At 70.4% G+C, this 54,830-nt stretch carries 47 protein-coding genes and 3 pseudogenes (1 of these 50 running past the window's edge); 18 read left to right on the forward strand and 32 right to left on the reverse strand.

Going from position 1 to position 54,830, the window contains the following annotated elements:
* On the reverse strand, positions 1-1,652 hold the 5' portion of the coding sequence (locus NW895_RS25225; protein WP_289938242.1) for an AAA family ATPase. It extends 427 nt beyond the left edge of the window; the window shows 1,652 of its 2,079 coding nt (coding positions 1-1,652); its start codon is at positions 1,650-1,652; the stop codon falls past the left edge of the window.
* A gap of 1,205 nt (positions 1,653-2,857) precedes the next feature.
* Here NW895_RS25225 and NW895_RS41260 point away from each other — a divergent pair.
* Positions 2,858-3,240, forward strand: a pseudogene (locus NW895_RS41260) (nuclear transport factor 2 family protein).
* A 63-nt stretch (positions 3,241-3,303) separates the two neighbouring features.
* On the opposite strand, the gene NW895_RS25230 reads toward NW895_RS41260, so the two are convergent.
* The 4 genes from NW895_RS25230 to NW895_RS25245 form a co-directional block, all read right to left on the reverse strand.
* Complete coding sequence (locus NW895_RS25230; RefSeq protein WP_289938243.1) at positions 3,304-3,714, reverse strand: PIN domain-containing protein; 411 nt, start codon at positions 3,712-3,714, stop codon at positions 3,304-3,306.
* Complete coding sequence (locus tag NW895_RS25235; protein ID WP_180989643.1) at positions 3,711-3,932, reverse strand: type II toxin-antitoxin system VapB family antitoxin; 222 nt, start codon at positions 3,930-3,932, stop codon at positions 3,711-3,713. The genes NW895_RS25230 and NW895_RS25235 overlap by 4 nt, the downstream gene beginning before the upstream one ends.
* A 390-nt stretch (positions 3,933-4,322) precedes the next feature.
* A complete protein-coding gene (locus tag NW895_RS25240) occupies positions 4,323-4,766 on the reverse strand; it encodes a PIN domain-containing protein (protein WP_289938250.1) in 444 nt (147 codons plus the stop codon).
* Positions 4,763-5,029, reverse strand: a complete 267-nt coding sequence (locus NW895_RS25245) for a CopG family transcriptional regulator (RefSeq protein WP_289938252.1) — start codon at positions 5,027-5,029, stop codon at positions 4,763-4,765. The genes NW895_RS25240 and NW895_RS25245 overlap by 4 nt, the downstream gene beginning before the upstream one ends.
* A 211-nt stretch (positions 5,030-5,240) precedes the next feature.
* Between NW895_RS25245 and NW895_RS25250 the strand changes: the two genes are divergently transcribed.
* Positions 5,241-5,795, forward strand: coding sequence for a hypothetical protein (locus NW895_RS25250; protein WP_289938254.1), 555 nt, complete (start codon positions 5,241-5,243; stop codon positions 5,793-5,795).
* Between the two features lie 3 nt (positions 5,796-5,798).
* On the opposite strand, the gene NW895_RS25255 is transcribed toward NW895_RS25250, so the two are convergent.
* Positions 5,799-6,938, reverse strand: a complete 1,140-nt coding sequence (locus tag NW895_RS25255; protein WP_289938333.1) for a GDSL-type esterase/lipase family protein — start codon at positions 6,936-6,938, stop codon at positions 5,799-5,801.
* A 712-nt stretch (positions 6,939-7,650) separates the two neighbouring features.
* On the opposite strand from NW895_RS25255, the gene NW895_RS25260 reads away from it, so the two are divergent.
* Together NW895_RS25260 and NW895_RS25265 are read left to right on the forward strand one after the other, a co-directional pair.
* The gene (locus NW895_RS25260; RefSeq protein WP_289938256.1) at positions 7,651-7,854 is read left to right on the forward strand and encodes a hypothetical protein; all 204 of its coding nucleotides are present in this window, start codon (positions 7,651-7,653) and stop codon (positions 7,852-7,854) included.
* 305 nt (positions 7,855-8,159) lie between these two features.
* Positions 8,160-10,814, forward strand: coding sequence for an RICIN domain-containing protein (locus tag NW895_RS25265; RefSeq protein ID WP_289938259.1), 2,655 nt, complete (start codon positions 8,160-8,162; stop codon positions 10,812-10,814).
* A 31-nt stretch (positions 10,815-10,845) separates the two neighbouring features.
* Here NW895_RS25265 and NW895_RS25270 read toward each other — a convergent pair.
* Positions 10,846-10,980, reverse strand: a pseudogene (locus NW895_RS25270) (site-specific integrase); the annotation flags it as partial.
* A 34-nt stretch (positions 10,981-11,014) separates the two neighbouring features.
* Here NW895_RS25270 and NW895_RS41265 point away from each other — a divergent pair.
* The 6 genes from NW895_RS41265 to NW895_RS25305 all read left to right on the forward strand — a co-directional run bounded on the left by NW895_RS41265 (position 11,015) and on the right by NW895_RS25305 (position 19,753).
* Positions 11,015-11,770: an ASCH domain-containing protein gene (locus NW895_RS41265; protein WP_354670107.1), complete on the forward strand. Its 756-nt coding sequence runs from the start codon at positions 11,015-11,017 to the stop codon at positions 11,768-11,770.
* A 398-nt stretch (positions 11,771-12,168) separates the two neighbouring features.
* Positions 12,169-13,665, forward strand: coding sequence for a vanadium-dependent haloperoxidase (locus tag NW895_RS25285; protein WP_289938262.1), 1,497 nt, complete (start codon positions 12,169-12,171; stop codon positions 13,663-13,665).
* A gap of 237 nt (positions 13,666-13,902) precedes the next feature.
* On the forward strand, positions 13,903-14,463 hold the full coding sequence (locus tag NW895_RS25290; RefSeq protein ID WP_289938264.1) for a DM13 domain-containing protein: 561 nt from the start codon (positions 13,903-13,905) through the stop codon (positions 14,461-14,463).
* A 108-nt stretch (positions 14,464-14,571) separates the two neighbouring features.
* Entirely contained in the window at positions 14,572-14,856 is a 285-nt protein-coding gene (locus NW895_RS25295; RefSeq protein WP_289938266.1) for a hypothetical protein, read from the forward strand.
* Between the two features lie 241 nt (positions 14,857-15,097).
* Positions 15,098-18,205 (forward strand): VCBS repeat-containing protein, encoded by a 3,108-nt coding sequence (locus NW895_RS25300; protein ID WP_289938268.1) that lies wholly within the window; start codon positions 15,098-15,100, stop codon positions 18,203-18,205.
* Between the two features lie 363 nt (positions 18,206-18,568).
* Positions 18,569-19,753: a type III polyketide synthase gene (locus NW895_RS25305; RefSeq protein WP_289938270.1), complete on the forward strand. Its 1,185-nt coding sequence runs from the start codon at positions 18,569-18,571 to the stop codon at positions 19,751-19,753.
* Positions 19,754-19,864: 111 nt separating this feature from the next.
* Here NW895_RS25305 and NW895_RS25310 read toward each other — a convergent pair whose 3' ends face one another.
* Positions 19,865-22,027 (reverse strand): SpoIIE family protein phosphatase, encoded by a 2,163-nt coding sequence (locus NW895_RS25310; protein WP_289938272.1) that lies wholly within the window; start codon positions 22,025-22,027, stop codon positions 19,865-19,867.
* A gap of 327 nt (positions 22,028-22,354) precedes the next feature.
* On the opposite strand from NW895_RS25310, the gene NW895_RS25315 reads away from it, so the two are divergent.
* The 4 genes from NW895_RS25315 to NW895_RS25330 all read left to right on the forward strand — a co-directional run bounded on the left by NW895_RS25315 (position 22,355) and on the right by NW895_RS25330 (position 25,752).
* Positions 22,355-23,128 carry a polysaccharide deacetylase family protein gene (locus NW895_RS25315; protein ID WP_289938275.1) on the forward strand — a complete coding sequence of 258 codons (774 nt, stop codon included), beginning with the start codon at positions 22,355-22,357 and terminating at the stop codon, positions 23,126-23,128.
* 162 nt (positions 23,129-23,290) lie between these two features.
* On the forward strand, positions 23,291-23,629 hold the full coding sequence (locus NW895_RS25320; protein WP_289938276.1) for a MerR family transcriptional regulator: 339 nt from the start codon (positions 23,291-23,293) through the stop codon (positions 23,627-23,629).
* Positions 23,630-23,851: 222 nt separating this feature from the next.
* Positions 23,852-24,055 carry a cold-shock protein gene (locus tag NW895_RS25325; protein ID WP_007383480.1) on the forward strand — a complete coding sequence of 68 codons (204 nt, stop codon included), beginning with the start codon at positions 23,852-23,854 and terminating at the stop codon, positions 24,053-24,055.
* A 212-nt stretch (positions 24,056-24,267) separates the two neighbouring features.
* Positions 24,268-25,752, forward strand: a complete 1,485-nt coding sequence (locus NW895_RS25330; RefSeq protein WP_289938281.1) for a DEAD/DEAH box helicase — start codon at positions 24,268-24,270, stop codon at positions 25,750-25,752.
* A 69-nt stretch (positions 25,753-25,821) separates the two neighbouring features.
* Here the strand turns inward: NW895_RS25330 and NW895_RS25335 are convergent, their stop codons facing one another.
* Entirely contained in the window at positions 25,822-26,445 is a 624-nt protein-coding gene (locus NW895_RS25335) for an FMN-binding protein (RefSeq protein WP_289938282.1), read from the reverse strand.
* A gap of 45 nt (positions 26,446-26,490) precedes the next feature.
* Positions 26,491-27,864, reverse strand: a complete 1,374-nt coding sequence (locus NW895_RS25340) for a ferredoxin reductase family protein (RefSeq protein ID WP_289938284.1) — start codon at positions 27,862-27,864, stop codon at positions 26,491-26,493.
* A gap of 547 nt (positions 27,865-28,411) precedes the next feature.
* Here NW895_RS25340 and NW895_RS25345 point away from each other — a divergent pair.
* Positions 28,412-30,511: a bifunctional polysaccharide deacetylase/glycosyltransferase family 2 protein gene (locus NW895_RS25345; protein ID WP_289938285.1), complete on the forward strand. Its 2,100-nt coding sequence runs from the start codon at positions 28,412-28,414 to the stop codon at positions 30,509-30,511.
* A gap of 27 nt (positions 30,512-30,538) precedes the next feature.
* Positions 30,539-31,801, forward strand: a complete 1,263-nt coding sequence (locus tag NW895_RS25350) for an LCP family protein (RefSeq protein ID WP_289938286.1) — start codon at positions 30,539-30,541, stop codon at positions 31,799-31,801.
* 376 nt (positions 31,802-32,177) lie between these two features.
* On the opposite strand, the gene NW895_RS25355 is transcribed toward NW895_RS25350, so the two are convergent.
* The 4 genes from NW895_RS25355 to NW895_RS25370 form a co-directional block, all read right to left on the reverse strand.
* A complete protein-coding gene (locus tag NW895_RS25355; protein ID WP_289938287.1) occupies positions 32,178-32,732 on the reverse strand; it encodes a CGNR zinc finger domain-containing protein in 555 nt (184 codons plus the stop codon).
* Positions 32,733-32,778: 46 nt separating this feature from the next.
* On the reverse strand, positions 32,779-32,973 hold the full coding sequence (locus NW895_RS25360) for a hypothetical protein (protein WP_289938288.1): 195 nt from the start codon (positions 32,971-32,973) through the stop codon (positions 32,779-32,781).
* A gap of 26 nt (positions 32,974-32,999) precedes the next feature.
* On the reverse strand, positions 33,000-34,055 hold the full coding sequence (locus NW895_RS25365) for an alpha/beta hydrolase (RefSeq protein ID WP_289938290.1): 1,056 nt from the start codon (positions 34,053-34,055) through the stop codon (positions 33,000-33,002).
* Between the two features lie 151 nt (positions 34,056-34,206).
* Positions 34,207-34,956: a DUF4232 domain-containing protein gene (locus tag NW895_RS25370; RefSeq protein WP_289938291.1), complete on the reverse strand. Its 750-nt coding sequence runs from the start codon at positions 34,954-34,956 to the stop codon at positions 34,207-34,209.
* A gap of 186 nt (positions 34,957-35,142) precedes the next feature.
* On the opposite strand from NW895_RS25370, the gene NW895_RS25375 reads away from it, so the two are divergent.
* Positions 35,143-36,552 carry a helix-turn-helix domain-containing protein gene (locus tag NW895_RS25375; RefSeq protein WP_289938292.1) on the forward strand — a complete coding sequence of 470 codons (1,410 nt, stop codon included), beginning with the start codon at positions 35,143-35,145 and terminating at the stop codon, positions 36,550-36,552.
* Between the two features lie 112 nt (positions 36,553-36,664).
* On the opposite strand, the gene NW895_RS25380 is transcribed toward NW895_RS25375, so the two are convergent.
* The 9 genes from NW895_RS25380 to NW895_RS25420 all read right to left on the reverse strand — a co-directional run bounded on the left by NW895_RS25380 (position 36,665) and on the right by NW895_RS25420 (position 46,387).
* On the reverse strand, positions 36,665-37,405 hold the full coding sequence (locus NW895_RS25380; RefSeq protein WP_289938293.1) for a DUF899 domain-containing protein: 741 nt from the start codon (positions 37,403-37,405) through the stop codon (positions 36,665-36,667).
* 99 nt (positions 37,406-37,504) lie between these two features.
* Positions 37,505-38,371 carry a DUF2182 domain-containing protein gene (locus NW895_RS25385; RefSeq protein WP_289938294.1) on the reverse strand — a complete coding sequence of 289 codons (867 nt, stop codon included), beginning with the start codon at positions 38,369-38,371 and terminating at the stop codon, positions 37,505-37,507.
* A gap of 135 nt (positions 38,372-38,506) precedes the next feature.
* Positions 38,507-38,704, reverse strand: coding sequence for a hypothetical protein (locus NW895_RS25390; protein WP_289938295.1), 198 nt, complete (start codon positions 38,702-38,704; stop codon positions 38,507-38,509).
* Positions 38,701-39,330, reverse strand: coding sequence for a hypothetical protein (locus tag NW895_RS25395; RefSeq protein WP_289938296.1), 630 nt, complete (start codon positions 39,328-39,330; stop codon positions 38,701-38,703). Before NW895_RS25395 ends, NW895_RS25390 begins: the two co-directional genes overlap by 4 nt.
* A gap of 110 nt (positions 39,331-39,440) precedes the next feature.
* Positions 39,441-39,953 carry an inclusion body family protein gene (locus NW895_RS25400; protein WP_289938297.1) on the reverse strand — a complete coding sequence of 171 codons (513 nt, stop codon included), beginning with the start codon at positions 39,951-39,953 and terminating at the stop codon, positions 39,441-39,443.
* A complete protein-coding gene (locus NW895_RS25405; protein ID WP_289938298.1) occupies positions 39,946-41,799 on the reverse strand; it encodes a thiamine pyrophosphate-binding protein in 1,854 nt (617 codons plus the stop codon). The genes NW895_RS25400 and NW895_RS25405 overlap by 8 nt, the downstream gene beginning before the upstream one ends.
* Complete coding sequence (locus NW895_RS25410) at positions 41,796-43,895, reverse strand: FAD-dependent oxidoreductase (protein ID WP_289938299.1); 2,100 nt, start codon at positions 43,893-43,895, stop codon at positions 41,796-41,798. The genes NW895_RS25405 and NW895_RS25410 overlap by 4 nt, the downstream gene beginning before the upstream one ends.
* Before the next feature lie 226 nt (positions 43,896-44,121).
* Entirely contained in the window at positions 44,122-45,321 is a 1,200-nt protein-coding gene (locus tag NW895_RS25415; protein ID WP_289938300.1) for an FAD-dependent oxidoreductase, read from the reverse strand.
* Positions 45,322-45,442: 121 nt separating this feature from the next.
* Positions 45,443-46,387, reverse strand: a complete 945-nt coding sequence (locus tag NW895_RS25420) for an RNA polymerase sigma-70 factor (protein WP_289938301.1) — start codon at positions 46,385-46,387, stop codon at positions 45,443-45,445.
* A gap of 81 nt (positions 46,388-46,468) precedes the next feature.
* Here NW895_RS25420 and NW895_RS25425 point away from each other — a divergent pair, with 81 nt between their 5' ends.
* A complete protein-coding gene (locus NW895_RS25425; protein ID WP_289938303.1) occupies positions 46,469-46,843 on the forward strand; it encodes a nuclear transport factor 2 family protein in 375 nt (124 codons plus the stop codon).
* Between the two features lie 42 nt (positions 46,844-46,885).
* Here NW895_RS25425 and NW895_RS25430 read toward each other — a convergent pair whose 3' ends face one another.
* The 9 genes and pseudogenes from NW895_RS25430 to NW895_RS25470 all read right to left on the reverse strand — a co-directional run.
* Positions 46,886-48,109 (reverse strand): zinc ribbon domain-containing protein, encoded by a 1,224-nt coding sequence (locus NW895_RS25430; RefSeq protein WP_289938304.1) that lies wholly within the window; start codon positions 48,107-48,109, stop codon positions 46,886-46,888.
* A gap of 4 nt (positions 48,110-48,113) precedes the next feature.
* Positions 48,114-48,677, reverse strand: a complete 564-nt coding sequence (locus NW895_RS25435; protein WP_289938305.1) for a phage tail protein — start codon at positions 48,675-48,677, stop codon at positions 48,114-48,116.
* A complete protein-coding gene (locus tag NW895_RS25440) occupies positions 48,674-50,635 on the reverse strand; it encodes a putative baseplate assembly protein (protein WP_289938336.1) in 1,962 nt (653 codons plus the stop codon). Before NW895_RS25440 ends, NW895_RS25435 begins: the two co-directional genes overlap by 4 nt.
* Entirely contained in the window at positions 50,635-51,057 is a 423-nt protein-coding gene (locus tag NW895_RS25445) for a GPW/gp25 family protein (RefSeq protein ID WP_289938306.1), read from the reverse strand. Before NW895_RS25445 ends, NW895_RS25440 begins: the two co-directional genes overlap by 1 nt.
* Complete coding sequence (locus NW895_RS25450) at positions 51,057-51,374, reverse strand: PAAR domain-containing protein (protein WP_289938307.1); 318 nt, start codon at positions 51,372-51,374, stop codon at positions 51,057-51,059. Before NW895_RS25450 ends, NW895_RS25445 begins: the two co-directional genes overlap by 1 nt.
* A 44-nt stretch (positions 51,375-51,418) precedes the next feature.
* A complete protein-coding gene (locus NW895_RS25455) occupies positions 51,419-53,245 on the reverse strand; it encodes a VgrG-related protein (RefSeq protein WP_289938308.1) in 1,827 nt (608 codons plus the stop codon).
* Entirely contained in the window at positions 53,242-53,964 is a 723-nt protein-coding gene (locus tag NW895_RS25460; protein WP_289938310.1) for a LysM peptidoglycan-binding domain-containing protein, read from the reverse strand. Before NW895_RS25460 ends, NW895_RS25455 begins: the two co-directional genes overlap by 4 nt.
* 58 nt (positions 53,965-54,022) lie before the next feature.
* Complete coding sequence (locus NW895_RS25465; protein WP_289938311.1) at positions 54,023-54,448, reverse strand: phage tail protein; 426 nt, start codon at positions 54,446-54,448, stop codon at positions 54,023-54,025.
* Between the two features lie 25 nt (positions 54,449-54,473).
* Positions 54,474-54,830: pseudogene (locus tag NW895_RS25470) on the reverse strand (hypothetical protein); the annotation flags it as partial.

Raw genomic sequence — 54,830 nt, forward strand, 5'->3', positions numbered from 1 at the left:
TGTGATTTAAAACTCTCCAAACTAGAGTAGACACCGCCAGCAAAGACGAAAACAGAACGCCCCACCGGGTGCACGGTCTGCCCTTCTTGGAAAGTTCCGTCTTGCATCGGTGAGAGGAAGTACCTGAGCCATCCAAGAGGTCGATCGAAGAAGGAGTCAAATTCGTCCCAGAGTACGACTGGAACTTTTCCTCTAAGCCTGTCATCTCTCAGTAGGTGGAAAGAGTCGGCCAGTTCTGAAGTGTTCCTAAATTGCGAGAGATTAAATTCCTCGAACGTGAATTCTCGCTCCTGCACTTTAATTGAACCGATCACTTCTCTGACGGTAGTCGATTTTCCGGATCCAGGTTGGCCAAATACGGCTATAGAAAGCGGCGTTGGCGTGCGCGCTTTCTCGGTCTTCCAATACCGCCTTACGCGCGTTCCGGCCCTTTCTGCATACTCTTTCACAAGAGCCCTAACAGATTGGAAGCTTTCGATCTCGCGTCGGTCTACCGTTACCACCTTCCCGTATTTAAGATGCGGAATAGTGGTGTCCGCCAAGGCGTCATCAACCCCCCTGTAGACTATATCCCTCGCTATATCCTCAAGATCGCGACTACTTGCGAAAATTGCGGATGACTTAACATTGCGTTCCGTTACAGAAACCTCGGCTATCCTTTTATCTTTATCGAGGTCACGCTTGGATATTTTAAGAGCATCTTTAACTGCGACGAAGGGGAAGTCTGGGGCAGGATCCGCCTGAGTAGGATCCGCCTGACCAGAGCTATTCTCTGCAATTATACGGCCGAACCCATTCCTGTAGACTTCTTGCATGGCCTTGAGGCCGCGCCTCACCCCAATTCTAATTATCTCGTTAGCGCTTGTTGGGCTGCTTAGCGGGGCGTCTTTATTACCGATTGATGAAATGATCCGTTGAGTAATTGCGGTTGCTAGAGTTGAGGTGTAACCCCACATCCGCCCATTGAGCCAGAAGTCAGGTGCTCCTTCGACTCTTGCAGGATCGTAAAAAAGCGAGTAGTTGCGTCCACCATGCACATCGCGATCGAACAAGAATGCTCCAGCTGGACCGAAGGATACGACCACGAAGCGGTACTGATTCAGTCGGCGCTCCTGCTGGAATATTTTGAGGCAGTCGCTTGCTTCGCTCTCCCAAGCTGTTCCGCGTCGTATTTCCAGACCGGAAACTCGGCGCAGATCGTCGGCTGTGGTTACGACAATCACCTTGTCCCGCCGACTGGGAAGTGCATCCCATAGTCGGTCCGTTCGCGCCAGCATGCCATCGCCGCCCGTCTTGACGATCAGCCATGGCCTTTTCTCGGGTTTATTAATCGCCTTAGGCAATTCGTGGTCCTTGAAGAAACCTAGCCCCGAGTCGGCGATAACCACGAGGTCTGCGTTTTCTGGCTCAGCAATCCCGAGGCATTTCTCGTCATGCTTCTTGCATTCGCCCCTGCGGCTGATTCCGAGATCGTCCGAAATGCGCCACCGAAAATTTCGCAGATCGTCAAAATCTTTGACCTTGTCACTTTCGGGAAACGGTGCAAGGGTAGCGTGGTAATGGCTGATTTGCGTATCAAACCAGTCGACATGCTGCCAAGTCGGAGTCCAGACGTGGGCTTTCGGTAGAGCCGTGGTTATAAGCTTTTCCAAGAGGCGGGAACCGCCGGGGATTTCAAGCTGCCTAACCTCCTGCTGGCGCTCCTGCCACTTGGGGCCTGCGGTCCGCCGCGGTTCGCTCTCGTCTCGTTCCGCTACGACCCAGTCAGCGAGCGCATCCCCAGAAAGTACCACTGTGCGCCTCGCGCCTCGCGCATGAACGGCAGGTTGACCGGGTGTTCGGGCTGCCTTGCCAGAGGATCTGTAAGCGGTCATTGCGTGCCTTGTGCGGATCGGCTGTGAGGGATGAGGGTCATCTAGCTCATTTCGATGATGGCGCAGTACCGACAGTGGCGCAAAGTGTGGGCAACTGGGCGACGATTGAACATCTGAGAGGGGAAAATGTTGGTCCTTCATATTGGCTCTGTGTGACAACGCCGATATACACCGGCAGACGGGCGCGCACGCCTGCGGACGAGCACGACGCGTGAGAGGCACGCCAGCCGAAGGTCCAGCGCACCAAAGTTGCTTCGGGACGAAGGGGTCATCGCCCGAGGTGCCACCCATGCGCTTCCGCCGTCGCAACTTGCCCTGGTCGACGGCCAAACAGCGTGGCTCAGGCCGGCGGGGGCACAGTGAGGCACACGCGCGCCTGCACGGTCGACTGCCCCGCCATCGTGGCTGGCTGTCGTCGGCTGAGGCTCCAACACTCTAGGGTCCAGGTCCGCCTAGGTTCATTCGAGGCGAAGGGTCCGTGCCATTGGCGTGCCAGATTCTGCGGGAAACCACGGGGAACAGCGGGGACTTGCCCCAGGTGCGTCCCGGGCTCCGGCACCGCCCCACCGCAGGTCAGCGAAGCAACCATGACCAAGAAACACTAGCTTCCCAAGCTGAGAGCGCGAGTTCGATTCTCGTCACCCGCTCCAGAGAGAAACCCCAGGTCAGCGGCCTGGGGTTTGTTTGTTGGCAAGAGCGGGTTGAGTGCCGCTCTTCACCATCCATGGGCGAGACACCGACCCAGCCCCCCATCAGCCAGAACCGGAAGGCCGGTTCGTGTCGGCCGATGCACACGGCAGGTTCCGGTGGTCGTCTGCCGTGGTCCAGTTCCGTAGCGTCGTAACTGCTCCCACCGCGGCGAAGCACAGCCCTGCCGTCGTACCGAATGCGCCCCCCGTAAAGGATCAAGTCAGCGATGCCCGCGCCGGTCGTGATCGGGGTTTCCTTTCGCTGTCTCGAGAGGAGGGCGAGGCGCTCGTCAGCTGGTCGAGAAGCCCACGTTCGAAGACACAGTCGAGATAGCGAGAGTCCTGGCTCTGTGGGGCCACATCATGGACGACCACGAGCTGAGCCGCCTCAGCGAGGTTCTCACCGGAGACGCCGCATGGGACGCAGGCGCATTCGGCTTCGACTCGGTCGTCGGGCTGGACGCGATCGCCTCCGTCCTGAGCGCCGGCGGGCACGCGCGAGCTCACCACACGACGAACGTCGTCGTGTCGGAGGATCCGGGCGACAAGGTCCGTGTCCGGTCCAGGGGCTTGGGCGTCGTGGACGGGGCGCCGTCATCAGCGCCGTCTACGAGGACGAACTGCGGCGCACCGATGACGGCTGGCGCATTGCCAGGCGCGCCATACACGTCAAGTGACGCTTCAGGCCCCGATGGCCGGCCTTCGCAAGTTCCCGTCCACAACCTGTGGGGGAAAGCACCTCAGGCGATGTCGTGGACGTTGTGCTCGAGCAGATCGGTTGCGTGCCGGGCGATGGCCCGGTAGTCGGCATCGTCGTGGAGGACAGCCAGGCCGTGGTGGGCGGCGGTGGCGGCGATGACGAGGTCCACCGCCGAGGCGCTGCGATGCTCCCCGGCCTGGGCCATACGGTGTTGCACCGCGCTGATCCAACGCCCCGCGTTCTTCGGCACCGACACGTCGGGATAGAGGTCGGTGAACATCTCCGCGATCTCGTCGTACTCACGGCCGTTCCGGGCGCTGTGCAGGAACTCGGTTCGCTGCGTGTAGCAGGATGCGATGGCGCCGGCGTCGATCGCGTCGTACCAGGCCGACTGCAGTTTTGGTTCGCGGAGCAGCCGGACCAGGCCGGAGGTGTCGAGCAAGTAGATCACCGGCTGTGCTTCTCCGCCCGGTGCAGGCGCTCGGCGTCCTCGACGGCACCCCACTCACGCGCACGCTCGAAGTGACGGCTGATGCGCGCCGCACGCTCCTGCTGTTCGGCGTAGAAGTGCAGAGCCAGGTTGACCGCCTCCTTCTTGGTCCTGACCTTGGCCAGAGCCATGGCACGCTCCAGGGCGTCATCATCGATATCGATCTGGGTCACAGACATACGAGCACCTCCTACGCAATGTTGGTGATGTACATAGAAGAGTATGTCACCAACATTGACGACGCCGCATCCAGATGTGCAAGCGCAACGGACACTCCAGATCAGTCCGGCAGGCCATGCCCGTCGGTCGGCAACAGCGGTGCGAACAAGCCCGCGCAGCGGTTCCGACACGACGAATCCGCGCAGGTCAGCGGCCATTCGCCCACCCAAGCGCCGTCGCTTCCCAAGCTGAGAGCGCGAGTTCGATTCTCGTCACCCGCTCTTCTTGAAGCCTCAGGTCAGCGGCCTGGGGCTTGTTTCATTGGGGAGCCGTTGCTGGGTTTTACGAGTGCTCCCGCACCCCGAGATTCGGATTCACTTGGATGATCCGGAGGCGAGCCCGGTTCTGCGTCAGAGCGGGAGGTCGTCGGGGAGTACCCGGAACGCCTTGTAGCGGCCCAACGGGCGTACGGCCCGGAAGTCTCGTCGGTCGAGGGTGAGAATCGCGTCCGTGTCGTAGTCGGCGGCAAGCGCCACGTTCACAGCGTCGGCGAGGTCGAGGTCCAGCGCGCAGTAGCGGATACGGACAGACTGGGCGGCACCCAGGTGGTCCTCCGTGATCTCCGGCATGAGGACACGACCCCGGCTCATCCAGCGCCTCAGGTCGTCGACCGCGCTGAGGGCAGCCTCCCTGCCGAGCTCGCGCGTCACCACGTGATCCAGTTCGGCCAGCAGGAGCGGGGACATGACCAGCAGGCCCGCCGCCATGATCGCCTCGTTCGCCGCCCCGTGTTCCGGATGAGCCGAGTCCAGGGCTGCCAGAAGGCCGGACGTATCGGCGATGACAATGATCACGCGGCGGATCCGGAACCCGAGCCGGTCTCCCGCAGGACGGCCTCCGCGACCGTGTCGCGGACCTCCGGCTTGGACGGTGTGCGCCCCGGTCCCTCGAAGGTGCGGGAGAACAGCGGCTCGTCCCAGACCCGGTTCGCCATGGCTGCAAGGTGGATGCCCTGACGGATGATCTCGGCCTCGCTTATGCCCCGGCGCTTGGCGGCCTCCTTGATGATCGCCAGGTCCTCGGGGTCGGCGTAGACGTTGGTGCGCTTCATGGGCATGTACCAAGGGTAGTCCATGTACCGGGTTGGTGTATCCGCGCGCTTCCCCTTGTTCCCCCAGGCCCCGCCCGTGGGCAGACGGCCTCGACGGCCTCGCTCGCGCCTGGGAAGGCGGGTGCCACGGCCGAGACGTCGGGGAGCGAAGCAGTCGCGGCCGAGACCGGTGTGGCCCAGGCCGGGTGTGGCCGGTTCCGAGGTTGAGCGGCGGTCCGTGGATGAGGCGCCCGGGGCGCGGCGGCGTACCGTCGCTCTCGCCGGGGCGGCCATCGCCGCCGTCCTCCCGTCGGCCGCACTCGTGGTGAATCTCCTGCCCGGCGACGGCGATGACGACGGCGTCCGCGGCGGGAGGCTGTCCGTGGAGGCGGCCGTCTCCCGGTCCGCCGGGGAAAGTACCGGCGCCTCCAAGTCGGCCGACGCGAAGGGGGAGTCGGCCGCACCGTCCGCCACGTCGGGCGGCGGTTCCGCGAGCGGGGCCACCGCGCCGACGGTCTCCGTCAATCCGTACAAGTGGGAAAGCCCGTGCAGCCAGCACTATCTGATCAACCGTCGGTCCGAGCACGTTCCTCCGCAGCCGCCTGAGCAGGAGGCGCGCGCGTGGGTCACCGCGCTCGGCGGGGTTGCGGCCGGGCAGCAGATGCTCGCACTGACCGTGCAGGGCACCGGGAAGGCCACCGTCGTCCTGGAGGACCTGTATGTGCGCCGAGCCGAGCAGGCCGCCCGCGCCCCCGCGAGCGGCCTGCCGGCTTCGCCGAGCCCTACTGACTAACCGTCAGCTCTGCTCGCCTGTACGGCGCCTGCGCGCGAAGTACACCGCGGCGGCGCCGACCGCCGCGACCGCGAGACCGGCACCCGCGATGACGGGGGTGCTGCTCGACGCGCCGGTTTCGGCGAGGTCTCCGTTCGGGGCCGGGGTGTTCGCCCCCGTGTCCGTGCCGGGCTCGGGCGTGGTCGCCGAGTTGCTGGGGGCCGGGGTCTCGGACTCGTCCTCTCCGGGCGTGGCCGGGTCACTGGGGGCCGGGGACTCGCCCGTACCGGGGGTGGCCGGCGCGGTGGGGGTCGGGGATGCGCCCCGACCGGGCGCCTCGTTCTCGGCGAGCACCGCCGCGAAGGTGCCTGCGATCAGCTTGTGGCCGTCGGCGTTGGGGTGCGGGTCCTGCTTTGTGCACGCCCAGGTCAGCTGGCAGATCTTGGCGACGTTCGCCGGCACCTCGCCCGCGCCGGGCACGTTCACCTGGGTGGTGAAGTCGTCCGAGGAGAAGGCCCCGGCCACGTCCGCCACCTTGAAGCCGGTCGACTTGTACACCTGGGCGATCCCCGCGTTGGCGGACTTGACCAGGGACGCCGACTCCTTGGCGGCCTGCTGCCCCGCCGGACCCTGCAGCCAGGCCGCCAGGAACGGGTTGTGGTACGTGGAGCCCACGAACCGGGTGTTGTCCGTGCCCGCCTTGCGGAGCGCGCCCGCGATCTGGGCGAGGTTCTTCGCCATGGTCTGACTCCGGCTGTTCAGGCACGCGCCGTCGAGGGTGCCGGCCGGGCTGACGCAGTTGAGGAGGATGTCGTTGGCGCCCACGCTGAGGGTGACGTAGGCGACCTTGCCGTGGTGCTGGGCCATGGCTTTCAGGGCGGCGTCCAGTTGGGACTTGGCGTCGGGGTAGTCGCACTTTCCGCCGCCGATGAAGGACTCGGTGGTCTCGGCGGTGCAGCCCAGGCGTATGTGCTTCAGTCCGGGAGTGCGCTGCTTGAGCTGCGCGTAGAGCTGGTCGGTGTAGGCGACGTCGGTGTCCTTGTCGACGTCCGGCTGGTAGCCGGAGGCCAGGGAGTCACCGAGCGAGATGTAGTACGTGGTGTCCTTGCCGTCGCCAGCCTCGGCGGCGGCGGCCAGCCCGGGCGTGCTCAGCACGACCGCCATGGCGGAGACGGCCAGAGCGGGGCCGAAACGCTGAAGGGATCTCATCACTTACGTGCGCTTTCCAGTGGGTTGGGGGGTTGGATGCCGAAAAGCGTCGGCGTGAGACGTGGTGGGACGCAGCGAATCTCATCCGCAGCGGTTTCCGGGCACCCGAAGGCGCCCTTGGTGAAGGCATAGGAGGTCTTCGCCTCCGCGAGATTGCCGGTTCTGTCCGACTTCGTCTCTGAGACGCGGGCGTCAATCTAGCAGGCCGAAAACCGCCTTGAATATGGGGCGCTGATAAATCCATGGTCACGACGACACATGTAACCGTCAGAAAGGCGCGGGCGGCCGGGAATTGGTGACGGGACCCGTTGGTAGCCATTCGCTGAGTGATCTACTGGGCGCTGAATAGTCCTTGTGCGCAGGCCGCCCACCTGCGCGGGCCGAGGTCCAACTGTCGGGTCGGAGCTGGTGTTTGAGCGTAGTGGTCGACCCTTTTGTTCGAGGAGTCGAATGGCATCGGACCTCGTGTTCGGCGGGCCGAATGACCCCGATCGCAGAACGCAGACGCTGGGGGTCGGTCCGGGCCAAACATTCGGCGGAATTGGACCATGATGTTCTGAGCACCGCCGGTCAGCCGGAGCGCCGGCCACGATACGCCGCACCGGTCAGCCGATTGGCATCCGAGTTTCACAGGCCACGCCCGCGTCCTTGGGATGCGCAGGCTCCGGTGGAACTGTCCTGCCCATCGCCCACCAGCCGCGAGCGTCTGGGCCCGCAGACGCCGAAGTCGGTCATCGTCGGCGGGCTGCCCGGCACGGGCACCCCGGCCGGCCGCGGCATCGGCGAGGGTGCCGACAGCACCACCCTGCATCCGGTGTCCGGGCCCAGCGACGGCACGCGCCGCGAGCGGCAGGATTCACGTCACCCGTAACGAACCGACGACGAAGCCACCAGGGGCACTTCGGCGATGAGGGTGGCCGCAGTGGCGATGCCGGCGAGACCCGTCAGGCGCCTGGCGGTGGTTGCGTACATGGTTGTCTCCCGGGTTGTCCGTATTGGGTCGGCACGATGGCCCTCGCCAGGGACTGGTCAGATCACCATGAGGTGCCCTGAAAAAAGCTCCGGTGCGAGGCAACCCTGTGCGGGGCCTGTGACGACAAGGGGGCGGATCCGGTCAGTTCCGGTGCCCGGATTCGCTTTCCTCTGGTGAACGGCCTGCAAGGAGAACACCCCCTCATGAACACCCCCACGAACGGCGGGCGCCGCGGGCGTCACCGCCGTCGTTGGACCGCCACCGGTCTGCTGCTCGGCGTGCCCGCCGTCCTCGTGCCTTATCTCCTGTACGCGCAGGAGGACTCGCAGGCCGCGACGGTCGACGGCGCCGCCTACTACCGTCTGGTCTCCGTGCGCAGCGGCAAGGTGCTGGACGTCAACGGCTTCTCCACCGCTGACGGCACCCGTATCCAGCAGTGGACCGACCAGAACACCGCCAACCAGCAGTGGAGGCTGAAGCCCACCGGGGACGGCTACTACCAGCTGGTGAACCGCAACAGTGGCAAAGTGCTGGGTATAGCGGGCAATTCGACCGCTCAGGGGGCCGCCGCCGAGCAGCAGACCGACAGTTCGGCCACCTCCCAGGAGTGGAAGATCGAGGAGGTGAGCGGTTCCGACGCCGTCACCTTCGTCTCCCGCAGGAGCGGGCAGCTCCTGGACGTCTCCGGGGGCTCCGCGACCGAGGGCGCGGCAGTCATCCAGTATCCGGGCCGGGGCAGCACCAACCAGCAGTGGAAGCTGGTGAAGACGGCCGAGACCCAGACGGCCGGGGGCGGCACGGCACAGACCACGGCCGCGGCCGGACCGTATGTGTGGAAGAACGCCCAGGTGGTTGGCGGTGGTTACGTCACCGGGCTGGTGTTCAACCCGCGCGAGAAGGGCCTGCTGTACGCGCGCACCGACATGGGCGGCGCCTACCGTTGGGACACCGCGGCCGAGCAGTGGATCCCGCTGACCGACTGGATCGGCGAGAAGGACTGGAACCTGCTGGGCATCGACTCGGTGGCCACCGACCCCGTCGACCCCGAGCGGCTCTACCTCGGGGCGGGCACCTACACCAACGAGTGGGCGGGCAACGGCGCGATCCTGCGCTCCACCGACCGGGGCCGCACCTTCAAGCGCACCGATCTGCCCTTCAAGCTGGGCGGCAACGAGGACGGCCGCGGGGCGGGCGAACGGCTGGCGATCGACCCCTCGGACAACCGCACCCTGCTGCTGGGCACCCGCAAGAACGGCCTGTGGCGCAGCAACGACCACGGCGTGACATGGCGTCAGGTCTCCTCGTTCCCCGTCAAGGACGGGGCGAGCAGCGGGGCGGGCATCTCCTTCGTGACGTACGGCCCCGCCGGCAGCAAGACGGTCTACGTCGGCGTCAACGACAAGTCCACCTCCCTGTACCGCTCCACCGACGGCGGCAGCACCTGGCAGGCTGTCCCCGGCCGGCCCACCGGCCAACTGCCGCAGCACGGCGTGCTCTCCGGTGACGGCTCGCTGTACCTGACGTACACCAACGCCCTCGGACCCAACGGCGTGACGGCGGGCTCGGTGTGGAAGTACACGCCGGACCGCGGGGCGTGGAAGAACATCTCCCCCTCCCAGGGCAACTACGGGTTCTCCGGTCTGGCCGTCGACCCGCGCAAGCCGTCCACGGTGATGGTCACCACCCTCGGCCGCTGGTGGCCCGAGGACGAGATCTACCGCAGCACCGACGGCGGCACGACCTGGAAGGCACTGGCCGACAAGTCGGTGCGCAACGCCTCCGCCGCTCCTTACGTCGGCACGCACACCGGGCACTGGATGACCGCCCTGGCCATCGATCCCTTCAACTCCGGGCACGTGCTGTACGGCACCGGCAACGGCATCCTGCGCAGCAAGGACGCAGACGCCTCCGACAGCGGCGGCACCAGCCACTGGAGCATGGGCGCCCGAGGGCTGGAGGAGACCTCGCTGCTGGACGCGATCGCTCCGCCCGGCGGCGCCACCGTCATCACCTCCATGGGCGACCAGGGCGGCTTCCGGCACGACGACCTGACCAAGGTGCCCGCCGGGCGACTGAGCAACCCGATGATGTCCAACAGCACCGACATCGACTTCGCCCAGTCCAAGCCCTCGATGATGGTCCGCGTGGGCCGTGGCGGCGAGCAGGACGGCGCCTACTCCACCGACGGCGGCAGCAGCTGGAGCGGCTTCAAGGCGGAGCCGGTGGCCGGTGCCCAGGACGGCCATGTCGCGCTCGCGGCGGACGGTTCCACCATCGTCTGGACCCAGGCCGGTCAGACCCCGTACCGCTCGACCGACAAGGGGGCGAGCTGGTCGAGGGTCAGCGGCCTGGGCAACGACGCCGTGGTCGTCGCCGACCGGTCCTCGGCCAGGACCTTCTACTCACTGTCCGGCGGCACGCTCTACGCCAGCACCGACGGCGGCGCGACCTTCACCGCCCGCGCCACCGACCTGCCCGCCGACAGCCGGCTCACGGCCGTCCCCGGCATCGCCGGGGACCTGTGGATCACCGGCGGCGGCAAGGGGCTGCTCCACTCCACCGACGGCGGCCGCACCTTCACCACGCTGAGGTCCGTGCAGTCCGCCTCCGCCCTCGGCTTCGGCAAGGCCAAGCCGGGCACCGGCTACCAGGCCCTGTACCTGATCGGCACCGTCAAGGACGTCACCGGAGTCTTCCGCTCCACCGACAAGGGCGCCACCTGGCTCCGCGTCAACGACCAGGCCCACCAGTGGGGTGCCATCGGCGGCGTCGGCGTCATCACCGGCGACCCCGACACCTACGGCCGCGTCTACGTCGGCACCAACGGACGCGGCCTCCAGTACGGCGACCCGTCCTGACCCAGGCGGGGGTGCGATCGAGCCGGAACAAGGCCGGGAGGACGACGACACGGACGCCCGCCTCGGACTTGGTCTCGCCGGGAGCGCGCCTGCCGTTGGTCCGCTCCGGCTCGGCGACGCGGACGCGGATCACCAGGTTGTCGAGGTCGACGTCACCCCGCCACACAGCTTGACTCGGTGCCAGTCGTAGGGTGCTGGGCGTGGACAGCACCCTGCGATTGCCGACAGAAGAAGACATGGAGCTGGTCGAGTTCGCCCAGCGCATTGTGAAGGCCAACGGCGACGGGGAGGTGCACACGGTTGGCGCCGCTGTCCGAGATGCGCGAGGACGGATATTCGGTGGCATCAACCTCTACCACTTCACTGGCGGACCCTGTGCAGAGCTCGTGGCACTGGGGCATGCCCGTGCGGCAGGTGCGCGTGAGCTGGCAACCATTGTTGCTGTCGGCGACAGGGGCCGCGGTGTGCTCGCGCCGTGTGGCCGTGATCGGCAGGTCCTTCTCGACCACCATCCGGGCATACGCGTCCTGGTGCCCACGGCCGACGGGGTTCGCAGCATCGCCATAGCGGGCCTGCTGCCACACAGCTATGTATGGGCCGATCAGGCCGCGTCCTCTGAACCGGGCTGCCAGGCGACGGCGAGGCAGTCCATGTATTTCCACCGGGACTATCTCGACGCCGTCCGCACCGGACGGAAGACGACGACCGTTCGCTTCCGTGATCCGGTTGCCACCGGGCCGGTCAACATGGTCTTCGAGCTGGATGAGGAGGTGGTGCTACGGGGTGTCGTCACGCAGATCATCTCAAAAAGGGTCGACGAGCTGACCGAACAGGACGCCATCGCCGACGGATTCCGCGATCTCCAAGAACTGCACGACAGGCTGCGGTACCACTACCCCGACATCGTTCCCGCCGATGATATTGCCATCGTCCAGTTCCGCTTGGCTGACGCGTGAACCCACAGCGGCGGACAACCGCGCATGCCTACGGACCCTCGCACCAGGTGAGCCCATCAGAGTGCTGACAGCAGCCCTGGACATGCTCCCTGACCCACCCTGCGTGGAGCACAGTGGCACCTGTCCATCCGCGAACGCGGCAAGCCGGGCACGGTAGCCGTCGCGCGGTCAGATGGGGCCGGCCCTGTGAGTGCCGGGTTTGCGTGCCTGCGCGAGCAGCGCGCGGCGAGCACGTCACGACGCTCTGCTCGCGGTCGACGGTCATGTTTCGGAGGCTTATTTCTTAGATGTGCAGATCTTCGTGACTGTCCGTGTTCCGTGCAACGGTCCCGCGACGCGGGATGTCTCATGGGATGTGGTGCGCTTCGCACCTTTCACGGGGAACACGGGGGATTCACATGAGTGATCGTCGTTCAGCCGCGCGCGATGCGCGCGTCCGGGCCGCCGAGGCCGAGTTCCAGCGCCACGTGCCGGTCCACGCAGCCAACGGGGAGGAGACGGACCACCCGTTCGTGGCCAACTACTCCAAGGCGCTGCCGCACAACAAGTTCGGCGAGGTCGACCCGGCCGCCTACCACCTGCTGCGCCGTGCGCTGGCCACCGGGAGCTACGAGGACTTCGAGCGGATCCCGCTCGGGGGCACGCGAAAGCTGGTCAACCCGCAGGCCGGCGCCTCGTTCGACCTGCAGGGTCCGGACGGCCAGGCACTGGCCGTCCGGCCGGCACCGCGCATCGACAGCGCGGAGAACTCCGCCGAGGCGGTGGAGCTGTACTGGATGGCGCTGTGCCGCGATGTGCTGTTCACGCGGTTCGGCGACAGCGAACTGGTCGCCGAGGCGGCAGCGGACCTGAGCGGGCTGTCGGACTTCCGGGCGCCCAAGCAGAACGGCCAGGTCACCGCGCAGACCATCTTCCGCGGCGACACCCGGGGCGACCTGGTGGGGCCGTACATCTCGCAGTTCCTGCTCAAGGACGTCCCGTACGGCACGCTGCGGATTCCGCAGCGGCAGGACACCCTGGTCCGCCCGGTCGACCACCTGACCACCTGGGGCGACTGGCTGGAGGTGCAGAACGGCTCCGAACCCGAGCCGGACGAGCGGGACTTTGCGACGCGGCGCTACATCCAGACGCCCCGCGACCTGGCGCACTACGTGCACTTCGACGCCCTGTACGAGGCCTATCTCAACGCCGCTCTGATCCTGCTGGGCATGAACGCCCCGGCGGATCCGGGCAATCCGTACACCTTCTCGCGCAACCAGATCGGTTTCGGGACGTACGGCGGGCCGCACATTCTCTCGCTCGTCACCGAGGTGGCCACCCGGGCGCTGAAGGCGGTGTGGTTCCAGAAGTGGTACGTGCACCGGCGGTTGCGGCCGGAGGAGTTCGGCGGGCGGGTCCACCAGCAGCTGCGCGGGCAGCGCGAGTACCCGATCGACAGTGAGGTGCTGGACTCCGTCGCGGTCAAGCGGGTGTTCGAGAAGTACGGCAGCTACCTGTTGCCGCAGGCGTTCCCCGAGGGCAGCCCGACCCATCCCTCGTACGGGTCCGGGCACGCCACGGTGGCCGGGGCGTGCGTGACGATCCTGAAGGCGTGGTTCGACGAGTCGCACGTCCTGGCCGACCCGGTCGTGCCCAGCACCGACGGCACCGTTCTGGAGCCGTACACCGGTCCGGACGCCGGCCGGCTCACGGTCGGCGGCGAGCTGAACAAGGTCGCCGCCAACATCGCCACGGGCCGCAACATGGCCGGTGTGCACTGGCGCACCGACTTCACGGAGGCCGTGCGGCTGGGTGAGGAGATCGCCATCGGCATGCTGCGCGAGGCGAAGGAAGTCACCCTGGAGGATGCGGTGTTCACCCTGAGCCGGTTCGACGGCAGCACCCTCGCCGTCTGAGGATTCGGCCCTCTCCCCCGAGTCGGCTACCGCCCTGGGACAGCGCCGGGCCCGGGCTCGCACAGCGGGTCCGGGCCCGGGTCGTCGAGAAGCCCGGCCCTCCGGCGAACGGAGCAGAGCACCGCTGAAGGCGACGGTGCGGCGTAAGGATTCCGTCATCACCTGCGGGGTGTGGGACGGACGCCGGCTTCCGTTGAATGGGGCAGGACAGACAGACTCCCAGAAGGCGAGGCGGGGATGGGGCGCGTGCGGAAGGTACTGACCAGGCCGTTGGTCATCGCGGTACTGGTGGTGGCGGTCGGCGGAGCCGGCTTCGGGCTGTACTGGTTCCAGCCGTGGAAGCTGTGGCAGAACGAGACCGTCGAGGAGGCCCTGCCCCAGGCGGTGGAAACCTCCGCACCTGCTGCGGTGGCGCCCTCCGAGACGCCCACCAAGCCGGCCGGACCGCAGACGCTGGCGAGCGGTGAGCTGATCAGTCACGAGCACGCGACATCGGGCACCGTGAAACTCGTACGGCTGGCCGACGGCTCCCACATCGTCCGGCTGGAGAACCTCGACACCAGCAACGGTCCCGACCTGCACGTGTGGCTCACCGACGCACCGGTGAAGGAAGGGACGGCCGGCTGGCGCGTCTTCGACGACGGCAAGTACGTCAGCCTCGGCAAGCTCAAGGGCAACAAGGGCAGCCAGAACTACGCCCTGCCCGAAGAGGTCGACCCGGCCCGGTTCAGCAGCGTCAGCATCTGGTGCGACCGGTTCGACGTCTCCTTCGGCGCTGCGGAACTCGCCCGTGTCTGACAGGCCCTGACGGCACTGGCGCTGCTCGGGCCGCCCGCTTCAGGCCGGCGCGTCGAGAGCAGCGAGGATGTCGGCCGTTGCTCGGGTGAGTACGCCCGCTGGGGCTGCATGGTCTCCAACGCGCACGCCGGGGCCGAGAACAGCGACCCCGAGGTACGCGCTGTCCTGGACCAGCACCACCGTGAGCTGCGCGAGGCGATGTACGCCGCCCTCGTCACCGCCGACCGCGAAGGGCAGCTCGCCCCTGGCGCCGACCCCGGAGCCTCCGCGGATCTGCTGGCACTGCTCGCCTATGGCGTCAACCTGCGCTCCCGTGCCGGTGCGGATGCCGCGACGCTGGGCAGGACGGTGACCGCCGCCCTGGACTCGATCGGCGTCCGGGGGGCGGCGTAGAGGTGCGCGGATCCGTGAGCGCCGTCGCCTCCCAAGCCACGAGCGCGAGTTCGGTTCTCGTCATCCGCTCCCTGTGAACCTCCAGGTCGGGACCCGGGGGTTCTTTGTTCTCCGGGATCGAGCGGGCCAGGCCTGTCCACCGCCTTTCACCTGTGCGAGCGTCTCCTTTCCGCCACCACCCCCTGATAAGATCCGGCCACTTGTGCGAGGGCACGGGCCCTCGCAGGGGAGGGAACCTTAAGTGGGCAGACACGCCCCGAGACGGGGCGGGCTGGCCGCCGCCGTCTCCTCGCTCGTCATCGCCGTCGCGGCGGCGTCCGTCACCGTCCTTTCGCAGGGCAGCGGATCCGCGGAAGCGGCCGGAGGCGACACCACCGCGATCACGCTGGTCGACCCCAGCTCGGCCACACCCCGCACCGACCGCCCGTACGTGGCCGGCGACAGCGGCTTCCTGCACCGGCAGAGCGGCAGGTCCGGGCTGCTGTGGACCGACTACGCGACCGGCAGGACCGTGACCGTGGAGAACGCCGACGGCGTCTACACCCCAGGCACCGGCTGCACGTACCTCGGCTCCGAGTGCCGTAACGCCTGGTACGGCTCGGACAGCGACCTGGTCGCCCTGCCGACCACGACCAGCGACGCGTACGCCACCCTCTGGGACCCGGCGACGGCCACGTCCAGGAAGGTGAGCTGGAACGGCTCCATCCAGTACGGCCAGGGCTACTACCGGGCCCTCGCCGGCGACACGATCGTCACCACCCAGTCCCTGATCGACAAGGTCGACGGCGCGTGGCGCACCCGCAGGGTCACCGGGGACGCGACGAGCGTGGGGAGCGAGGACGTCCTCGCGGCGGACTCCTCCGGCGTGCTCTGGTCGGTCGGCACCGGCACGATCGGCTACATCGACGTCGCCTCGGCCGTGAACACCTATGCGTTCACCGACGCCACCTACGCCTCGCACTACGTGATGAGCGAGGACCGCATCGGCTGGTACCAGGCCGGCACCGCCGAGCTGCACCTGAAGTCCCGTACCGACCTCACCGGCCCCGAGCAGGTCGTCACGCTGCCCGCCAACCCGGGCACGCTCGACGGCGATCCGGTCCTGGTCGGCGACTGGCTGCTGCTGCCGCTGTCCTCCAGCTCGCTCGGCTCCAAACTGCTCGCCGTCGACGTGAACGACCCCTCGGTTCAGCAGACCCTGCTGGCGAGCGCGGGCGAGTACACGCTGGCCGCCGGTGACGACAGCGCGCTGGTCTCCGGCGGCACCGACGCCACCGACTGGTGGGTGCGGCGGGTGAGCCAGGCCGAGGACGGCACGCTGAGGATGGAGAAGGTGCTCCAGTCCCCGGCGGTGGAGAACGCCAAGACCGGCATCGCGCTCAGCCGCGGCAGCCTGCGCGTCGCCGAGGACGACCCGGACACCGCCGCGCACCTCACGTCCGTGCGCACCCTCACCACCAACGGCTCCTCCGAGCTGACGGCGTCGGACGCCACGGAGAGCAGCAAGGTCTACAGCCCCGTCTGCCCGTACGCCGGCACCACGTGCGCGGCACTGTGGGGGAACCTCGCCGCCGAGGACGTCTATCTCGGCAACTACTACTACGACGCGGAGCTGAAGGAGGACCGGCTGGTCGCCATCGGCGGCCACCAGCTGGAGTTCGGCACCACGGGCGGCTCGATCGTCGACGCCGGAGACGACTACGCCGTCTACAACTCCGGCGGCAGCACCCCGGCGCAGTACGTCGGCGAGTTCGGCCAGGGCCAGAAGCTGAAGCGGTCCGTGCGCGCCGCAACCCTGAGCGGCTCCACCCTCTGGAGCGCCACCACCACCGCCGGCACGCTCACCTCGTACAGCCTCCCGCTGGAGAAGTCGCTCGCCACGGTGACCGTCCCGGGTCTGGCCTGCGTGCCGGGCGAACTCCAGGCGGCGGGGCGCTGGCTGTACTGGGCCTGCGGGACGGACTCGGCGGGCGTGTACGACACCAAGGCCGGTACGTCGACGGCGGTCACCCCCGGTGACGTGCTCCTCGGCGACGGCTTCACCGTGCGCCACGACCACACCACCGGCACCCTGGTCCTCACCGAGGCGGCCACCGGCACCACCCGCACGATCGCTTCCGACCTGCCCGACAAGGGCCTGCCCGCGGACCGCCGTTACCGCTGGACGGTCGACGAGTACACCGGCCTGGTCGCCTGGTTCGACGACTACGAGCGCACTCACGTCATCACCACGGGCATCGCCCCGTCCGCCGTGACGGCTCTGAAGACGTCGATCGGCAGCGACTCCGTGGACCCGAACATGCCCTTCCAGGGCCGCTGGGTGCTGTCCCGCCCGGTCACCTCCTGGTCGCTCACCTTCACCTCGGTCCAGAGCGGTGCGACCGGCAAGGCCACCCGCACGATCACCGGAGGCGCGACACCGGACCTGGTGAGCGCGACCTGGAACGGCAGGACGGCGAGCGGCAGTTACTTCCCCAACGGCCACTTCACCTGGACCCTGAAGGCGACCGGACTCGGCACCGCCACGGTGACCACGGTGACGACCGGCGATGGCTACCTGCAGCGCGGAGCGGCGGTGCGCCACGACTTCGTGGACGGCCCGGATGGCCGAGGCGACCTGCTCACCCTCAACTCCTCGGGCGGGCTGACCTTCCACTCCGGCACCGGCACAGGGAAGTTCGGCGACAAGTACACGGGAACCGGCTGGGCCACGTCCATCACGGCGATCCCCTTCGGCGACCTGAGCGGTGACCGCTGCAACGACGTCCTCGTGCGCTACAGCAGCGGCGCCCTGCGGCTGTACAAGCCGGGCTGCGGGGCGGCGGTCAAGCCGTCGACGCCGTACACGACCCTCGCGAGCAGCGGCTGGACGCAGTACAACGTCCTCACCTCGCCCGGCGACGTGAGCGGCGACGGCCGCCCGGACCTCATCGCCCGCAACTCCTCCACCGGAGCCGTCTACCTCTACAAGGGCACCAGTGACGGCAAGCTCTCCTCCCGCGTCAAGCTCTACGACAACTGGAAGGGCTACAAGAAGATCGTCGGAGTCGGGGACATCACCGGCGACGGCAGGGCGGACCTCCTGGCCCAGGACACGTCCAGCAACCTCTACCGCTACGACGGCAAGGGCGACGGCACCTTCGCCGCCCGCGTGAAGCTGTTCGGCAACTGGGGCGGCTCGTACAACGCGGTCGTCGGCGTCGGCGACATCACCGACGACGGCAGGCCGGACCTGGTCTCCCGCGACACCAGCGGCAACCTGTGGCGCAACAGCGGCGACGGAAAGGGCTCGTTCGGGCCGCGGACGCAGATCGCGAGCGGCTGGAGCGGCTACAAGTCCCTTTCATAAGCGGTGAGCTGATCCTCTGAGGGCGCCCGGCGACTTGATGTCACCGGGCGCCTTCGCATGTCCGGAAGGTCGGCGCCGCCGCTCCGGGAACCCATCGTCCGGCCGTGTGCGCCGTATCACGCACTTCAGGACTGCCCAAGTTGTCCAGGTCACAGCGCAAATGTCCCTTTGGCGTCCATGCTCTAAGCGCATGTCGACACCCTAAGTGGGGCGCACCGGCATCAACTTGGCGCGAAGCGTCGAAGTGACACACGACACATCATTCCTGACGTACTTCCCCAACACCTGCTCATTCCCCCTTTCTCTCACTTTCCCTCGCTTTCCCTCGCTTTCCCTCCCTTTCCCCCCAGAGAGGTGCCCACCATGGCCGCTTACCTGTGCCCTCCTGCCGTGATCCACGGCAGGCACACCGTGGAGACCAGCCAGATCGTGGCGGAAGTACGCGCCCGGCATCCGCACGCGCCGTGGGCGCCGCGAATCGACGGCATCGCGGCCAGTACGGGCATCCGGACCCGCGGGTGGATGCTGCCGCTGGAGACCGCCGTCGCGCCCGGCGACGGGAACGGCCTGCGGGCCGCCGGCACCGGACCGGCCCGGGAGGCGCTGGCCCGCGACGGGTTCACCGAGCAGGACGTGGACCGCGTGATCGCCGCCCTTGAGTCGATACCCGCACCGCAGACGGTCCAGGAGCGCACCGCGCCGGCCTGGGCTGCCGTGCAGTCCTACGGGGAACATGCGGCGCGCGGGGCCCTGCAGATCGCCGGGCTGGACGCCGCGGACGTCGACTGCCTGATCACCAGTCACTCCACCACTCCCGCGCTGCCGGGGCTGGACATCGCCCTGGCCAACAAGCTCCCGCTCCGCAACGACGTGATGCTGCTGCCGGCCACACAGTGGGCCTGCGTCGCCGGGACCCGCTCCCTGGCGCTGGCGGGGGATCTCGTGGCCGCGGACCCCGACCGGGTGGTCCTGGTCGTGATCGCGGAGGCGCTGAGCACGACCTACCAGCCCGCGGACGACACCCTGGAGTCCCTGATCGTCCGGCTGCTGTTCGCGGACACCGCGGTCGCCGCGGTGGTCACGGGCCGCCCGAGGCCCGAGTCGGTGCTGCGGCTGGACGCCGCCTGGCACCACACTCTGCCCGGCACCCAGGATCTGCACCGCCTGGAGACCCGGGCGGACGGCACCCACTTCGTGATGGACCGGCGCGGACCGCGCGCCGTGCAGGAGACGGTCACCGCGATGTGGGAGTGGCTGCGCGTCCGTTACCAGGACGACCCCGGCTCCTGGCACCCCGACGTCCTGCTCGCGCACCCGGGCGGGACACGGGTGCTGGAGTACATGGAGCAGACGATGCCCGACGGGTGGCCGTCGGGGCTGCTGGACTACAGCCGGGACAGCTACACCAGCGGCAACCGCGGAGGCGCCGCCGTGTTCGACATCCTGCGCAGAGCGCACGACGCCGGACAGGAACCGGGCAGCCGTGCCGTCCTGTACGCGGCGGCCCCGGGCCTCACGGCCACCGCCGTGGAAGGAGCGTGGCTGTAGTGCCGGCTCGCGCCGTACCGGCGGCCGGGCCGTCCATGCCACCGGTCGGCGCCCGTACCGCCGGTGGCGCCCCCTGACGAGCGCACGCCGGCCGGCCCGCCCGCGGCCGCGTCACCTCCCGACCGCCGCCCAGACCACTTTGCCGGTGTCCGTCCACCGCACCCCCCACCGGCTGGTGAGTCCGTGCACGACGTGCAGGCCACGGCCACTGTCGTCGAAGGGTCCGTTGCGCCCCAGCCGCGGCCTGCCGTTGCCGGTGTCGCCCACCTCGCACAGCAGCCCGTGACCGGCCCTGATCAGCCGTACCGTGACGGGGCCGGTGGCGAAGCGCACCGCGTTCGTGACCAGCTCGCTGACCAGCAGCATCACGTTCTCCCGCGTGTCGTCCCCGGTGTGCCATTGCCGCAGCAGCGCGGAGACCTGCGAACGGGCACGGGCGGGGGCGTCGTCGCGGGCGGGCAGCCGCCAGGTCGCGGTGTCCCCCTTGCGGTAGCCGATCATGCGCGCGAGCAGCAGGGTCACGTCGTCGCGGCGGCGCCCGGGCGCCAGCGCGGAGACCACGCGCCGCGCGGCCTGCTGCAGGGCGTCCCAGGGGTGCACCGCGGACACGAGATCCGCCAGCCTGCCGATGCCCTCGTCGATCGATACGGCGGGATCCTCCACCAGGCCGTCGGTGTAGAGGGCGAGCAACGTGCCCGGGGGCGCGGCGAACGTGTGCACGTCGAACGGCTCCCGCAGCGCGAACTCGGCGCCCAGCCCGGGGTGGGTGCGCACCGCGACCGGGCCGGCCGGCCCGTCCGGGGGCACCAGGACCGGGGGGAGGTGGCCGGCGCTGGACAGCGCCACATGGTGGCCGACCGGGTCGTAGACGGCGATGCAGCAGGTCGACCCGAGGGCGCTGTAACCGGCCGCGAGCCCGGACTCCGCGTCGTCCAGCAGCGACACGGTCTCGTCCAGGTGCTCCAGCACCTCGTCGGGCGCCAGCCCCGCGGACAGCAGCGCGCGGGCCTCCATGCTCAGCTGTCCCATGGTCGCCGCTGCTCCCAGACCGTGCCCGACGACGTCACCGACCACCAGCGCGGTACGGCCGTCCGGCAGCGGAAAGCTGTTCACCCAGTCACCGCCGACGCCCGCGCTGTCGGGGGTGGCGGGCTGGTAGACGCTGGCGGTCTCGATGGTGTCGCCGCCGGACCGTGGCAGCAGCCGGCGCTGCAACGCCAGCACCTGCGTGTGTTCGCGCTGGTGCTGACGGGCCAGGTCGACGTGGTGAGAGGTCCTGGCCACCAGTTCCTGCAGGTCGAGCAGCTCGCTGTCGTCGAAGGGGCGGTCCGCCCGCCGCCAGACCTCGGCCACGCCCAGAACGACGGGCGGCGCACCGTCCAGGACCAGCGGTATGCACGCCACGCTCGCCGCCCGGTCACCGGGCACCAGGGCACGGACCAGACGCGGACTGCCCAGTACCCGCTCGATCGCCTCCCGGTCGGGTATGACGATGGCCTGCGCGGCGTCGTCACGCCGTACCGCATGCGACAGCAGGCGACTCGCATCGCTGGGAAGATCGTCCCCCGGCGTCACATAACCGTCGGGCCACGCCCGGTCCGGCACCAGGGCCGCCCGCCGCAGCCGGATCCGCCCCTGCGGCTGCTCGGTGACCGCCTCACCCGTCCACACGGCGAAGTCGAGGTCGATGGCGGCCACGTCTCCCCAGGCCAGCAGAGACTCCGCCAGCGACTGCGCGGTCTCACCGATGTCCAGCGAGGTGCCGATGGCGGTCTCGGCGGCGTACAGGTGCAGCCTCCTGGCCATGGCGATCAGGGAGACGGTCAGGCCCTCCTGAGGGGCCGCGGCGGCCAGGATGCTCATCGAGACCACCAGCTCCGACCCGTCGCCGCGCCGCAGCCGCTGGACCCGGGCGACGTGCGGCTCACCGGTCTCCAGAACCTGCCGCAACCGTCGGGTGACCGTCGGTACGTCCCCGGGAGGCAGGAGATCGACGAAAGAGCTCCCGGTCCTGGCGTCCACCCCCTCGAAAACGGGGGCGTCCAGATTGCAGCGGGTGATTCTCAGTTCCCGGTCGAGGTTGACCGCGCCGAGGATCTGCTCCTGACGGCCGGGGGCGGGGTGGGCGGGGACGCGCCGGGGGGCGGTGCGGTCGTCCTGCGACTCGGCAGAACCGGCGGACGCTGCCGCTCCGCCGCGCGGGATGTACTGCCCCAAGGCGCTGCTGACCATGTCGAACGGCGACGAGGACGAGGGGGAGGATGTGGAGTCCATGCGGCTCTCTCAGCTCGCTCGCCAACCCCGGCACAGCGCCGGGGCCGAACCAGAACCCGGGCGATCGGGTCCCGACATTCCTGACCGCACACCTCATTCAATAACAACCCGGGCCGCTTCGCCCACACCAGCGGATCGCACAGCGAACGCGGACAGTGAGGGAGGCAGCACGCCGCCTCCCGCGCTGCTCGCCGAGTTGTCCGCGAACACCCCCGGGATTGTCCGTGATCGGTAACGGACGCATCCCGCGGCCGCCGGCCCTCGTCCTGCCAGGTGGTCGCAAGGCGACCGGGGATCGGCGAGGAACTGTGCGAAAGCGGGGCGGACATGGCACGGCACGGCGGCGGGCGGGGCTGGTACGGCAAGGTGGTCGGTGCGGCGCTCGGAGTGACGCTGCTCGCCACCGGTGCCTCGGTGTGGACCGCGCAGGCCGGTGCCGGGGGCGGCTCGTCGCCGAAGGCGGCCGCACCGGCCACGCCGGGCAGTGCCGTCAAGCCGGTCGCGGTGACCATCGCGCACGCCTCGGACAAGGGAGCGCGCGGCGTCAACATCACCATCGACGACGGCCCCGACCCCGTGTGGACCCCTCAGGTGCTCGATGTGCTGCGGGAGTACGGAGCGAAGGCCACGTTCTGCATGGTGGGGACGCAGGCGCAGGCCCACCCGGACCTGGTGAAGAAGGTGGTCGCGGCCGGGCACCGGCTGTGCGACCACTCGGTGTCGCACGACACCACCATGGACAAGAAGTCCCAGGCCTACCAGTCGCAGCAGATACTCGACGCCGAACGCATGATCACCGAGGCGTCCGGGGGCGTACGGCCGATGTACTACCGGGCGCCCGGCGGGGCCTTCACCCCCTACAGCCGCAAGCTCGCCGCCTCCCGGGGCATGCGCCCGCTGGGCTGGAACGTGGACACCAAGGACTTCGAGCGGCCGGGCACCGACGCTGTCGTCGCCACCGTCCAGCGGGAGCTGCCGGGCGGGCCGACGCTGCTCTTCCACGACGCGGGAGGCGACCGCTCCCAGACCGTCGAGGCGCTGCGCCGGATCCTTCCCTGGCTCAAGGAGCAGGGCTACTCCTTCGGCTTCCCGGTGCGCTGAGCCAGGGCCCTGGCCGGTCCCCGGGGAGGGGCGTGGCCCGGCACGGTGCCGTGCGGAAGTCTGTCACGGCGAGTCCACATCTCCGTGCCTGCCGGAGTTAGGGTCGGACCACGGGCGCCGCGCACGCCCGGGTCCCTCGCCGCATCCCGAAACGAAGGTGCTATGCCCGCTGAGAACGCCTCTGTCGCCGGCAACCTGGACGACGACGACTACCCCGCCTACACCATGGGGCGGGCCGCCGATGTTCTCGGCACCACCCCTGCCTTCCTGCGGGCCATCGGCGAAGCCGGGGTGATCACTCCCCTGCGTTCGGAAGGCGGCCACCGCCGGTACTCGCGCCGCCAGCTGCGCATCGCCGCCCGCGCCCGTGAACTCGTCGACCAGGGCACTCCCATCGAGGCCGCGTGCCGCATCATCTCGCTCGAGGACCAGCTCGACGACACCCTCCGCCTGAACCGGGAAATGCGCCGGACGCTCGACGCGCACGGCGCGGATATCTAGTCCCGCCAGTGCAGAAATACAGGTGACGGCGGGATGAGAACCTTTGGACGATCCGGAAAACGCAGGGGACTTCCACCCGGCCCTGTGTTAGCGTGATAGCAGTTGCAGTTTTGATTGCCAGTTTTCGCAGAGCTTTCCGGGTCTTTCCGGAGGGGTGATCATCGCGGCGACTCGGATCCGTAAAGTGCGGACTCCGGCACTGCCCCCCAAGGGAGATTCAATATGGCATCTGGCACCGTGAAGTGGTTCAACGCGGAAAAGGGCTTCGGCTTCATCGAGCAGGACGGCGGCGGCGCTGACGTGTTCGCCCACTACTCGAACATCGCCACCAGCGGCTTCCGCGAGCTTCAGGAAGGCCAGAAGGTTACCTTCGACGTCACGCAGGGCCAGAAGGGCCCGCAGGCCGAGAACATCGTTCCCGCCTGACGCTGACGCGCATCATGTGGCTGGGGCCCGCGCTCTCGGGGTGCGGGCCCCAGCTCATTGCTTTCCGGGATGCCCCGGATTCCTGACAGCCCGGCTTCAGCGCCGAAGGCCCGGCTCTTCACATTCCCTTCGGCTCATTCTTGTGAATCCGCGTGCGGCTCCCGACCGCTGGACGGAATTCCTCGATACGCCGCATCGAGGAAGGTTCCGCCATGAACCACGCCCGTCGCACCGGCGGCAGTTCCGGTCGCTTCCGCACGGACCGAGGCTCCGCACGCTCGGCAGGCTCCGCCCGCGGCAGCCGCGGCCCACGAGCACGCTCCACCGCACGCCCGCAGGAATTCACCCTGCCGGTCACCCTCACCGCGCCCCTGCCGCCGGTCGAGACGTTCACCGAACTGGACCTGCCCGCACGTCTGCTGGCCGCGCTCGACGCGGAGGGCGTGACCGTGCCCTTCCCGATCCAGGCGGCCACACTGCCGAACGCGCTGGCCGGACGAGACGTGCTGGGCCGAGGGCGCACGGGCTCGGGCAAGACACTCGCCTTCGGACTGCCCGTGCTGGCCCGGCTGGAAGGGCAGCGCGCCCAGCCACGGCAGCCGCTCGCCCTCGTCCTCGTACCCACCCGGGAACTGGCCCAGCAGGTCACCGACGCGCTCACCCCCTACGCCCGTGCCCTGCGTCTGCGGCTCGCCACCGTGGTGGGCGGCATGGCGATCGGCCGCCAGGCCGGGGCGCTGCGCGCCGGCGCCGAGGTCGTCGTGGCGACCCCCGGCCGCCTCAAGGACCTCATCGAGCGCGGCGACTGCCGGCTGGACCAGGTTGCCGTCACCGTCCTCGACGAGGCCGACCAGATGGCCGACATGGGCTTCATGCCGCAGGTGACCGCACTGCTCGACCAGGTCGGTCCCGGCGGCCAGCGATTGCTGTTCTCGGCCACCCTGGACCGCAACATCGACCTCCTGGTGCGCCGCTACCTCCACGACCCCGTGGTCCACTCGGTCGACCCGTCCGCGGGTGCCGTCAGCACCATGGAGCACCATCTGCTGCACGTGCACGACGCCGACAAGCACGCCACCGCGACGGAGATCGCCGCCCGCGACGGGCGAGTGATCATGTTCCTCGACACCAAGCACGCGGCCGACCGGCTGGCCAAGCACCTGCTGTCCGTCGGTGTGCGCGCCTCGGCGCTGCACGGCGGCAAGTCCCAGCCGCAGCGCAACCGGACGCTCGCCCAGTTCAAGGACGGCCAGGTCACGGTGCTGGTGGCGACCAACGTCGCCGCCCGCGGGATCCACGTCGACGACCTCGACCTCGTCGTGAACGTCGACCCTCCCGGCGACCACAAGGACTACCTGCACCGCGGCGGCCGTACGGCCCGCGCCGGGGAGTCCGGCACCGTCGTCACCCTCGTCCTGCCGCACCAGCGGCGCGCGATGGACCGCCTGATGGCCGACGCGGGCATCACCGCGCGTACCGTCCGGGTCCGCCCGGGCGAGGCCGAACTGCAGCGCATCACCGGTGCCCGCACCCCGTCCGGCGTGCCCGTCACCCTCGCCGCACCGGTCACCGAGCAGAGCGAACGCACGGGATCCGCCCGCCGCGGCCGGAGGGGACGCGCCGCCGGGCGTGGTCGAGCCGGACGGACCACTCCCCGAAGCCGTCGCGCCACCCCGAACAACACGTCCACCCCCTGACGCAGGTCGGGGAAGTGATCACCGGGCAGGCGGCCGGGACCAGTTGCCGCGTGCCCGTTCGCCGCGTGGTCAGAGGCCGGCCCGGTCCAGGGCGCTCTGCAGGGACTGCCGGTAGCCCGCGCTGGTGTACGTGGCGCCGGACACGGTGTCGATGTCCGCGCTCTGGGCCTGCAGCGTCTCCTGGTTGAGCCTGGGGACGGCCGTGGAGGAGATCTCCTTGCTCCGCGGCGTCTCGTCGGGGGACCGGACGGCGGTCGCCCCGGTGATCCTGCTGCCGGTGAGGGTGATCCGCACCTGGACCGGTCCGTACTTCGTCTCGGCCGTAGCCCCCGTCACGGTACGGGTGGTGGGGGCGGCCGAGGTGGCGGCCGAGGCGGTCTTCGGGGCGGAGGGGGTGCTGCTGCTCCTCGCGGGGGCGGCCGACGCCGAGTGCGACGGCGAAGCGCTCGGGGACGTGGCAGGGGCGCGCTTCTTCGCGGAACGCTTCGACGGCGAGGCGGTCGCGGACGGGGAGTGCGAGGACGCCGACGGGGACGGAGACCCGGTGGCCTGCGCCGTGATCCCGGCCGTGGGCTCGTCGGCCTTCGCGAGCGCCGGGTCCGTGGTCGGCTTCAGCGCGATCAGCAGCACGATGCCGGAGACGGTGCCGACGGCGGCCAGCAGCGCGCGGCGGAACGGATGCTTCTTCCTCACGGGAGGTCCAGCGCATGCGGAGTGGGAGGTGTCACGGGGCCGGCCTCAGAACTCGAAGGACTCGTGGTGGATGCGGCGGTGCGGCACACCTGCCTCGCGGAGTGCGGCGTACGACTCCTCGGCCAGCCCCGGCGGACCGCACAGGTACACGTCGTGCCGGGCGATGTCCGGCAGGATCCTGCGCAGCGTCTTCCCGGTGATCGCCGGTCTTCGCCCCTCCGGGCTGTTGACCGCGTACAGCAACCGGGCGCCGCGTGCCTCCGCGATCGCCTCCAGTTCGTCCCGCAGCGCCAGCTCCTCGGCCGTCCGGGCCCGGTAGAGCAGCGTCAGGTCCCCGGGCGCGCCGGGCAGCGTCTCGAACAGGGCGCGCAGCGGAGTGATACCGGCGCCGCCCGCGAGCAGCAGCACCTTGCCGCGACTGCGGCGGGCGGCCGTCAACGCCCCGTACGGGCCTTCCGCCCACACCCGCGTGCCCGGCCGCAGCCCGGCCAGTGCCGCGCTGTGTCCGCCGACGGCCTTGACGGTGATCCGCAGCAGGTCGGGGCGGGGTGGCGCCGACAGTGAGTAAGGGTTGGCGCTCCACCGCAGCCCCTTGGTGAGGAACCGCCAGCGGAAGAACTGCCCCGCCTCGGCGTCCAGCCGGTGCAGCCGCCGGCCCCGGATCAGCACGGAGACCACGCCCGGCGCCTCCCGTACGACCGACTCGACGCGCATGCGGTGCCGGAGGTTGAGCCGCACCGGGGTGAGCACGCGGTACCACAGCAGCAGGACACCGACGGCGATGTACAGGGTGTACCAGGCCGTACGGGCGGTGGGGTCACCGACGAACTCGCCGCCCGCGGCCAGTTGGTGCCAGAAGGCGAGGTAGACCGCGGCATAGGTGAGCAGGTGCAGGTGGTACCAGAGCTCGTAGCGCATGCGGCGCCGTACGGCACCGGCGGACACGAAGCCGACCAGGAGCAGCAGCAGTGTGCCGACGGCCGCTTCGATCATGTGCGGGTAGCCGGTGACGACGGAGAGTGTCTGCGCCACGACGCCGGTGTCCGCCTGGAGCGCGTACCCGTACAGGATCGACACGACGTGGGCGAGGGTCAGGGACAGCGCGTAGCGGCCGCTCGTGGCGTGCCAGCGCGCGACGCGGTCGGAACCGACCCGGCGTTCGAGGGCCGGGACGCGCGCCATCTGGGCGATCACCAGGGCGATCACATAGCCGGCGAGCAGTCCGGTGATGCGGCCCGCGTGCACCAGCCGGTCCGCGGTGGTCGCGGCCACCGCGGGGGTGTTGCGCCACCACAGCCACAGCACCGCGGCGGCGCCCGCCCAGGAGAGCACCAGCAGGGGTGCCGCGGGAGAGCGCCGGGGCCGGATCCGGCGCTGGGCCTGCCGTCTCCCCACCCGGCTGTGCTGGATGGTCTTCACACATGTTCTTCCGTTCGCGTGCCTCGGTGCCCCGGCACCGTACACCGGCCGGATGGCCGAAAACCATCGATGAAGACGGGGCCGTGCCTCTCGGAAGGAGCGCTCCGGGAAGGCCGCGCGAAGGCCCACTTCCCCGCATCTACCTAGTCCAGCGCACCGGGCGGGCCGGGCGTCACAGTCTCCGTGGTGCGGTGGCCACCGCATCCGTTTCGGACACATCCAGATAACGGCTGTGGCTACACTCGCCGCCCATGCAGGAGCTCGGCCAGAAGACGAACCAGGAGAAATCGCATGGGCATCCATCGGACGCAGACGGCTTCGACAACCATGTGAAGACCACGTGGCGTGCTGCCGCATCCACCGCCGCCCGCGCCGCTGAACCAAGACCCTCCGCCGATGCGCGCGAGCCCGGACCGAGCTCCGGGGGCACTCCGGCGCCCCGGCGGACGGCAGCGGTTCGACGGCCCCGAGCCGTCCTGGCCGCCACCGTCTCCGGCCGAACAGCCGCCACTTTCCCTGTGATTAAGGTCACTGCGGGGAGCGTGGCGTGAGTCGTTCGGTACGACGTCGGCACGCCCGTTCCCGCGAGCTCCGCGCCCACTGGCGGCTGCTGGCCCTGACCCTGTCCGTGGTCTTCGTCGTCCTGCTCTTCGAGGGCTGGACCAGCCATGAGGTCGATGCCGCCAAGACGCGACGCCCGTGCACCAGCCCCGTGCCCAGGGCCGTGGACGAGAGCGGGCCCGTTCTGCGCCGGGTCAGCGGCGACAAGGTCGCGTCCTCGGCCATGCCCCGGGGCACCGTCGCGCTCACCTTCGACGGCGGCCCCGATCCCGTATGGACCCCGCGGCTGCTGGACCTGCTGCGCGAGCACCACGCGCACGCGACCTTCTTCCTCTTCGGCGCGCAGGCGGCACGTCATCCGGAACTGGTGCGGCGGATCCTCGCGGAGGGCCACGAAATCGGCTCGAACACGTACACAGGGGCTGACCTCGGCTCCTCGTCGCGCCTGCGCTCGGCGATGGAACTGACGCTCACCCAGAAGACCCTGGCGGGTACGGCCGGCATCCGCACCAACCTCCTGCGGATGCCGTTGACCACCCAGGTGGACACGCTGTGCGGCGCCGAGTGGACGGCGGCCCGGCGCGCCACCGCGGACGGCTATGTGCTGGTCGCCGCGGACCGGCCCGACCGCGATCCGGCACACGGCCTGGTCCGCCAGTTCAGCCAGACGGACCTGGCGTACCAGGAGACGAAGGACCTGCTCGGCAACCGGCACGCCAAACGGTTCACCACCGTGACCGACGCCCTCGGCATGCCCTCGGCCGACACACGGGTGACCGGCGTCGAACAGTGGCAGGGCAAAGCGCTGATCTGGGCCGCGACCACAGGTCACGCGTTCACGGACGCCATGACCTGGGTGCTGCTGACACTGGGCGTGCTGGGCGTGGTGCGGCTGGTGATGCTGACCTTCTTCGCCCGTGCCCACGTCCGGCGCCTCACCCGCTTCCGCCCCGGCTCGCCCTGGCTGCGGGAGGTCAACGCACCGGTGACGGTGCTGGTCCCGGCGTACAACGAAGAGGCAGGCATCGAGTCCACCCTCCATTCGCTGCTCGCGTCCACGCACCCGTACCTGGAGGTCATCGTCATCGACGACGGCTCGACGGATCAGACCGCGGACCTCGCCACCTGGATCGACGACCCCCGCCTGCGGGTGATCCGGCAGCCCAACTCGGGCAAGGCCGCCGCGCTCAACACGGGCCTGGCGAACGCGTCGTACGACATCGTGGTGATGGTCGACGCCGACACCGTCTTCGAGCCCGACGCCCTGCACCGGCTCATCCAGCCGCTCGCGCATCCGGCCATCGGCGCCGTCAGCGGCAACACCAAGGTGGGCAACCGGCGCGGACTCCTCGGCAGATGGCAGCACCTGGAGTACGTCTTCGGCTTCAACCTCGACCGGCGGATGTTCGAGGTGCTGGAGTGCATGCCGACGGTTCCGGGAGCCATCGGCGCCTTCCGCCGGGACGCGCTCCTGGGAGTCGGCGGCGTCAGCGAGGACACCCTTGCCGAGGACACCGACCTCACGATGGCGCTGTGGCGGGCCGGCTGGCGGGTGGTCTACGAGGAGTCGGCCGTCGCCTGGACCGAAGTGCCCACCACGCTGCGACAGTTGTGGCGGCAGCGCTACCGCTGGTGCTACGGCACGCTCCAGGCGATGTGGAAGCATCGCGGAGCCGTCCTCGAAGTGGGCCCCTCGGGACGCTTCGCCCGCCGCGGACTGACGTATCTGATGCTCTTCCAGGTGATCCTGCCGCTGATCGCCCCGGTCGTCGACCTCTTCGCGCTGTACGGAGTGCTCTTCCAGGACCACGTGCAGTCGATGGCGGTGTGGCTCGCCTTCCTCACCCTCCAATTGATCTGTGCCGGTTACGCGTTGCGGCTCGACGGGGAGAGGTTGCGCGCCCTGTGGTCGATGCCGTTCCAGCTCTTCGTCTACCGGCAGTTGATGTATCTGGTCGTCATCCAGTCCGTGGTCGCCCTCCTGGGCGGCACCCGGCTGAAGTGGCAGCGCATGCAGCGCTCCGGGACGGCCGCCACCGAACAGCTGAGGCAGCCGGTCGCCGCACGGGAGCTGTCGTCGAGATGATCAGGATGACTGGAGATGGTTCGGCCCATGAGTGACCGGGAGACGCGGGCGCCCCGCTTGATCACGGGACAGGTCGTCACGGGACAGGTCTTCACGGGTGAGGTGGCCACAGGGGAGGTACGGCCGTACGAGGCATACGGCCCCGGCCCGTACGAGGCATACGTCCCCGGCCCGTACGAGGAACGGCACCCGGGCCCGTACGGGGAACGGGGCCCGCACATATACGAGGAACCGCCCGCGCGCCCGTACGGTGAGCGGGCCCGCGGCGGCCACACCCACAGTGTCCGGCCCCCCTGGGTACGCCCCAGCCGGTGCCGCCGTCTCGTACGTCTGCTGACCCTCCTGCTCTGCGTCCTGTTCCTCACCGGCCTGGGCACCTACGGCTGGGCCGACTTCCGGCTCGACCGGTCGGTCGACCTCGGCGGCACCGGCCGGCCATCGCAGGGGAAGGGGACGACCTATCTCATCGTGGGCTCCGACAGCCGTGACGGACTGTCCGAGGAGACCAGGAAGGCGCTGCACGCCGGCGGTGGCGGAGGCGGCCGTACCGACTCGATGATGCTGCTGCACACCGGTGCCCACGGCACCACGATGGTGAGCCTGCCGCGCGACTCCTGGGTGACCCTCCCGTCGTATCTCGATCCGGACACCGGCAAGCGCTACCCGGCGGCGAAGAACAAGCTGAACGCGGCCTACTCCCTGGGCGGGCCCCGGCTGCTCGTCCGGACCGTCGAGCTGAACACCGGCCTGCGTGTCGACCATTACGCGGAGATCGGCTTCGCGGGATTCGTCGGTGTCGTGGACGCGGTCGGCGGTGTGCGGATGTGCGTGGACCGGGACATCCGGGATCCGAAGTCGGGACTGAACCTGAAGAAGGGCTGTCACAACCTGAACGGCAGCCAGGCGCTGGCGTTCGTCCGTCAGAGGCACCAGGAGGCGCAGGGCGACCTGGGGCGCTCCAGGAACCAGCGGAAGTTCCTCTCCGCCCTCGCGCACCAGGCCGCGACACCGGGCACCGCGCTCGATCCCTTCCGGACCTGGCCCGCCCTGAACGCGGCGCTGGACACCCTCGTCGTGGACAAGGACATGGAGCTGCCGACTCTGGTCTCCTTGTTCCAGGCGATGCGGAGCGTCTCCGGCGGCAGCGGCAAGCAGCTCAGCGTCCCCGTGTCCGATACCGATGTGCGCACGTCCAAGGGCACCGCCGTGCGGTGGGACGCCGCGAAGGCGCGGCAGCTCTTCACCGAGCTGAGGAACGACCGGCCGGTGGGCGTCGAGAAGAAGGGCTGAACGGCCGGCGACAGCCCGCCCCGGGCGGTTCACCCCGATGCGGGGCGGCCGGGACCCCGCGCAGTGGGCGGGGCCCCGGCCGCCGCCGGTCCCTCTCCGCGCCGCTCCCGGGGGGAGTCAAGGGCGGCACGGAGAGAGGTGCGGAGGGATCGCGTCGTCGAGGTCCGACGGAGGGTTGCCGTCGACTTCTCGGGCGCGGACCTGCTACTCCTACAGCGCACCGCCGGCGTGAGACATCACGCCCGCCACTCGGCGACACGCCCCCGGGGGGGGGATCCCATGACGGAGTCCGCTCCCGGCCGGGAGAATGATCAACAGGCGTCCGCCCGTGCCCTTCGGATACTCCCGGCTCCCCTTCAGCTGCTGCCGCGGCGGCTCAGTGGGCGGGCGCGCTCTTCTTGCGGGCGCGGTAGGCGGCCGCCTTGATCTTGTTGCCGCAGGACTCCATCCCGCACCACTGCCGGCGCATGCCCCGCGAGCGGTCGATGTAGGTGCGGGTGCACTCCGGGTTGCCGCACTCCTTGAGCAGGGGCACGTCCGGCCCGCTCAGGAGCTCGATGGCGTGACGCGCCACCAGGGAGAGGGCTTCTTCCGGCGTCGCCTGCGTCCACCGTCCCGACGGAGTGAGCTGCGGCACCGCGGGCGGCTTGCGTGCCGCGTTGTTCACCACGGTCAGCGCCGCCCCGTCGTACTCCTCCCCGAGCCGGCGGGCGGTGATCAGCCGGTACATGGCTTCCCGGACGGTCCTCGCCTGCTCGAGGTCGGCCTCCTGCCCGGGGGAGACCGCATCGACGATGCCGGACTCCACGTACCACGCGTTCAGCCTGTCCGGCGTCACGAACATCTCGAAGCGCGCCGAACGGCGTGCTCGCAGCGTGGCGGCGAAGTCGAGTGCCGGGTTTCCGCATACGAAGACATGATCGAGGTTCACGTCACCATTCTGACAGGTGACTTTGGCGTCGGGCAAGAAATCCGGCTCAGAGGCCCAGGTCGGCGGCGAGGCACGCGAAGGACCTCCACGAGCCCTCTGGGTCGTGAGCGTATCGCGTCGGGTCGTGCGGCGTAGCCGCCCTCTCCTCGACCATGTCCTCGTGGCGGACCCGCTCGGGCAACCTGCCGAACCGCGCTCGGCGTGCCGCCGCGGCGCCGTCCGTGGTGTTCCGGCTTTCCATGATCGGACTCCTTTCGCTCGCCGTGGTCACTTGTCCAGCAGGTGATACGCGTCGATGACGGCCCGGGCGAAGTCGGCGGGCGCCTCCTGGGGCACGTTGTGGCCGATCCCCGGCAGGGTTCGGTGCTCGTACCTGCCCGTGAACCTGTCCCGGTACGAGGATCCGTTGCCCGGGGCGGTGAAGGGGTCGCGCTCGGGGTCGAGGGTGATGGTGGGCACCCCGATCGTCGGGCGCGCGGCGAGCCGCTTTTCGAGGCCGTCGTAACGGCGCTCGCCGTCGGCGAGGCTCAGCCGCCAGCGGTAGTTGTGGATGACGATGGCCGCGTAGTCGGGGTTGTCGAAGGCCGCCGCGGTGCGCTCGAAGGTGGCGTCGTCGAAGTCCCACGTCGGGGAGACGGTGTCCCAGACGAGCCTGGCCAGGTCCCGGCGCAGGGTCTCGTCCTCCATGGCGAGCCGGCCCCGCTCGGTGGAGAAGTAGTACTGGTACCACCAGGTCCGTTCGGCCGCGGGTGGCAGCGGCTTCAGGTTGGCTTCGAGGTTGGTGACGAGGTATCCGCTCACCGACACCAGGGCCTCGCAGCGCTCGGGCCACAGGGCGGCGACGATGTCGGCGGTGCGCGAGCCCCAGTCGAAGCCGGCCAGGACGGCCTTGTCGATCTTCAGGGCGTCCATCAGGGCGATGACGTCGAGGGCGATGGCCGACTGCTGGGCGTTCCGGAAGGTCCGCTCGGAGAGGAAGCGCGTCGTGCCGTGGCCGCGCAGATACGGGACGATCACCCGGTGGCCCGCCTCGGCCAGCAGCGGGGCGACGTCGACGTAGCTGTGGATGTCGTACGGCCAGCCGTGCAGGCAGATGACCACGGGACCGTGGGCGGGGCCCAGTTCGGCGTAGCCGACGTCCAGCAGGCCGGCCCTGATCTGCTTCAGCCGCGGAAAGGCGGTGTGCGCGCCGGGGGTGGCCGTGGGAGCGGCCGACGCCGCGGATGCGCTGTGCAGGGCCGGCAGGCCGGCGAGGGAGAGGGCGGCCGCGCCCGTACCCACGCCTGCGCCCAGAGCCTTGCCGAAGCTGCGTCTGTCGATCATGTGCATCCCCCTGTGCGTCGACTTCACCGGCTTGTGCTGCGACTGACTGTCCCACAGGATGCGTCACCGGTCAAACAGGTGATTTCAGCCTGCTGTGCAAAACCGACAAGGCCCGGGCCTGAGGCCCGGGCCTTGTCGGCGCACTCGGGTGTCACCAGTTGATGGCGTCATCCATCGCCTGCTGCCAGTAGGTGACCTTGAGCGAGTCGTCGACGTAGACGCCCTTCGCGGGCAGCGGCGGGTGGGCGACCTTGCCGACGCTCTCGTTGCCGGAGCGGCCCCGGAAAGAGACGGTCAGGGACTTCGCGGTGTAGCCGTTCGAGCCACTGCCGTCGGTGGCGGACAGATTCACGGACGCGTACCCGGACTCGCCCGGCTTCAGCGTGACGACTGCCTGCGGCTGCGAGTCCTCGATGACCGGAGGCACCGCCTGCGCCTCGCCGAAGCGGACGGCCGGATAGCCGTAGAGGTGACAGGTCCTGCTCCCGGTGTTGGTCACCGTGAGCAGCATGTGGTTCACGGGGCGGGTCAGCGGGGCAGCGACCGTCTTGGTGTTGGACCCCTCGCAGGTGACCGGCTTGCCCGAGGAGGCCGGCGCCTTCTGCCCGGGGGCGTGCGCGGCGGGCGCCGACGCGCTGACGTCGGGCTCGGCGCCGGAGCCTGTGACGTCGGACGCATCCGTGGAGCCCGTGGAACCCGTGGAGTTGTTCGTGGCGTCCGAGGAGCTGGAGCCCGTGCCGGAAGAAGGGGCGTCGGACGACGTGCTCACGGAGTCGGTGGCCGCGGCGCCCTCGTCCTGGGTGCCGGTTCCGTCGCTGCACGCGGTCAGGGAGAGCGCGGCGAGCACGGCGGTCGCGGCGGCGCCGGCGAGACGGGTGCGGGAGATACGGCGGTTCGACATGAGGGCGTGCCCCTTCGGTGTTCGGGTGCGGTGGTGATTGGATGACCGAAGCTTGTGGGGGAATCCGTCCCAGCCGCCACGCACTGCGGGCAGTTGGGGACGCTGGAACACCGACATACGCTCTGACCAGGGAGAAAGCAGTGGCCCTGGAACGCGCGACTGGAATACGGGGGATGAGGGGAACAGGTGTCAGGGGCAACGGAGCCGGGGGAGATCGACGCGTTAGCGCAGCTGCTGCGGGAGCTCAAGGACCGCTCGGGACTGAGCTACGGGGCTCTTGCCAAGCGCCTGCACATGAGCACGTCGACGTTGCACCGCTACTGCAACGGCACCGCGGTGCCGGTCGAGTACGCACCGGTGGAGCGCCTCGCACGGGTCTGCCGGGCGACGCCGCAGGAGCTGGTGGAGCTGCACCGGCGCTGGATCCTCGCGGACGCGGCACGCGGGCGCAAGGCGGATCAGGAACCGCCGGCGCCGGCCGCGGCGACGGGTCCGGCTCAGGACGCCGGTGCGGAGGGTTCGGCGAATTCCGACGGTTCGGCGGGCTCCGACGACTCGGCGAGCTCTGACGGTTCAGCAGATTCCGACGGTGCGGCAGGGAACGGGGACAAGGGCGAGAACGGTGAGCGGGTGGTCGTCGGAGTGCCGGGCGCGCCTTCGCCGCCGCGTCGGCTCCGTCGCCGTACCGTGCTGACCGCCTCCGTCGCGGTGGCCGCGGCGCTGGCAGCCGTGGCGCTCACCGTGCGTCCGACGTTCGGCGACGGGAACGACACGCTGGGGCGGCAGGCGGATACCGCGACGGAGTCGACCGCCGGCCCGGTGGACAGCCCGAAGCCCTCCACCGATCCGTCTCCGAGCGGAAAGGCCCGCAAGCCGTCCGCATCGGCCTCCGCCTCCCCCACCGGGTCCCAGGGTGTCGGATCCGGCACGTCGAAGGGGGACGGCAAGCGGGGAGGGGTCCGGTCCGCCGGCGGCGCGACCAAAGGCAGTGCCAGCGGCGCCGACCCGCTCGCTGTCGGTACCCGTCCTTACGTGTACGAAGACCCGTGCAGCCAGCACTTCCTCGTCAACAGCGAACCCGAACAGGTCGGCCCGCCGGCGAACGAGCGGGACGCCCCGCGCTGGGCGGCCGCGTACGGGGCGGTCTCCTCGGGGGAACAGCGGGTCGCCCTCACCGTCCAGGGCACCGGCGAGGACACCGTCGTCCTGGAGGAGTTGCACGTACGCGTCCTCACCAAGGGTGCGCCGCTCGCCTGGAACGACTACTCGATGGGCGTCGGCTGCGGCGGTGGCGTCGGTACGAAGTCGTTCGACATCGACCTCGACAACGGCAGTCCCAGGGTCACCGTCAAGAACGGCCAGCGCGACTTCCCGTACAAGGTCAGCGAATCCGACCCGGAGGTCTTCTACATCACCGCCCACACCAAGGCGCACGATGTCCGCTGGGACCTCGTCCTGGACTGGTCCAGCGGCAGCCGCCGCGGCACCGTCCACATCGACAACGACGGCACCCCGTTCCGCACCAGCGCCGGCACCGGCCGCCCGGGCTACGACTACCCGCTGGGCGGCGGCGAGTGGATCGAGCGGGTGAACTGACGCCGCGGGAGTCCCTGCCGTGAGGGCTCATGGCAGGGTCCCCACCGCCCAGGCCCTGCGTCTCGACGACACCGAGCGGGAACACCTGTACGACCTGGCCCGCGCACACGCCTCAGGGAGTCACCACTGCGTACTCGTCGTGGCGGCGCAGCCAGTGCATCTGCTCGCCCTCCTCCTGGCGGCCCAACGGGGCCCGGTCGAGCAGGGCGTAGTAGGCCATGGCGGGCTCAAGGCCGCGCGCGGTGGTGATGTACGTCCGGTACACGGTGCCGTCGGAGAGCGCGTAGGCGCTCAGCCCGGGCCCCTCGGTGACGTACCCGAGCACATCCGTGCCCGCCGCCTCCGCCATCTGGCTCACGGTCGGTGGCACGCCGCCCTCGAGGAACGGCCTCAGCTCGTCCTCGGTGTACAGGAAACCGAGGTCGCGGTGGAAGTCGTCGCCGGCCGTGGAGACCCAGTCGAAGCTCCACCCCATCCGCTGCCGGTAGGCGAGGAGCTTGTCCAGCGGTGCCCGCGAGGAGCAGATCAGCGTCACGTCACGGGCCTTGAGATGGACCACGTTGGGGTCGAGGGTGTCCGCGATCGAGGAGCAGACCGGGCATCCGGCCGCGTAGGGCGGGCCGAACATGAAGTGGTAGACGAGCAGCTGGGAACGCCCGTCGAAGAGGTCCGCGAGCGCCTTGGGGCCGTCCTCGGTCTCGAAGCGGTAGTCCTTCCCGACCGGCACCCAGGGGAGCTCCCGCCGTTTCCGCGCGAGTTCGTCGCCGCGTCGGGTGAGCGCCTTCTCCTCCGCGAGAAGCTCCTGCCGGGCTGCCTCGAATTCCTCCGGTGTGCCGACCTTGTGCTCGGGCATTGGCGTTCCCTCCTGGTGCGAGAGCAGAAAACCGCCTCGCAGCGGGCGGTCGCTGCGGCGTCCGCCGACCGTGCCCACCCCGGCGTGCCCCATCCGGCCTCATGTCCCACCGTACGCGCGCGGCGGCAGGCCTTCGACCCGGGCCATCCGGTCCATCGACGGACCGGGCATCTCCAGGCCGGGCAGCAGCCACTCCTGGAACGGGGCCAGGACGGCCAGGACGGCCAGGACGAGGAAGGCGACGCCGACCACCTGGCTGAGCCGGGGCCCGCCGCGCCACAGCTTCTCCAGGAAGATCACCACGGCCAGCATGGCCGTCGCCGCCACGTTCATCAATCCGAGCGGGACCAGAACGATCATCAGGCCCCAGCAGCAGCCGACGCAGGAGAGCCCGTGGTGCGCGCCCACCCGCAGGTCCTTCGCCCGATGCCGGAGGCGTGCGTACCGCAGCAGCTGGGACATCGGGTCGCGGCAGTGCCGCAGGCAGACCCGTTTCAGCGGACCGAACTGCTGCAGACCCGCGAGCAGGAACGCGGCCGCGCCGATCCAGCGGCCCGCGTCGGGGTGGCTGTCGACCAGACGTCCGGTCGCGGCCAGCGCCCCGTAGGCCGGCAGCCCGAACGCGGCCCAGGCGAGCAGGTAACCGCAGACGAACTCGGCGGTGCGCAGGGAGCGGAGGCTGCCCGGGGCGCTGCGGCGGACCGCCTGTCCCCAGGTCAGGGCGACGGGCGCCAGCGACGGCAGCATCATCGCCACCATCATGACCACCCACAGGAGCAGGAAGAGCGGAAGCGCCAGGCCCATCGTTCCGGGCTCCGTCCCCATGTCACGGGACTGGTCGACGGTGAGCAGCCACGCCAGGGCGGCGATCAGCGTGAGCAGAATCCAGCCCAGGGCCAGATCACGCGCCGGCAGGAGGAACGCGGGCCGGGTGGACGCCGGAGGGGCGAGCCGGAGATGCGGCATGGCGTGCCTCCCGGATGCTCGCGGCCCCCGTCCCCGCGACGGCCCGACTCCTTCAGCAGACCACAGAATCGGCGGTCCCGACAGCGAGGCCGGGAAGCCGCCCGTCGGCAGCATCCCTGCGTCGCGTCCATGGCGTCAGCGTCGTGGCCGGTCGAGGAACGGATCCGGGAAGGGGGCCGGTGCGTCGGGCCGGTACTGCTCGACGCTCGCCCGGCGGTCGGCCTCCCGCTCCTGCTCCGTCCGGATGCCCAGCGCTCCGCCGGCCAGGACGGTCAGGACCACCCCCACCACGATCAGTACGGCCTTACGCGCCGTGTTCGTCGTGCCGCTCACAGCTTCGCCAACATCGTCGTCGCCACCGCCACGGCCACCTCACGGGCCCGCTCCGGGCTGCTCGGCTCGGCCGCGTATTCGATCGTCAGAACGTCCCGGCCGAGCAGCACCGTCACTTCGGCCTCGGCCCGGGCGCCGTCGGAGGCCGCGGACCGGGCCTCGGCGAATGCCTGCTCCCCGAGGCCCCGCACCTCCCGCGGGGTACTGCCGTCACCGGCCGCGTCCTCCCTCAGCCAGTCGTACGTCTTGCGGGCCCCCTCCCAGCCGCTCCCGTAGCGAGTGGCGCCGTGCCGGTCCAGGTAGGCGTGCATCCGGCCGTAGCGGCCCCGCGCTTTCTCCCCGTCCCGGCCGGTCACCTCGCACTCGGCGTCGTTGCGCACGTCGTGCCGTGGGCCGGTGTGGTGCGACACCCGGGCCGCTGGAACGATCCCGCGCCATTGCTCGGACGCGACGAGAGAGCACAGATCGCGCGGAGCCGCATCGGCGGCACCGACTCCCGACAGGAAGGCGCCGGCCATGATCCAGCTGAACGCCCCGGCCGCGACGAAGAGCACGACCGCCGCGCCTCGGCCCGCCCAGCGCATCACCCGGTCGATACGCTCCACACCGTCCGGTTCGCCACTCACGATGACCACCCCCGACGGATTGTGACAGAAGGGGCTGGTGAGCAGCAGGCCGCCCGTGCTCTCGGCGAGAGGGCGGCGGCCGGGCCGGCCGCCGCCCTACGCCTGAGCCGTCAGGAGTCTTCGATGGTGATGTAGGGGTCCCACTGGAAGTACCCCTTCACCTTCCGGTGGCGGTCCAGGATCTGGAAGTAGAAGTGGTACACGACCTTGCCGGTCTTTTTGACGGTCGTGCGCCAGTAGTGGTCCTGGTAGGTCTGGACACCGAACAGATCCGGCTTGCCCTCGGTGCCCTCCTTCGGCGTCGGATAGACGGTGTCGATCACCTCGATCTCCGGCGTCCTGATGAGCGTGTGTCCGGGGTCGCTGCTCACGTACCGGTACAGCAGCGCCTTGTAGTCGCTGCCGAGCGACAGCGTCGTCTCCCGCCACTTGACGGTGTCCCCGGGTTCGGCCCGGAGGTTCAACTCGGCCCCCGAGGTGCCGATGATGTGGTCGTGGCGCGTCGTCATGTAGATGAGGCTGGTGTCGACGTATGTCGGCTGGTCGGGATTCATCGACGCGTTCGGGTTCCGCTCGACGATGGTGGCCGCGTCGAACGCGATCAGTACGTTGAGATCAGCCATGTCCCTGCTCCTTCTGCTTCGGAACCTTGTAGGCCATCGCCCGCGGGTAGTCGTGCCGGTGCAGGCGGACCCGGACCAGGAGTGGTCCGGCGTTGAGCGGGTCGGTCGGGTCGGAGAGGCGTTCCAGGAGTTCGTCCAGTTCCGCGGCGTGCTCGATGACGGCCCCGTTCGCCGGGGTCTTCCGGCCGGCGAAGACCTCCGCGAGGCGGTCGTAGTGCCAGGGGTGGAGGACGTTGTAGAAGTCCGGGTCGGCGGCGTCCTGCTCCGCGTAGTACTCCGGGTGCACCAGCATCTGCTCGACGCCGTAGAAGTGTCCGTTGTCCATGACGAACACCACCGACGGCAGCCCGAGCCTGGTGTGGGTGGAGATCTCCTGACAGGTCTCCTGGAAGGCGCCGTCGCCGACGAACACCATCGGGCGGGCGTTCTCCCGCTCGGGGGCGAGCGCGGCGCCGGTGGCCGCGCCCACCGACCAGCCGATGGACAGCCAGCTGACCTGCGACAGGAACCCGCCCGCGGGCAGGGACAGGTTCATCGAGCCGATGAGGGAGAACGCGGCGTCGGAGACGACCGTCCAGTCCTCCCCGGTCTCGTGGTTCAGGAAGTGGTTGATCCGGTCGAACACGCCGTCATAGGTGAGCCGTTGCTGGTCGGGGCGCCGGGACGACCGCGAGCCGCGCAGGCGCAGCGAGGCGCGGTGGTGCTCCAGACAGGCGGGGCGGTCGGCGAGCGCTCCGTGGTGGGCGTGGGCCTCGGCGTAGTAGTCGGCGGCCAGTCCCCCGGAGCCGTACTCCTTCACCAGCGCGTCCTGGAGGGCGGGCAGCAGCTGTGCGAGCTGGACGTCGGGGAAGTAGGAGGTGCCGACGCTGACGCCGCCGTTCGCGGCCATCACCCAGTCGGTGCCGACGCACTGCTCGCCGCCGAGGTTCTTCGACGTGGACCAGGCGCCGAGCCCGATCCGGCAGGTGGCCCAGTCCTTGAAGATCCAGTGCACGTCCGGGTGGCTGGCCCCGCCGTTGTAGACGCCGTGGAACTGCGGCAGATCCTCGTCGACCACGGCCTTGGCGCCGACGGTGGTGCAGAACGGCACGCCGGTCGCCTCCACCAGGTCGGTGAGCTGCTCGCCGAGGCGGAACCGGTCGATCTCCTCGCCGGCCCACACGATCGGGCGGGGCCTGCCGTCCGGGCCGGGGTGCTGCTCGACCAGGGTGAGGATCGCCTGCACGGCGTGGTCCAGCATGGCCTGGTTGCGTGCGCTGAACGGCCGATCACGGCGGACGACCGGCCCCGCGGGCGCGGGGCACGGCTCGTCCCACAGGTCCTCCATGACCTCCAGGTAGACCGGCCTGCGCTCGGAGAGGCACGCGGTGAGCGCGGCGTCGATCTGGCCGGGGGCGAGGCCCGGGTTGGAGATGACCTGCGCGTCCACGGTGACCTGCCGGTAGACGTCCAGGTTGCTCTCCGGGCGGGGGCTCATGTGCGAGGTGAGCAGGCCGAGGGCGCGGTAGTTCTGCCACTGCTCGTACGGCGGGCAGGCGTTGACGGCGATGAGCGGGATCCGCTCCACATAGGCGCCGCCGCAGGCGTTGAGCAGGTTGAACGCGCCGACGCTGTAGGTGACGGCGGCCGCTCCCACGCCGTGGACGCGCGCGTAGGCGTCGGCGGCCTGGCCGGCGCCGCCCTCGGTGGGGGTGCCGACCCACTCGATGTCGCCCTCGGCCCGCAGGGTCGTCAGGAACGGGCCGAGGTGGTTGCCGGGGACGCCGAAGAGGTGGGTGATGCCCAGTTCGGCGAGGCGCAGGGCGAGGTAGCGGGCGACCGTGCAGCCGTGCGGGATCGCGGTCACGGGCGGTCCTCCTCGTGGGTCGGGCCCGGGGTGGTGACCGGCGGGGCCTGGTGGACGGCGAGGGCGGCGCGGACGGCGCTCTCCAGGGCGCCCTCGATCCAGGCGTGTTTGAGGGAGGTGTGCTCCCCGGCGAAGTGCACGGGGCCCTCGGGCCGGGAGACGTCCAGGTGAAAGCTGGTCATCTGGTGCGCGGTGTAGATGGCGGCCTCGCCGAAGGCGTACGGGTCGCGGGCCCAGCTCTTGGTGGCGCCGCGTCCGGTGAAGAACACCTCGATACGGCGGCCGTGCAGGGCCTGGAGGTTGCGCAGGGCGTAGACGTAGCGCTCCGCGCCGCGCATGGAGTCCCAGCGCGCGGCGTCGTCGGACCAGCAGTAGGAGGCGAGCACGACACCGCCGGTGCTGCCCTCGACCCGGTGCGAGGGGTAGTACATGAACCGGTTGGGGTTGTCGGTGGCGGAGCCCCCTCCGAAGCAGTGGGTGGCGGGCCGGACGGCGGGGCCGCGCAGCGGCAGGGTGCTGTTGAGCCGGCGCATCTCCTCGGTGACGCCGCTGTCCTTGACCGCGGCGCCGAGCAGCCCGGCCCGGAGCTCGGGCAGCGGCGGGACGGGGACGGCGGCGCCGTCGGGGAACACGGGGACCTCGCGGGTGTCCGCTCCGGCCGGGACGGGATCGGGGCCGCCCCCGCCGCCCAGCCGGTAGTAGTCGTAGAGGCCCGGTGCGATGCGGTCGAGTTCGCCGCGCCAGTCGTCCTCGGTGAACTCCCACCACCGGTGGCTGAACTCCAGCAGCACCTTGGTGGCCTGGTCGTAGTGGGTCTCGATGATGGCGCGGCGCTTCTTGTACGACATCGAGGGGACGATCTCCACGAAGCGCAGGGCGGAGAACGGGACGGTGACGATCGCCAGGTCGGCCGTCCACAGGCGCGGCGGGGCCTGGGGATCGTTCTCGGCGACGGTCTGCACGGCCACGCCCCACCCCTCGGGTCCGACGACGCCGGTGCCCTCCGGGTCGGCGTCGCGGCTGGGGTCGTGGTACTCAAGGCGGATCATGCGGTGGCCGAGCCGCACCTCGTCGCGCAGGCCCTGGTGGAGGGCGTGGGGCAGGCGCCAGCTGCCACCGGGGATCTCCCAGTAGCGGGCGGTGGTGTTGATGTCGCTGCGGCTCAGGAAGCTGTGGAAGAAGGAGAGGTGCAGCCTCGAGGACATGTTCTCCAGGGTGCCGACGGCCTCGATCGCCTCGTCGCTGAGCCCGGCGTAGTCGCGCAGGAAGCCGCCCATCGAGTAGCCGTCGAAGTCGCGGATCACCCGGGCCCAGCCCTCGACCCACTCGTCGAACGGCTTGTTGACGCGCTTGCCGTCGACGACGTCGGAGTAGTAGTCGCGCACGGCCTCCAGCGCGTCGTCGACCATCTTCACGACGGGAGCGCGGACCTCGTCGTCGGTGAGGTGGAAGCCCTCGTTGATCCGTTCGGGAGTGGTGGCGTAGTCGGCGCGCCGCACCTGGACGCGGTTGGCGCGGATCCAGGAGTTGCCGCGCTTGGCGGGTTCGCGGAAGCCGGGGCTGTCGTCTCCGTAGGTCCAGGTCCGGCCGGTGAACGAGGTGTACGTCACCGGGGGGACGGGGACGTCGGGTCCGCTGCCGGTGGAGGGGTCCACGTCCACGTTGTAGAACTGGCGGCGGCCGAGGCCCAGTTTGTCCACGAGGGCGAGGACGAGCGGGTGGAAGTCGGGCAGCCGCATGGCGCCGGCCTCGGCGTACTGGGCGGGGTCGTCGAACGGCTGGTCGTGCTTGGTGGCGCGGAAGGTCTTGATGCGTCCGCCGACGCGTCCGGCGTTGGCTTCGAGGATGGTGACGTCGTGTCCGGCGTCCTTGAGTAATCGGCCGGCCACGAGGCCGGCGATGCCGGCGCCGATGACGAGGATCTTCTTGCGCGGGTGGCGGGTGGGGCCGAGGCTGCCTGTGTCGATCAGGGTGTGGAGATAGTCGAGTTTGAGGTCCTTGCCGTCCGGTCCGACAAGAAGGAGTTCCCGGGCGAGCCTGAGACATGTCTGCCAGCGGGCACGCGTGGCGGAGTTGTCCCGTGGAATGTCCGTCATAGCTTGCGATCGTAGATATGGAGAAACGGTTTATTGGTTCCTCCGGAAAACAACGTCCTAAAAAAGCCGATAGCATTGCCCGACGGAATTTCGACTTGTTCATCTATTTCTCATGAGGACGGAAGTTCCGCCCGGGACGAAAGAGAAAGGGGAATGGAGCAGAATCGTTTTGGGAACCGTTGCCGGGGCGCCCCCGGTGCCGGGGGCGCCCGTTCCGGGGTGCGGGTCAGGCCGCCGTCTTGACCGCCGGGCCCGTGCTGACCGGCTGCCGAACGACGCGGCGGCGCCGGATCGGCATCCCGAACGTCGGGTTGGCGACGCTCCAGGCCGCGCCCTTGCAGACCAGTTCCTTGTAGACGGCGGCGAGCCGTCCGGTCAGGGCCGCCCGGACGGAGCGGTCGTCGGCGGTGACGTACTGGATCAGCCCTTCCCGGCGGCCCAGCGAGATGCACTGGTTGAAGTAGCGGATCGGCACGTTCGGGAGCTTCCCGCCGGTCAGGCGCGCCGCGATGGCTTCGGCGGCCTGCCACGCGGTGAAGCCGCCCGAGGCGCACGACATCCGCAGCGGCTTGTCGCCGTGGCCCATCGCCATGGCCGCGTCGCCGATGACGTACACGTCCGGATGCGAGACCGAGCGCATGGTCCGGTCGACCACGATCTGGCCGGTGTCGGCGACCTCCAGGGTGGTGGCCCGCGCGATGGGGTGGACGGCGAACCCGGTGGTCCACACGGTGACCGCGGCCGGGACGGACGCGCCGTCGGCGAGGGTGACGTGGTCGGCCTCGACCGCGGTGACGGCGGCGTGCTCGTGCACCGTGATGCCGAGCTTGCCGAAGACCTTCCGCAGGTGCCCGCGCCCCTTGTCGGAGAGCCAGTCGCCGAGGCCGCCGCGGGCGGCGAGGGCGACGTCGAGGTCCGGGCGGGCCTCGGCGATCTCGGTCGCGGCCTCCAGGCCGGTGAGGCCACCGCCGACCACGACCACGGGCTGTCCGGCGTCCAGCCGGGCCAGGCGCTCGCGCAGCCGGAGCGCTCCGGGGCGACTGGCGATCTCGTGGGCGTACTCGGCGGTGCCCGGGACGCCCTGGTCGTTCCAGCCGCTGCCGAGGGCGTACACGAGGGTGTCGTACTCCAACGACTCCTCGATGCCGCCGGCGTCGGTGACGGAGACCGTCTTGCGGTCGACGTCCACGCCGGTGACCTTGGCGAGCTTCAGTTCGACGCCGGTGCCCGCGAACATCTCGCCGAGCGGCCGGGGCCTGAGGTCCTGGCCGACCGCGAGCTGGTGCATCCGGACCCGCTCGACGAAGTCGGGCTCGGCGTTGACGACGGTGATGGCGACGTCTTCACGGTGCAGCCGCCTGGCGAGCCGCCCGGCGGCGACTGCTCCGGTGTATCCGGCTCCGAGGACGATGATGCGGTGCTGCATGTCTGACTCCTGCCTTGGGCGGATCCTGCGGATTCCGAGCGTGTTCGCCCCTTGAACCGGGCGGCCCGCCGTTTCCTGACAGGAACGCGATGTGAAGCACCTCACATCGGGGTCGGCAGGGTCAGAAGGCGTGGAGCAGGGGGTCTCCGTGGTCGGCGGCCGCCCACCGGCGGGTCGCGCGTTCGAGCTTGTCCGGGTTCACCTGGTTGCGGAACGCGGCGATGCCCTCGGCGGTGATCTCCAGGCACATGACGCCGATGACCTTGCCGTCCAGGACCGCCACGAGGGCGGGGTCGCCGTTGGCGGTCGTGGCGTAGACCTCGGGCGAGCCGCCGGCCAGGGCGCGCTTGGCCTTGCTCGGTTTGAACAGGCCGCGCATGAACTTCGCGACCGCGAGGGCGCCCTCGAACGCCTTCGCGCGGGCCGGGACCTTCCCGCCGCCGTCGCCGACCGACACGGCGTCCTGGGTGAGCAGCCGTACGAGCGGCTCCGTCCGGCCGCTGGTGGCGGCCGCGAGGAACTCGTCGACGATCCGCCGGGCGGCGGCCTCGTCGATCTCGCGGCGGGCCTTGCCGTCCGCGACGTGCCTCCTGGCGCGGTGGAAGATCTGCTGGCTGGCGGCCTCGGTGAGGTCGAGGATCTCGGCGATCTCCCGGTGCGGGTAGTCGAAGGCCTCCCGCAGGACGTACACCGCCCGCTCGTTGGGGGTCAGGCGCTCCATGAGGACGAGGACCGCGTACGAGACCGACTCGCGCTGTTCGGCGGTGTCCGCCGGGCCGAGCATCGGGTCCCCGGCGAGCAGGGGCTCGGGGAGCCACTGGCCCACATAGGTCTCGCGCCGTGCGCGGGCCGAGGTGAGCTGGTTGAGGCACAGGTTGGTGAGGACCTTCGTCAGCCAGGCCTCGGGGACCTCGATCCGGTCGACGTCGGCGGCCTGCCAGCGCAGGAACGTCTCCTGCACGGCGTCCTCCGCCTCGCTCGCGGAGCCGAGGAGGCGGTAGGCGATGGCCTCCAGGCGGGACCTGGAGGCCTCGAACCGGTCCACGTCGTGCACTGTCAGGTCCATGGCCGCGATCCTAACTGTCACAGCCCCTTGGACCGCGGCGACCGGACCAGGAGACGGGGCGGCGGCTGGTATGACTGCTGCATGCTGGAAGAAGCCGCTCAGTCAGCGATCGACATGTTCCTCTCCGCGTTCAATGCCTCGGACGACGGCTACGTGACCGCACTGCTCTCCCAGGCTCTCACCTCCGACGTGGTGTTCTGGGGCCCGCTGGGCCGGAGCGAGGGAGTGGAGGCAGTCGAACGGTTCGTGCTGGACATCCGCCGCCACCCGGCCGGCGCCGGCACGATGGTCCGCTGCTCGGCCGTGGACATGCCGGGCGAGTGGGCCCGCTATCAGTGGGTGTTCACCACGCCGGACGGAGGCCCACGCCTGGCGGGAACGGACGTGGTCCACCTGCGGAAGAACCGCATCGACCAGATCATCGTCTTCGCCGGAGACATCGAGCCGGCTCCCTGACCAGCGCGCGTCTCGGGGCGGGGAGACGTGGGCGGCGTGCCGTCAGCTCCGCTGGAAGAACTCCACCTCCGCCAGGGCCAGGTGACGGCCCGAGGACAGGCCGGCGGGCGAGTGCAGGACCAGGCGTACCGTCTTCGCGTCGCTGACCCCGGTGGGGAACGTCTGCGGGCCTGGTTTGTCGCTGAGGGTGAGCTCCTTGCGGTGCCTCTCGCCGTCCTGCGTCGTCACCTCCAGGTCCAGCCGGAGCGCGCGTCCCTGGCGGGCGTAGTCCTCCGGAGACGCGGACGCTCCGTTGGTGATGATCAGGTCGAGCAGCCGGAACGGCTTGCGGAAGGTGTAGGTCACCGAAGCGCCCGGCGCGGGCGCACCCCAGTAGCTGTTGCTGAGCCCGTCCGTGGTGTTGGCCGCCGGGTGCCGCGGGACATCGCCGCTCGCCTCGATGTCCACCGGTGTCACGGGCTTGGCCTTGCCCAGTTTGTCCCGGGTGTCCTCGATCAAGGCGCGTCCGGCCGGCAACAGCAGAAGGCCGCCCGCGCACAGAGCCGCCACCACGGCCAGGACGACCAGGAGACGCGCCACCCTGCCGGAGCTCGCCCGCACCCGGCGGCGCAGCGGCCACACGGTCCGCCACCACGGCAGCGGGGCGGGCTTCGCGGCGGGATGCAGCGCCGTCGCGCAGCGCCGGCAGAACCGGCGGTCCGGCGGGTTGGCCGTGCCGCAGGCGGGGCAGGGCACCCCCGCCTCTTCGTCCGGCACCTCCACGGGGCGTACGACGGGGCGCGGGGCCACCGGCTTCGCGGGGCGTACGGGTACCGGGTCCACCGCCGGCTCCTCGGGGGCCGGGGTCGCCGGGCGCCGAGGGCCCGGAATGCGCACCGACGGTGTGGCCGGGGCCTGCGGTGGCCGTGCCTCCGTCGCGGATGCGGCGGGCCCGGACCCGGCAGGGTCCGGGCGGTGCGTGGGAGCCGGGGGCTCGGTGCGGACATCGCCGGGTCGGGTCTCCGGCTCAGGGCCGGTCTCCGCCTGGCCGGGGGCGACGCCGGGATCCTCGTCGCTGTGGTCGGGCGCAGCGGAGGCGGGCTCGTCCGCCGGGGTCGATGCGGGCGCCGGGGTGGCGTCCGGCGGGGTGGGGTCCGGTGGATCCGGGGGCGCCGAGGGCGTACTCGCGGCCGGTGTGGTGTCCGACCAGCCCAAGTACGCCCCGCAGTTGCCGCAGAAGTCGTCCGTGGAGCCGTTGGACGCCCCGCACGCGGGACACGCGCGCATGGCGTCACCTCCCTTCGTCGGCGGGCGGGCCGGGCAGTACCTCCACCCGGCAGACGGTGTGCACCGGGCACATGGCCCGGACGATCTCGCGGACCCGGTCCTCGTCCACCCGCCCCGCGCGGCCCGGCCACACCCGGACCAGGGTTTCGTCAGGGAGCTCCGGCGGCAGGTCGGCGCCGGCGGTGCGCGACCACGCCGCGCCTCCGTCCCCGGTCACCTCGGCATGCACGCCGAGCGCGAGCCGCAGCCCCTCGACCAGTCCGTACCCGGTGCCGCGCCACCGGTGCAGCTCCACCGCGCGGACCACCGCGTCGCGGCGCAGTTCCGCGGGCCGGTGCGGGTCGTGGGCAGCGCCCACCCAGGACGCCAGCCAGGCCAGGAAGTCGGTCGGAGTCACCCGGGGGTCCAGGTAGGCGTGCAGGTTGTCGAGGGTCGCGAACACCGGGGCGAGGACGACGTCGAGACCCGCGGTGAACCGCTGTGCGAAGTCGTCGTCGGCGTACAGGGCGGGCAGTTGCTCGCCGATCGGGTACCTGCTCGGCAGGCCGGGCACGGCGGCTCGGCTCATCCCCGGGCCTCCGGATCCACGGCCGTGACGACCACCTGGTGCTGGTAGGAGAAGACCAGCGCGCCCGCGGCGACATCGATACGGTCCGACGGCGCGCCGCGTCGCCCGGTGATCGGGTCGGCGGCGAACAGCCGGACCTCCTCCACCAGCGCGTCGCCGGTGGCGCGTTGCAGCACGCCGAACACCTCTCCGTACTGCACCGGCCGCCCGAACGGCCACCCGGTGCCGTCCGGGCCACCGTGCAGCGGGTTGAGGTGCCGGAACAGCGCGGCGAGTGCCGCGTCGCGCACCCGGTCGGTGTCGCCCGGCGCCGCCGTGAGCCGGGCCACGACGGTGATGCCCTGGTAGGCCGGCGGTTCCACCACGAGGCGGGTGCCGATCAGGCGTCGCTTGTCAAGGCTCTCGGTGATCGCCCGGAGCACCTGGTCCGAGGGGATCAGCTGCTCGAAGCGGAGCCGGTCGTCCCCCTCGTCGGCCACCGCGTCCGGCACCACCAGGACCCGCACCGCGCCCGCGCCGTCCGCGGCGGGCAGACAGCGGACCCGGCGCACCGAGGGCGCCGCCTGACGGCTGATGATCTCGTAGTCCTCGGCGGTGACCGCGCGCTCCTGCATCCGCAGCGCGTCCGGCGCCCGCAGCTTGGCGTTGGCGACGGTCTCCCCCGCGACACCGCCGCGCGCCGCCTCCCGGTTGACGACCCGCGCCACGTACGGGACGGAGCTGCGCAGCACGGAGATCGCGCCGCGGGCGACGTTGCCCGCCGGTCCGCCGCCGGTGCGGTAGCGGGCCACCCGCACCTGGGCGCCCTTGGGCGGCACGGCGCCGCACTGCCGCAGCGTGCCGTCCGGCTCGCGCAGCGCCGGGGCGAAGCCGAACTCGCCGGTGGTGGCGTCCACGCGGACGTGCCGGTCGGCGGGCCCGGAGCGGCCGAAGTGCTCCACCACCTCCCACCGCTGCCATCCCTCGTCCGAGGACACCTCGACCACGGGAGGTTCGCCGTCGAGCAGGACGGGCGGGCGGCCGATCCGGAACGTCTGCCCCGCGACCCCCTCCGAGGTGCCGAGCGGCACGTCGGTCACGGTCTCGGCGTGCTCGACGGACATGGTGCCGCCCACGGTGAACACGGCCGCCTCACGCACCGTCGGGGACTCCGAGTAGAACGGCTGGCCCGGCTCCGCCTCGGTGACCCGGCAGCGCAGCCAGCCGGCCCGGGCCCCGCCGATCACCGACGCCGTGTGCCCGGCCGGCACGTACACGATGACCTCGCCGGGCCGGTTCAGGCCACCGGTGGTGTCCGTGCCGGTCTCGCACACCTGCCAGCCGCCGCCGGTCCACGCCTCCCACACCAGCGGGGGCTGGCGCGGATCGACGCCGATGCCCTCCACGCGGCTGTCCAGGCGCACCGCGACGACGCAGCGCGGTACCGCCGTCGGCAGGCCGAACAGCAGCGCGTCGCCCGGCTCCGGTGCCGCCTGGAAGCAGGGGACGTCGCGGCCCTCGGCGAGCGTCCTGGTCCGGTCGGTCTGTTCACCGGTGCGGGGCGCGGTCACCAGCCGCGTCAACTCGCTGGGCACGATGCGCAGTTCCTCGGCGGTCGTGAACACCACGGCCTCGTCGCTCTCGCCGCGTGCGGTGGTCACCTCGGTGCCCGCGGGCAGCGTCACCGTGTCGGGCTGCGGCGCCGACAGCCAGAAGTCGACGTCGGCCCGGGCCGCGGCCGGCGGGAACAGCCGGATGCCCAACAGGTCGAGGAACGCGGTGTAGTTCTTGTCCGGGACCCGGTTCAGCCGGTACAGCAACTGGTCCACGAGGTAGGCGAACGTCTCGATCAGGGTGACGCCCGGGTCGGAGACGTTGTGGTCGGTCCACTCCGGGGCGCGCTGCTGCACGTACCGCTTCGCCTCGTCGACGAGCTGCTGGAACCGCCGGTCGTCCAGGTTGGGGGAGGGCAGGGCCATCAGTCGGCGCCCCATTCCTCGGCCCCCTCGTCGGAGGGGATCGTGTAGAAGGGAAAGACCAGGTTTCGCCGGTCGTTGGTGGAACGCACCGTGTAGTGCACGTCGATGTAGAGCGTGCCGGCCTCGACGGCGTCGAAGGCCACCACCACGTCGTCCACCGCGATGCGCGGTTCCCACCGCTCCAGGGCCTCGCGCACCTGCTGCGCGACGCGTCCGGCGGTGGCGCCGTCGCCGGGGGCGAAGACGTAGTCGTGGATACCGCAGCCGAACTCGGGGCGCATGGGGCGCTCGCCGGGCGCGGTGCCGAGTACGAGGCGGATCGCCTCCTCGATCTCCCGGTGCCGTTCGACCATGGCGATCCCGCCGGTCGGCCCGACCCGCAGCGGGAACGCCCAGCCGCGGCCGATGAACCTCTCGCTCATCACACGCCGCCGATCAGGACGTTCGGTGCGCCGGTCAGGATCATCGCGCCGCACGCGGACTGGTCGCGGGCCCGCGCGGCCGGCAACCCGCCGATGAGCACCTGGCCGGAGGCGAGCGCCGCCGGGTTCGGCAGGATCACGTTGGCCGGCCCCGTGGCCGCGTGCGGTGGCATCGGGCAGACGTGCAGGCTGCCCACGACGGCGGCGGGGCGGCCGCCGATCAGCACGGTCGCCACCCGCGCGGCGGCGCCCGGCGGCGGGGTGGTGATCCGACCGCCGTGGTTGGTGGGGTCACCGGTACGGGCTGCGGCTGGCATGCGGTGGTTGCTCCTTACGGACGGTCGGGGACGGCGGACAGGGGTCAGTTGATCCGGATGAGCTTGGCCTTGAGGACGCCGAGCAGACCGCCGTCGACGGTGACGTCCGAACTGCCGGTGACGCTCACCGAACGGCCGCCGATCTTCACCCCGGCCCTGCCGTTGATGTCCACGTTCCGGCCCGACACGCTCACGTCGCCCCGCCCCGCGTCCAGGGTGATGCCCTTGGCGTCGAGCAGGACGGAGGTCAGGGGCTGCCGGCCCTTCCCGGCGTACACCGTCAGCTCGATCCGGTCCCGCCGGTCGTCGAGGAACACCTCAAGGCGCTCGTCACCGGTCCGGAGCCGCAGTCCGGACGGGCCCGGAGCCCGCGCGTCCAGCAGCTCCACCCGGTGCCCCGAAGGCGACACGACCGAGCGGCGGTTGACCTTCCCGGTGGTCTTGTCGATCAGCGGCACGTCGTGGGGTGACGGCTTGTCCACGCCGTTGTAGAGCCCGCCGATGACGTACGGGCTGTCCAGCAGGCCCTGTTCGAACCCGACCAGCACCTCGTCGTTGACCTCCGGACTCACCACGCCCCCGCCGCCCTTGCCGCCCCACTGCACGGTGCGCACCCAGTCGGTGACGTAGGTGTCGTCCAGCCAGGGGAACTTCAGCCGCACCGCGCCGCTCTCGGCACCGCCCGGCTCGCGTACGTCCGTCACCACACCGATCGCCAGTCCCGGCATGCGCGGGCCACGGCTCGGCGCGTTGGCACCGGTCACCAGGCCGGTCAGGGAGCGGTCCGGGCTGGCGCTGACCCACACTGTCGTCCGGTACCCGCCGTGCGGTTCGAGGACGTGCTGCACCGCCGTCGCGGTGTACTTGCCGGAGAACGCCTGCCCGACGTTGCCGAGTGCCACGGGCTTGCCCGCCCGCAGCAGGGGATTGCCCTCGGCCACCGCCTCCAGTTCCCCGAAGCCCGCGCCGACCTGAGCGGCCGTCGCGTCCGCGACCGCCGTCGTCTCGGCCTGGGTGCGGTACGGGGTGTCGGTGACGGTCAGCTTCGCCGACGTGCCGAAGCGGGCGGCGAGCGCCGGGCTCAGGCCCGGCACCACGGTGTCACTGTCCACCGACGGCTGCCGGGCCACCAGCGGCCGCTTCGTGGTGACGTCCCAGCCGCGCACCTCCACCTGTGACGCCCCGTCCGCAGCCGACAGCGAGGCCCGCAGCGCCAGCAGGTTCCGCCCGTACTCCAGCACCATCGGGTTCCGTGTGGCCGGAGTGGACGGCGAGGGCGCGCCGGACGCCTTCCGCGGCCGGGTGAACTGGAGCACTCCCTTGTCGTCGACGCGCACCTGAGCGCCGCTCTCGCCCGCCAGGTACTGCAGGAAGTCCCAGTCGGACACGTTCGCCTGCGAGAGCTGCTGGTAGGTGACCGGCGCGGCCTGCACGGTTCCGCAGGCCAGCCCGGCCCCGGCGGCCACCTTGCGGACGATCGCCGCCGCCGTCATGTTCCGGTACGCCACCACCTTCCGGCCCCGCTGGAGGCGGTGCGCCTTGGAGTAGGCGCGTACCACCGTGAACGAGCCCGTGCGGTCCCGGTCCACCTCCAGGGCCGTCACCTCGCCGTTGAACAGCCGTTCGCGCGCCTGCCCGGACACGGTCACCACCGACACCCTGAGCGGGGTGCCGATGGTGATGCCGGTCGCCTTCAGGAACTCGTGGTCGGGGTCACGGAAGGTGAGCACCGCCGCGTCCGGCAGTCCCACGTTCTCGTCCACCACGCAGCTGACCAGCTGGGCGGCCCAGATCTGCGGAAGTTCGGCGGGCGTCTCGATGACGGGGTCCGCCGCGAACGACCGGCCGCCCCGTGCCTCGGGTGTGGTCACCGCTTCTCCTCACCGCCCGCGTCCCGCAGCCCGGGCACCACCAGTTCGGTGCCGGGCACGAGCGCCATCGGGTCGTCGATTCCGTTCGCCTCCGCGATGACCCGCCAGGCCGTCGCGTCGCCGTACTCCCGCCAGGCCAGCAGGGCCAGGCTGTCGCCCGCCACCACGGTGTGCGTGCTGCGGGCGGTGCGCGCGCCCGAGGTCGGGTTCTGGCCCGGCGGGTCGACGCTCGCCTCCTCGATCGACAGCGCGCAGGTGGCCCGCAGCGGCTTGCCGTCCACGTCGAACAGCGTGTAGGTCACCGACAGGCTCGACAGCACGCCGTCGAACGAGGTCGTCCGCGCGGTGCCCCACTCGAACCGCACCCAGGGGCTCGCCGGCTTCTTGCGGCCCAGGCTGGCCGGTGTGGGCACGCACGCCTTCATCAGCTTCTCCACCGCCTGCTCCACGGAGTTGTCGTGGGTGGCGGTGGCGTCCAGGAACACGTCGAGGCTCAGCGTGCGCGGGCCGCTGCCGACGAACTCGGGCAGCGCGGACTGCCCCGCCATCCGGGACGGGGAGCGCCGCCACTCGGTGGTCTTCTGCAGTTGCAGGGTGGAGGGGTTGAACTGCAGGTCGAGCCGCGCGATCGTCCCGCCGGGCTTCGCGCCGACCGAAGCGGGGGGCTCCTTGAGGGTCAGCTGGGCCCTGGCCCGGCTGGAGCGGACCGCTGGGGACATGCCGGGACTTCCTCTCCGGGTGCGGATACGTACGTGGGAACCGGTGCACAGGGGTGGGTCAGGAAGGGCGCAGCCCCTCGTGGGCGATCTCCAGGGTCTCCACCGCCGCCTGCGAGCTGGCGGGGTCGAAGGACGGGCCCTGCCAGCGCACCGGGACGATCCCGAACACCTGCCAGCTGATGATCCGGGTCAGGTCCGGCTTCAGCGCCACGATCTCGCCGTCCTTGGGCTCCACCCGCTTCAGCGTCTCGTCGAGCCAGCGGCCGATCTTCGCCGTGTCGGCGGTGACCGGCCGGGTGAGCGTGATGTTCGACCAGGTCACGCGCCCCGGCAGGTGCCAGGTGAAGCCGTTGTTCCCGCCCTCGGCATAGGTCTCCATCTCGACCTCGGCGCCCATGCCGGAGCAGGTGTGGAAGGCTCCCAGGTCGTTGCCGCCGATCGCGAGCCGGAAGAACACGCTCGTCGCGAAGATGCTGTCCGTCATTCGTCCGTCATTCCGTTCCGTGCCCTCAGCGGCGTCCGTCGTAGGGGCGGCCCGTGCGTTCCCGGCCGCGCCGCAGCTCGGTGCGCAGCAGCCGGGCCACCGGGTCGAGCAGGCGGCGCGCCAGGTCGTCCAGGTCGAGACCGGGCTCCTGCGGTGTCTCGGCGCGCCGGTCCGCGCCCGTGCCGGCGATGGATGCCGTGGACGGCACGGGGGCCGACCGTGCCCGGCCCCGCGCCGGTACCGCCTTCACCGGTACGTCCGTGGGCAGGGCGGCAGCACCGGTGGCGGTGCCGGCGCGCTGCACCGGGGGCGCCGCCCGGCCGGCCCCGCCGCCCGCCGCCGGCCCCGGGCCCGGGGTACCGGTCACGCGCCGGACCACGGG

Origin of the sequence: Streptomyces sp. S.PNR 29, assembly GCF_030386795.1 — a bacterium.
Classification (GTDB): Bacteria; Actinomycetota; Actinomycetes; order Streptomycetales; family Streptomycetaceae; genus Streptomyces.

Coding starts and splice junctions, on each gene's coding strand:
- NW895_RS25235 (WP_180989643.1), bottom strand. CDS start 3,932: ATGTCTGTGACCCAGATCGATATCGATGATGACGCCCTGGAGCGTGCC.
- NW895_RS25245 (WP_289938252.1), bottom strand. CDS start 5,029: ATGCCCATGAAGCGCACCAACGTCTACGCCGACCCCGAGGACCTGGCG.
- NW895_RS25255 (WP_289938333.1), bottom strand. CDS start 6,938: ATGGCGGTCGTGCTGAGCACGCCCGGGCTGGCCGCCGCCGCCGAGGCT.
- NW895_RS25265 (WP_289938259.1), top strand. CDS start 8,160: ATGAACACCCCCACGAACGGCGGGCGCCGCGGGCGTCACCGCCGTCGT.
- NW895_RS25285 (WP_289938262.1), top strand. CDS start 12,169: ATGAGTGATCGTCGTTCAGCCGCGCGCGATGCGCGCGTCCGGGCCGCC.
- NW895_RS25290 (WP_289938264.1), top strand. CDS start 13,903: ATGGGGCGCGTGCGGAAGGTACTGACCAGGCCGTTGGTCATCGCGGTA.
- NW895_RS25295 (WP_289938266.1), top strand. CDS start 14,572: ATGGTCTCCAACGCGCACGCCGGGGCCGAGAACAGCGACCCCGAGGTA.
- NW895_RS25305 (WP_289938270.1), top strand. CDS start 18,569: ATGGCCGCTTACCTGTGCCCTCCTGCCGTGATCCACGGCAGGCACACC.
- NW895_RS25310 (WP_289938272.1), bottom strand. CDS start 22,027: ATGGACTCCACATCCTCCCCCTCGTCCTCGTCGCCGTTCGACATGGTC.
- NW895_RS25315 (WP_289938275.1), top strand. CDS start 22,355: ATGGCACGGCACGGCGGCGGGCGGGGCTGGTACGGCAAGGTGGTCGGT.
- NW895_RS25320 (WP_289938276.1), top strand. CDS start 23,291: ATGCCCGCTGAGAACGCCTCTGTCGCCGGCAACCTGGACGACGACGAC.
- NW895_RS25325 (WP_007383480.1), top strand. CDS start 23,852: ATGGCATCTGGCACCGTGAAGTGGTTCAACGCGGAAAAGGGCTTCGGC.
- NW895_RS25330 (WP_289938281.1), top strand. CDS start 24,268: ATGAACCACGCCCGTCGCACCGGCGGCAGTTCCGGTCGCTTCCGCACG.
- NW895_RS25350 (WP_289938286.1), top strand. CDS start 30,539: ATGAGTGACCGGGAGACGCGGGCGCCCCGCTTGATCACGGGACAGGTC.
- NW895_RS25360 (WP_289938288.1), bottom strand. CDS start 32,973: ATGGAAAGCCGGAACACCACGGACGGCGCCGCGGCGGCACGCCGAGCG.
- NW895_RS25365 (WP_289938290.1), bottom strand. CDS start 34,055: ATGATCGACAGACGCAGCTTCGGCAAGGCTCTGGGCGCAGGCGTGGGT.
- NW895_RS25370 (WP_289938291.1), bottom strand. CDS start 34,956: ATGTCGAACCGCCGTATCTCCCGCACCCGTCTCGCCGGCGCCGCCGCG.
- NW895_RS25380 (WP_289938293.1), bottom strand. CDS start 37,405: ATGCCCGAGCACAAGGTCGGCACACCGGAGGAATTCGAGGCAGCCCGG.
- NW895_RS25385 (WP_289938294.1), bottom strand. CDS start 38,371: ATGCCGCATCTCCGGCTCGCCCCTCCGGCGTCCACCCGGCCCGCGTTC.
- NW895_RS25400 (WP_289938297.1), bottom strand. CDS start 39,953: ATGGCTGATCTCAACGTACTGATCGCGTTCGACGCGGCCACCATCGTC.
- NW895_RS25410 (WP_289938299.1), bottom strand. CDS start 43,895: ATGACGGACATTCCACGGGACAACTCCGCCACGCGTGCCCGCTGGCAG.
- NW895_RS25415 (WP_289938300.1), bottom strand. CDS start 45,321: ATGCAGCACCGCATCATCGTCCTCGGAGCCGGATACACCGGAGCAGTC.
- NW895_RS25420 (WP_289938301.1), bottom strand. CDS start 46,387: ATGGACCTGACAGTGCACGACGTGGACCGGTTCGAGGCCTCCAGGTCC.
- NW895_RS25425 (WP_289938303.1), top strand. CDS start 46,469: ATGCTGGAAGAAGCCGCTCAGTCAGCGATCGACATGTTCCTCTCCGCG.
- NW895_RS25430 (WP_289938304.1), bottom strand. CDS start 48,109: ATGCGCGCGTGTCCCGCGTGCGGGGCGTCCAACGGCTCCACGGACGAC.
- NW895_RS25435 (WP_289938305.1), bottom strand. CDS start 48,677: ATGAGCCGAGCCGCCGTGCCCGGCCTGCCGAGCAGGTACCCGATCGGC.
- NW895_RS25440 (WP_289938336.1), bottom strand. CDS start 50,635: ATGGCCCTGCCCTCCCCCAACCTGGACGACCGGCGGTTCCAGCAGCTC.
- NW895_RS25445 (WP_289938306.1), bottom strand. CDS start 51,057: ATGAGCGAGAGGTTCATCGGCCGCGGCTGGGCGTTCCCGCTGCGGGTC.
- NW895_RS25450 (WP_289938307.1), bottom strand. CDS start 51,374: ATGCCAGCCGCAGCCCGTACCGGTGACCCCACCAACCACGGCGGTCGG.
- NW895_RS25460 (WP_289938310.1), bottom strand. CDS start 53,964: ATGTCCCCAGCGGTCCGCTCCAGCCGGGCCAGGGCCCAGCTGACCCTC.
- NW895_RS25465 (WP_289938311.1), bottom strand. CDS start 54,448: ATGACGGACAGCATCTTCGCGACGAGCGTGTTCTTCCGGCTCGCGATC.